This is a genomic window from Ruegeria sp. BH8 (assembly GCF_056538065.1).
Window position 1 is genome coordinate 114,000 of sequence record NZ_JBQFSP010000003.1, and the last position, 55,473, is coordinate 169,472.

Sequence of the window (55,473 nt, forward strand, 5' to 3'; positions counted from 1 at the left end):
ACCGTGTTGGTCTCTGCGGTCGCCCTGATCGACATCGAGGGCCGGGTGCTGTTGGCCCAACGCCCCGAGGGCAAGTCCATGGCCGGTCTTTGGGAGTTTCCCGGCGGCAAAATCGAGCCCGGCGAAACCCCCGAGGCCGCCCTGATCCGCGAATTGCACGAGGAACTGGGCATCGACACATGGGCCTCGTGCCTCGCCCCTCTGACCTTTGCCAGCCACAGCTATGATGATTTCCACCTGCTGATGCCGCTGTTCGCCTGCCGCAAATGGCAGGGCATCCCGCAGTCGAAAGAGGGGCAGGCGCTGAAATGGGTCCGCGCAAATGACCTGCGCAACTACCCCATGCCCGCCGCGGATGTGCCCCTGATCCCGATCCTGCGGGATTGGTTGTAAGGGCTCAAGGGGCGTCAAGCGCCAGCGCCAGAATTTCAGCTTGGCGGATTTGTTTGCCGATTTGTGGTAGTGTTCGAGTGCTTTCTCAATGATGAAGGAGTACCTCGTTATGATTGCAAGTCGAGTTGCGAAGCTTTGGGTGCCCAGGATTGTTTTGATTTTGACCTTTGTTGTATTGGCGGTTCATGGTGCCAAAGCAGATGATGCGAAGGCTTCGATAACGGTCATGATCGAAGAACAGGCCCGTATTGACCGCTACGTTGAACTCGATTTTGCGCGGCAGGATCTTTTGTTTCACCAGACGAGCACGATCCTGGCCCTATACGGTGATTACAACTCCTACACCAAATCGGACGGCACTCAGGCCAATGGCTCTGACATGACGCGATTCAGAAATCGGGTCACTGAATACGTGCCCGCCGCCATTGTGGATTTCCGCCGAAAGTCCCAAAGAGACAAAACAATTTCAGAGGATGAGGCAAGCAAGGCGGAAGCCGCCGAAGCCCTGATGGACGAGATGGTTTTGGCCGCAGGCGAAATCATTGAACTTTGCGACGCCAACAAGCCCTATGAGGCAAGCCTCGTTTACCGCGATAAGACAATGCCCTTGAACACGAAACTTTTGGGGTTGCTGTACACGTTGCGCTCAACATCTGTTGGTCGTTTTAAAAAAGCAGCATTAAAAGCTAAGTATCAATAGCCGCGCCAACCTGCCGAAGGTCGAAGTCTGTTTGCCGGTCCGGCATCCCTGCTGCACACGGGACCTGTTTGGTACGGTAAAGCCCAAGGCTACCGGATACCACTTATAGGTCAAAGCTAATCTGGATATCTGTATAATGTAAAAGATGATGCGGCTGCTAAATACAGACGGTCATCGGACGGCGCGGCATTCCCGCACCGTCACAAGAAACCAATAGCGCCAAACGCCAGACGCAAACCGCATTTCTGTCAATGAAGCGGTAGCTTGTCGTGGTTCGGGTTTTTGAACTGCAGCACGCCATCAATTTCGATCTGTGGCCGACCTTCGATCAACCTGTGAATTACGGGGCGGTCCATTTCGAGCGTCCATCCCTTTGTCAGGAAAAACTCCTGCAAAGCGCCTTCAAGATAGCGAGAGTGCGTTCCGATAAACACGCGCTTTACAAGATTTTCTATGCCGTCGAAGTTGCTCTGCACAAAGTCCAGCTCCGAGCCCTGAATATCGATGTGTAGCAGATCGACAGCTTCGCCATTAGACAGGGTTTCAAGCGTATAACAATTCAGCTCTGTATAGTCACCTTTGGCGCGGGATTCGGCCAGAACCTTTTCGTCCGGATAGAAAATCGGCTCTGCGCCCCAGTTTTCGTGCGCCTCTTCGTATTTTGGGAAAAGCGCGATGCCTTCTTTGCTGGCGGCCACCCCATTAACAAGGCGGTACTCACTTGGGTTGAAGCCGTTCAGTTGAAACGTGCGCTCGGCGTTTTCCAGATGAGAGCTGTCACCTTCGATACCGATCAGGTCGACACTCAATCCTCTCTTTTTGGCGACGAAGCCCATATTGTTTAGCCAGCATCCCCAACCGCAACCAAGTTCAATAATCCGGTAAGTACCTGAGGCCTCTTTCACAGACAGAAGCGTTGCCGCCCATTCTGCGATGTCGGCATGCCAATTGCCCGGATCGGGAATAGGTTCTACCTTGCCTGCCAGGGGTTCCAGGATGCTGGACATCACGCGTGGTTCAATTCTGACGCCAAGAAAGTTGGTCACCACCCCGTCTGTTGCTTTCGGATTGGGTTCGGCGAACTCACGAATTAGATCCAAAGCTGGAAAATCGCAAACATAGTTGTAAAGAGGGTGCCCGGCACCTGCTTGGTATTCCTGATTTTGCGCTGGAGTATGAGTTTGCGCGCGAAAATGCCGCCTGAAAAATCGCCTGAGTCCCAACCTTCTGTCCTCAAATGAATTGTAAGTCGCCTCACTTTGAATAGATAGCAGGTAATGTCCAGCTATCCGTGGCGAAAAACGGAAGCTGTGGTTGTTGCAGGTTTGTGATTTCAGAGACAATTTTCGCGTCGTTCTGAGATTAATAGATGGCGCAGTTGCTCTCTCTTCTGGTTGTGCCTCTTCGCAATTTTCGTCCTGTTCGTCGAACCCGCATAACAACCTGTGCAGCGCATAACCGTTCAATAGCCCGACATGTTCATATTGTACAAAACGTAACATCACCTCTCTGCACCTGTTACAATTCGTAAGAATTGAGAAAACATCAGGAAAAAGTTGACGCTGATCGTGCGGGTGTCCCAAATCGGGGCACTGGCATCCGGGGGCTTTCCCGGATCCGCCATTTCCGGCTTTGAGGAGGCCGGATGGGGAGGAGAAAAAGATTGGCTCAGACGCAGTCGGGCGCCGAAGGGTTGCATTCCCTTCCGGCGCTTCTACACCGCAACGCGACCCAGTTCGGGGATGCCCCGGCCTATCGGGAAAAAGAATTTGGGATCTGGCAATGCTGGACCTGGGCTGAAGCGGCCAAGGAAATTCGCGCGCTCGCCCTTGGATTTCTTGAAATTGGCGTTGAGCGCGGTGACCACATTGCCGTGATCGGACGCAACCGGCCAGCACATTACTGGACCATGGTCGCAGCACAGATGGTCGGTGCAGTTCCGGTGCCTCTGTATCAGGACGCAGTCGCCGAAGAGATGACCTATGTGATGGAGCATTGCGGCGCGAAATATGTCGTCTGCGGTGATCAGGAACAGGTCGACAAGGTCATCGAGATTCAGGAAAAAGTGCACCAGATCAAGCACATCCTCTATACCGACAAGCGGGGGATGCGGAAATACGACCACAGCCAGATGAACGCGCTGGAAGATCTCATGGCCGAAGGTCAGGCAGGACATCAGCGGTTTGATGCAGAGCTGGACAAGCGCATCTCTGAGATCACCTATAACGACACCTGCGTCATGCTTTATACCTCGGGCACAACGGGCAAGCCCAAGGGGGTGGTTCTGTCGAACCGCAACGTGATCGAAAGCGCCAAGAATTCAGCGATTTTCGACCATTTGACCCGCGATGAAGATATCCTTTCCTATCTTCCGATGGCATGGGTCGGTGATTTCATCTTTTCCATCGGTCAGGCCTATTGGTGCGGGTTCTGCGTGAACTGCCCGGAAAGCGCCGACACGATGATGACCGACCTGCGCGAAATCGGGCCGACCTATTTCTTCGCCCCGCCGCGCGTGTTTGAAAGCCAGCTGACCAATGTAATGATCCGGATGGAGGATGCGAGCAAGCTGAAGCAGCGCATGTTCCATCACTTCATGGCGCATGCCAAAAAGGTGGGTGGCAAGTTGCTGGATGGCAAACCCGTCGGGTTTGGCGACCGGATGAAATACGCGCTAGGTAACCTGCTGGTCTACGGGCCGCTCAAGGATACGCTGGGCTATGGCCGGTTCCGGGTTGGTTATACAGCGGGTGAAGCGATCGGACCGGAAATCTTTGATTTCTATAGATCTTTGGGCATCAACCTGAAACAGCTTTATGGCCAGACCGAAGCAACCGTTTTCATCACGGTGCAGCCGGATGGCGAGGTTCGGGCCGACACGGTTGGCGTGCCCGCGCCGGATGTCGAGATCAGGATCGACGACAAGGGCGAGATCCATTACCGCTCACCCGGCGTGTTTGTCGAATATTACAACAACCCGGATTCCACGGCATCGACCAAAGATGCCGAAGGCTGGGTGGCAACGGGTGATGCCGGGTTCATCGAGGAAAGCAGCGGCCATCTGCGGATCATCGACCGCGCCAAGGACGTGGGCAAAATGGCCGACGGGTCCATGTTTGCGCCGAAATATGTCGAGAACAAGCTGAAATTCTATCCCGATATTCTCGAGGTCGTTCTGTTCGGAAACGGCAAGGACCGCTGCGTGGCCTTTATCAATATCGACCTGACAGCGGTCGGCAACTGGGCGGAACGCAACAACGTGGCCTATGCCTCCTATCAGGAACTGGCAGGCCATCCGCGTGTGTTAGAGACGATCAGGGCGCATGTGGAAGAGGTCAACAAATCGGTAGCAGCTGATGAAATGCTGTCCGGTTGCCAGGTGCATCGCTTTGTCGTTCTGCACAAGGAACTGGACGCTGATGATGGTGAGATGACGCGCACCCGGAAAGTGCGGCGCGGGTTTGTCGAAGAGAAGTTCCACGACATCATTGCGGCGCTTTATGACGGGTCCGAAAGCGTGTCGACTACGACCGAAGTGACCTATGAAGATGGGCGCAAGGGAGCGATCAGCGCGACACTGAAAATCGTGGACGCGCCGGTTGTACCGGGTGCGCAGCACAAGGTGGCAGCGGAATGAGGGCCGCCATTGCACCGCTAGACCTGCGGCCATCGCCACGCCCGCCATCCCGTTTATGCGCAAGTCAGGGAGTGACTGATGCTGGATAACGCCGAAGGATATGTCACCGAAGACGGTCGCAAGATCGGCGGCGTGGTGATGGAAATGAAGAACATCACCCTGCGCTTTGGCGGCGTCGTGGCGATCAAGGACATCTCGTTCGATATTCGCGAAGGCGAAATTCGCGCCATCATCGGGCCGAACGGGGCCGGAAAATCATCCATGCTGAACGTTATCTCGGGGTTCTATGTCCCGCAGGAAGGCGAGGTCTGGTTCCACGGATCAAAACGCCCAGCGATGCGGCCCTTTGAGGTGGCGCAGCAGGGGATCGCGCGGACGTTCCAGAACATCGCCCTGTTCGAAGGGATGAGCGTTTTGGACAACGTCATGACCGGGCGTTTGAACTTCATGCAGACCAACATCTTCCAGCAGGCCTGGTGGAAGGGAAAGGCCGAGGCGGAAGAGGTTGAAAACCGTGAGGCGGTCGAGAAGATCATCGATTTCCTTGAAATCCAGCACATCCGCAAGACGCCCGTTGCGCGCCTGCCTTATGGCCTGAAAAAACGCGTCGAACTGGCCCGCGCACTGGCGGCAGAACCAAAGCTCTTGCTGCTGGATGAACCGATGGCGGGCATGAATGTCGAAGAGAAAGAGGACATGAGCCGCTTTATCCTCGATGTGAATGACGAATTCGGCACCACCATCGCCCTGATCGAACACGATATGGGCGTGGTGATGGACCTGAGCGACCGCGTGGTCGTGATGGATTACGGAAAAAAGATTGGTGACGGTACACCCGACGAGGTGCGCAACAATCAGGAAGTCATCGACGCCTATCTGGGGGTCAGCCATGACTGAGACCAAAGCAGATATCCGGGGAGGCACATATGCCTGAGCAGTTAATCTTTGCCACGGAGGTCATCCTTAACGGTCTGATGGCCGGGGTGCTTTATGCGCTGGTCGCGCTGGGCTTTGTGCTGATCTACAAGGCATCCGGGATTTTCAATTACGCGCAAGGGGTTATGGCCCTGTTTGCGGCGATGACACTGGTCGGGATCATGAACGGGCAGGTGCCTTTCGCGCATTTGATCAACGCGACCTTCGGCACTCATGTCTATAACTTCGGCTGGAACATCCCCGCCCTGCTGGCGATCATCCTGACAATGGGTGTGATGGTTCTGCTGGCCTGGTGTGTGCAGCGCTTTGTCATGCGACATCTGGTTGGGCAGGAGCCGATCATCCTGTTCATGGCCACGATCGGTCTGGCCTATTTCCTTGAAGGTGTGGCCGACCTGATGTGGGGATCCGAGATCAAGACGCTGGATGTGGGTCTGCCGCAGGGCATCAACCTGTGGATCGACGAGGTCACCTTTAACATCTTCGGCTATGGCTTCTTCATCGACAACCTCGACATCGTGGCAACCGTAATTGCGGCGCTTCTGGTGGCGGCGCTGGTGGCCTTCAGCCAGTACACAAAACAGGGCCGGGCCATGCGTGCTGTGGCAGATGACCATCAGGCGGCACTTTCGGTCGGGATCTCGCTCAACTTCATCTGGGTCATGGTCTGGTCGGTGGCCGGGTTCGTGGCGTTGGTCGCGGGGATCATGTGGGGCACCAAATCGGGCGTGCAGTTCTCGCTGTCGCTGATCGCACTCAAGGCGCTGCCGGTGTTGATGCTGGGCGGGTTCACTTCGATCCCCGGTGCCATCGTCGGCGGACTGATCATCGGTGTGGGCGAGAAGCTGTTCGAATTCTCGGTTGGCCCGCTGGTCGGCGGTGCGACCGAGAACTGGTTCGCCTATGTGCTGGCGCTGATCTTCCTGGTGTTTAGACCGCAGGGTCTGTTCGGCGAGAAGATCATCGAGAGGGTGTAACGCATGACCAAGCTGATCGCCATCATCAACGTAATCGCATGGGCGGGGTTCTGGGCCTTTGGCTATATCGCGCTGACCTCGAATGACCTGACTGACAGCCAGTTGACGATTGCCGCGATCCTGGCCTTTGCCGGTCTGATCATGGGTGTTCTGGCCTACCTGAAACTGGTGCGCGCCTCTGAGGCGAGCGGATATGCCAAAGGGTCCAGCCAGCTGGACGCCGCGACCCGAAACCGGGCGCAGGAAGAATGGGGAAAGTAACAGATGTTCTATCGTGAGGCCGGAGATTTCAAAACCTCCTACGTGGATGACAGCCAGACTTTCCCGATCAAGTTCGACCGGTACCGGTACTATGTCGTTCTGGCGGTGGCGTTCGGGATCATTCCGTTCATCATCAACGACTATTGGGCAAACGCCCTGCTGCTGCCCTTTCTGATCTATGCCATCGCGGCGATCGGATTGAACATACTCGTGGGCTATTGCGGGCAGGTCAGCCTTGGTACAGGCGGTTTCATGGCGGTGGGTGCTTATGCCTGCTACAAGTTGATGACCGCATTTCCAGATGTCAGCATGTTCATTCATGTCCTGTTGGCTGGTGGTATCACAGCGATTGTAGGCGTCTTGTTCGGCCTGCCTTCCCTGCGGATCAAGGGGTTCTATCTGGCGGTGGCCACGCTTGCGGCACAGTTCTTTCTGGTCTGGCTCTTCAACCGGGTGCCGTGGTTTTACAACTACTCGGCCTCGGGTCAGATCAACGCGCCCGAGCGTGACGTGTTCGGCATCATCATCTCGGGCCCGAACGCCCCGGCCTGGGCGACCTACCTGTTCTGCCTGATCTTCCTGACCTTCAGCGCGATTATTGCGCGCAACCTGACCCGCGGCACGACCGGGCGGACATGGATGGCGATCCGCGACATGGATATCGCCGCCGAAATCATCGGGGTGAACCCGTTGAAAGCCAAGATAAGCGCTTTCGCTGTCAGCTCGTTCTTTGTGGGCATCGCAGGGGCCTTGTTCTTTGCCGTCTATCTCGGCGCGGTCGAGGTGGGCGAAGCATTCGGCATTCAGAAGTCATTCCTGGTGCTGTTTATGGTGATTATCGGCGGATTAGGCTCGATTTTCGGGTCTTTTGCCGGGGCGGCCTTCCTCGTGCTGCTGCCGGTTCTGCTCAAACTGGTTGGCGTCGATCTTCTGGGTTGGCCGACCGATATCGTTGCCCATCTTCAGCTGGTGATCGTGGGCGCGCTGATCATCATGTTCCTGATCCTGGAACCCCACGGTCTGGCACAGTTGTGGCGCGTTGCGAAAGAGAAACTCAGACTCTGGCCGTTCCCGCACTGAGGGCTGGCCCAATCATAAAGACGGGTGATCAAGCCCGAACTCAATATCGGATCAATCAAGGGAGGAGACACCCGATGAACAAGAAACTGGCAACCGTGGCGCTGAGCGCCCTGATGGCGGCAGGACCTGCGATGGCGGATCTTGTGTTCCCGTCGCTCAGCTATCGAACCGGGCCCTATGCGGCCGGTGGTATTCCATTCGCGGACGGTTACGCCGACTATTTCACTCTTCTGAACGAGCGGGACGGTGGCATTGGCGGTGTACCAGCAAACGTGATCGAATGCGAAACCGGGTATAACACCGAAAAAGGCGTGGAATGCTATGAATCCACCAAAGGTGAAGGCGCGCTGGTGTATCAGCCGCTGTCGACCGGTATCACCTATCAGCTGATCCCCAAAGTGACCGCAGACGGCATTCCTCTGCACACGATGGGGTATGGCCGGACCTCGGCTGCGAACGGCAAAGTGTTCAGCCACGTGTTCAACTATCCGGCCAACTACTGGAACGGTGCGTCCGGTGCGATCAACTATCTGCTGGATGAAAATGGCGGTGACCTGAGCGGCAAGAAGATTGCGCTGGTCTATCACAATTCTGCTTACGGCAAGGAACCGATCCGGACGCTGGAAACTCTGGCTGAAAAGCATGGGTATGAGCTGTCCTTGCTGCCGGTTGATCACCCAGGACAGGAGCAGAAGTCGCAATGGCTGCAAATTCGCCGTGAAAAGCCTGACTATGTCATCATGTGGGGTTGGGGCGTCATGAACCAGGTTGCGGTTCAGGAAGCGGCCAACATCCGTTTCCCGATGGAAAACTTCATTGGTGTCTGGTGGTCTGGCGCGGAATTCGACGTTCAGCCTGCTGGCGAAAAAGCGACCGGTTACAAGGCGCTGACCTTTACCGGCCTTGGCATGGACTATCCGGTCTATGACGACCTGAAAAAGTACGTCGTTGACTCGGGCAAGGCTGCAGGTGCCGGCGATCAGCTGGGTACAGTTCAGTACAACCGTGGTCTTTATGCCGCCATGCTGGCAGCCGAGGCTGTGAAAACGGCGCAGGCGATGCACGGAACCGCTGATATCGACGCGTCGATGATGCGCGACGGCATGGAAGCACTGGAAATGACCAACGCCAAGATGGAAGCGCTTGGCATGTCCGGGTTCGGCCCTGAATTCTCGGTTTCCTGCGAAAACCACGGCGGCCCCGGCCTTGTCGGTGTTGTTCAGTGGGATGCGGCGACTGGTGCCTGGAACCCGGTACAGGACTTCAAACCGACAGATGCCGAAGTTATCGGCGCGTTGATCGAAGAAGATTCCGGTGCCTACGCAACCGAAAACAGCATCTCGCCACGTTGCGAGTAAGGCATGTTGCGCCACGGATGTGATCCGGGGCGTTCAGACAACCGGAGCGGCGGGTCACCTGCCGCTCCTCACGAACAGCCCCGGAACGGGCAGGCATGAGGAAACGCGCTGATGCTGGATGCGGCACAAACCACTGACGTGCAGGCGGAAACCCTGCTTGAGGTCAATAATATCGAGGTGATCTACAACCACGTGATCCTCGTGTTGAAAGGCGTCAGCCTGAGCGTTCCAAAGGGCGGCATCACAGCGTTGCTGGGCGGCAATGGTGCGGGCAAGACAACCACGCTCAAGGCCGTATCGAACCTGCTGCATTCCGAACGCGGAGAAGTCACCAAAGGTTCGATCAAGTATCGCGGCCAGAACGTGCATGAAAGCGATCCGGCCGATCTGGTTGAAAAGGGTGTCATTCAGGTGATGGAAGGCCGCCACTGTTTCGAGCACCTGACCGTCGAAGAAAACTTGCTGACCGGCGCCTACACCCGCAAAGACGGGGCGGCTGCGGTCCAGCGGGATCTTGAGATGGTTTACGCATATTTTCCCCGGCTCAAGGAACGCCGCCGGTCGCAGGCAGGCTATACTTCGGGTGGGGAACAACAGATGGTTGCCATGGGGCGGGCCTTGATGTCGCGGCCCGAGACGATTTTGCTGGACGAACCCTCAATGGGTCTTGCTCCGCAGCTGGTCGAAGAGATTTTCAGTATCGTGAAGGACCTCAACGAAAAAGAGGGCGTGTCCTTTCTGCTGGCAGAGCAGAACACCAACGTCGCCCTGCGCTTTGCACATTACGGTTACATTCTTGAATCCGGGCGTGTCGTGATGGATGGCCCGGCAGCCGACCTGCGCGAAAACCCGGATGTGAAAGAGTTTTACCTGGGCATGTCCGACGAAGGCCGCAAAAGCTTTCGCGATGTGCGGTCCTATCGTCGTCGCAAAAGGTGGCTGTGAGCGGATGGAGGATATGGCTATGACCTATTTCGACGCACTCGAAACACGCTCGGCAGACGAACGCGCCTCGGACCAGGCCAGGGCACTAGTGGAGCAGATCAAACGCGCGATGTCGGCCCCTGGATTTGCGTCGCATCTGTCAGAATCAGACACTAATAAGGTAAAATCAGTTGAAGATTTGCCAACATTGCCGGTTCTGCGGAAATCGGACCTGACCAGAGCACAGGCCAAACGCCCCCCGTTTGGTGGATTTACAGTGAAACCGGCGCGGCATTTCCATCATGTGTTCCAGTCGCCGGGACCGATCTATGAGCCGGGCAGCACTGATCACGACTGGTGGCGCATGGGCCGTTTCCTGAATGCCGCGGGTGTTGGCGCAGGGGACATTGTCCAGAACTGTTTTGGGTATCACCTAACCCCAGCCGGTATGATCTTTGAAAATGGCGCACGGGCTGTCGGCGCGGCTGTTCTGCCCGCAGGAACCGGACAAACCGAGTTGCAGGTGACTGCCGCCCGCGACGTTGGCTGTACGGCCTATGCAGGAACGCCGGATTACCTGAAGGTCATTCTGGACAAAGCCGATGAGATGGGCGTTTCACTGCATTTCTCGAAAGCCGCCGTTGGAGGTGGGGCCTTGTTCCCGTCTCTGCGACAGGAATACGCCGACCGGGGTATCTCGTGCCTGCAATGTTACGCGACAGCGGATCTGGGCAATATTGCTTATGAAAGCGCCGCGATCGACGGGATGATCATCGACGAGCACGTGATTGTCGAGATTGTGACACCTGGAACCGGAACTCCGGTGGCACCGGGTGAGGTGGGTGAGGTCGTGGTGACCTCTCTCAACCCCGATTACCCGCTGATCCGCTTTGCGACAGGCGACCTTTCCGCCGTGATGCCGGGGATTTCCCCCTGCGGTCGCACGAACACCCGGATCAAAGGTTGGATGGGGCGTGCAGATCAGACGACCAAGATCAAAGGTATGTTCGTGCGTCCGGAACAGGTTGCCGCTTTGGTCGACAAGCATGAGGAAATCGTCAAGGCTCGTGTCATCGCCACCCGTCAGGGCGAGATGGATTCGATGACTGTCCAGATCGAAAGCACAGGCGGGGATGATACGGCATATGCCAGATCGGTGGCCGAAGTGCTGAAACTGAAAGGCGCAATCGAAGTCGTCGCCCCCGGCTCGCTGCCCAAAGACGGGTTGGTGATCGAGGATCAGCGCGTCTACGAATAGTGGTGAATAACAGGTCTGCGGCAGTTTGTGCCGCAGATTTGTTGACCGACGCACTGGTGTTTCCGAGCATTTTGGTCGATTAAAGGCGTACCCTAAGCCTTTGCCAATCAAAAGCCGGGATAATGGCCCAGATCGACTATTCAGAAAACGGATCACGCAATCGCGGTGTACGCGGCACACGGCTGTTGGCCGCAGTTGCTTATCTTGTGGCTGCCGCATGCCTGTTGCCCATGGTGGCCGTGGTTCTGGCGGCAGTGACGGGCGGGACAGATACGATCTCGCACCTGGTGGAAACGGTGCTGCCCAGCTATACTGTGACGACCCTGATCCTTGTGGTGCTGGTCGCGGCGGGTACGTTCAGTATCGGCACGGGCGCTGCCTGGCTGGTGACGATGACCCGCTTTCCCGGTGTCAGGATCCTTGAGATCGCGCTGGTCTTGCCCTTGGCTTTTCCGGCATATGTGCTTGCTTATGCGTACACCTTTATTCTGGATCATCCGGGTATCGTTCAAAGCACTTTGCGGGATGTAACGGGTTGGGGGCCGCGCGACTATTGGTTCCCTGAAATCCGTTCGACCGGGGGCGCTGCGGTGATGCTGATTCTGGTGCTGTACCCTTATGTCTACCTGCTGGCGCGGGCTGCGTTCCTGCAACAAAGTGCTTCGGCGTTTCTGGCTGCTCGGGCGCTGGGCAACAATCCATGGCTGGCGTTTCGGCGCGTCTCGCTGCCGATGGCGCGCCCGGCAATTGCCGGTGGTGTGCTTCTGGCCATCATGGAAACCATCGCCGATTTCGGAACCGTGTCTTATTTCGGTGTGCAGACCTTTGCGACCGGGATTTACACCAGCTGGTTTTCAATGGCCGACCGTGCGGCGGCGGCGCAGCTGGCCTGGTGCCTGCTTGTCTTTGCACTGATCATGGCTGTGGCCGAACGCACCCAGCGCGGTAAGGCAAAATACTATCAGGCCGGAAAGAAACATGCTGCCCAACCGGCGGAACACCTGACCGGTCTTCGCGCCGTCGCGGCATTCCTGTTATGTACGATACCCGTTATTTTCGGGTTTCTGTTGCCCGTTATCATACTGGTCGAGATGGGTTTGGAATCGGAACAGAACCTGCTGTCGCGGCGCTATATCGGTTTCATCCAGAACTCGCTGACCCTTGCTGGCACGGCCGCGGTCGTCACTGTCTTTGCGGCGATCTGTGTCGGGTTCTTTCAACGTCTGAGACCCGGGCGCGCGTCGTCTGCGACGGCCTACATGGCGCGACTGGGATATGCCGTGCCCGGTGGCGTCATCGCAGTCGGCTTGATTGTACCTTTCGCCAGCTTTGACAACGCGCTGGATGCCTGGATGCGGCAGACATTCGATGTGTCAACTGGGTTGTTGGTTACAGGTTCAATCTGGCTGCTGGTCGCCGCTTACATGGTGCGATTCCTTGCTGCCGCGCTCAGCGCATATGAGGGGGGGCAAAGCACGGTTCATGCCAATATGGATGCCGCGGCCCGGTCGTTGGGGCAAACACCGCTGGGAACATTGCGGCGCGTTCACCTGCCCATTCTGACACCGTCGCTGCTGACTGCGCTGTTGATCGTCTTTGTTGATGTAATGAAGGAATTGCCTGCCACCCTGATCATGCGCCCGTTCAACTTCGACACACTGGCCGTACAGGCATACAGGCTTGCCTCGGATGAGAGGCTTGAGGGCGCCGCCGTGCCGTCACTGGTCATTCTGGCGGTCGGCCTGCTGCCGGTAATCCTGATCTGCCGTCAGGTTGGTCGGCGGTAACACTTGTGTTGTAAAAGCCGGGCAACAGCGCATCAGGCTTGATTCAAACATGATTTCCGGCAAGGCTGGAGGTATGAATATGCAGCCTCCCAACCGGTTTTCGGCAAACGCAGCGCAGATGCCCGTGGCCTTTGACCGGCATGAGATGTCGCAAATCCTGTCCGTTTATGGACGGATGGTCGCCGCTGGAGAGTGGCGAGACTATGGTATCTCAAACCTGCGCGATATGGCAGTGTTCTCGATCTTCCGTCGCACCGCTGAGCACCCGATCTACCGCGTCGAAAAGCACCCGCGCCTGAAGTCCCGGCAGGGGATGTACTCAGTCATAGGTATGGATGGCCGCATCCTGAAACGCGGCCATGATCTGCGCGCGGTACTGCGGGTGCTGGAACGCAAGCTCATCCGGGCCGTAAACCCGGATTAGAGCCTAAGACGCAGGATGTCGCCCATATCCTGTTACAGCCCCGAACTCTTTTCGGCCGATTCGAGAAATAGCGTCTTCCAAAGGTTCTTTGGCAACAGCCATGTGATGTGCGTTTGCATGCAGAAGCGTGTCCTGATCCAGCATCATGCCTACGTGACCTTTCCAAAACACCAGATCACCACGGCGAAGCTCGGGGCTTGAGATTGGCTTGAAGAACTCTGCTTGCATGTCGCTATCGCGAGGGCAGGGTAATCCGCAAGAATGAAAAGCGATTTGAATCAGGCCCGAACAGTCAAGTCCAAGCCCGGTATCGCCACCGTAGATGTAAGGGGTGGTAAGAAACTGTTCTGCTATGGCTGCAGGATCAGAACCCACCCAGTCTTTTTCGACCAGCTGTGTTTCGCGAATGTATCGCGGCGTTGGAATGTGGCCCTCTTCTTTCACGCAAACCCACCCGGTCGAACGAATGGCTTTTTCGCGTTCAGAATCGCGGCGCGGCCAGTATTCAACACCAGCGCCAAAAGGCAGTATCCGCTCATTCACGTTCTTGGTCACATCGGGGTGTTTCAACGAAACGGCCCTTGGCACGGAAACTCGATGCGTTGGCTGAAGCGGCCGAACCGCTATTTCCTGTCGCACCCATCCAACATAGCCATCTTTTTCGCGAAACCCGAACAGGTGGTTCTGCGTCCGTTCCAAGATGATGAATACTTCTCCACACACCATTTGGCACCGCCGGCTACCATTGGGTTTGTCCAGAACGTCCCGCACAACCGATTGGATACGATATGTTTCACCATCCGTGAAATCGTCAGCGTCGATATGACCTTTCAACGATGAATGCGCTACTCGTCCGTTGAAGGGGAGCAATCTGTGATCCGTCATAACCCCAATACCTCCGGTAAGGCCGATAGCACTGCGCGTGTTCCCTGACCCAGACCGCCTTTTGTGCGGCCGGGTTCATTGCTGGGTTGCCACGCGTAGATGTCAAAATGGATATAGCGGCTGGACCCTACGAACCGGCGCAGAAACAGCGCGGCGGTGATAGACCCGGCAAACCCGCCCGAAGGGGCATTGTCCAGATCGGCAATGCCGGGTTCGATCATCGCCTCGTAGGGTGTGTGAAACGGCATTCTCCAGACCGGATCGGCAGACGTTTTGGCCGCTTGTGCCAAGGCCATCGCGCAGCTTTCGTCGTCGGTGTAAAACGGTGCCAGATCAGGGCCCACGGCCACGCGCGCCGCACCGGTCAGCGTCGCCATCGAGATCACCAGATCGGGATTCCCCTCATCCGCCAAAGTCAGCACATCAGCCAGAACCAGACGCCCTTCCGCGTCGGTGTTGTTGATTTCAACGGTCAGGCCCTTGCGTGAGGTCAGGATATCACCGGGGCGGAAGGCATTGCCTGATACTGCGTTTTCAACGGCCGGGATCAGAACCCGCAATTGCAGGGGAAGGTCCAGCGCCATGATCATCCGGGCCAGTCCCAGCACATTGGCCGCGCCGCCCATGTCTTTTTTCATCAGGCCCATGGAAGCGCCCGGTTTCAAATTCAGCCCGCCGGTATCGAAACATACACCTTTGCCCACCAGTGTCAGTCTGGGGCCACTGGTGCCCCAGTTCAGTTCGATCAGCCGGGGGGCCTGTTCCGCGGCCCGCCCTACCGTGTGAATCATGGGAAAGTTCTGGTCCAGCAGCGCTTTGCCAGTGATCACCTTGCAAGACGCGCCGAATTCATTCGCCAGAACCTCGACCGCTTGCTGCAACTGATCCGGTCCCATATCCGAAGTGGGCGTGTTGACCAGATCGCGCGTCAGAGCCTCGGCATTTGCCATGGCTTCAATACGGGTGGCGTTGATGCCATCAGGTGCAATCAACGCCGCTGACCCTCCGGTCTGGGATGCGTATCGATCAAAGGCATAGCCAGTCATCAGCCAGCCAAGACACTCCATCTCCAACAAATCCGCAGGAATGCCCGAAGCAAGGCTGTAGGTTCCTTCCGGCAACGCCAAAGCCGCTGCGGCAAGAGGGAACCGTTTGCGCGCGCGTTTGTCTTCGGTTCCGTAACCAGCCAGCGCGAATTCAATTGCGCCGTTCGTGGCTGGCACAAGCAGGACCTGCCCCAGTGCACCGGAAAACCCGTTTGCTGCGACCCAGGACTGCACGCGCTCGGGCTGATCCAGAAGCCAGCCGTCCAAATCCGGCTGCGCGATCACATGAAGCGGTACGGAAGGGTCAGAGGATGGGGCGAAGGACAGTGTCATGGGCGCCTCGGCAGATTGATTCTGTGCACAGACTAGCCGCGCATATTCTGCCCGCAACCCCTGTCAGACGGAAAGGTCCTGTTGATCCCAGACGGCTGTCAATGATCGCTCACCAACGCGGATCAGACGTCCCAGCGTTGCACCTGCGGCTACCGCGTCACCGGCATCGACGGCCTGCGCCACGTCCCCTGCAACCCTGGCCAGAACCGTCATCCCGACCTGTTCGGAAATCGCAACCAGGGACCTTGCGCATTTGCGCAGTTCGGCCCATTCGCGCTGACGCCAAAAGCGTTCGCAGTTCGACAGGCGCACTGCCAGTTCTTCGATGGTGCGGCACAGCACATCCAGCGCGTTCTTGTCGCCCAGTTGACGGTAAAGGCCACTTAGTTGATCCGAATCCAGACGGACGGATTCCTTGTGTTCAAGCGTGATTATTTTTTCCACCACATTCACCCTAATTCTGACGCCCCCACGGCGCAGGTTTGATACTGGTGACAAATTCCTTTGCAAAACCTTGCAGAGAAATCGGATAATTGCTCGAATTTTCCTAGAATTCGGTTTAGAGGATCGGTCAGCGACAAGAACGGGGACACCGTAATGGAATTTGCCAAACCTTTGCCGAGCTATCTGGTCACGCGGTATCACGGCTGGAAAGCGACCACATATTCGGAAAACCAGGTCTGGTTCAAGCGGCTGGCAGATGAAGGGCAGCGGCCCCGGGCGATGGTGATTTCCTGCTGCGACAGCCGGGTCCATGTGACCTCGATGTTCGGTGCGGATCAGGGCGATTTCTTTATCCACCGCAATATCGCCAATCTGGTGCCACCCTATGCGCCGGACGGCGATCATCACGGTACCAGCGCAGCAATCGAGTACGCCGTCACTTCTCTCAAGGTTGCGCATCTGATGGTTCTTGGCCATTCGCAATGCGGTGGCGTTCAGGGCTGTATCGACATGTGCAAGGGTCAGGCGCCGCAACTGGATGCAAAGGAAAGCTTTGTCGGCCGCTGGATGGACATTCTGAAACCAAAATTCGAACTTGTCGCTGATATCGAAGACAGCCTCGAACAAGCCCGACAGCTGGAACGCCAATCGGTTGTCGCGTCGCTTGAAAACCTGATGACGTTCCCGTTTATCTCGTCAGCGGTCGAACAGGGCACCCTGAGCCTGCACGGGTTGTGGACCGATATCGGAGCTGGCGGGTTAGAGAGTTACGATCCCGTACAGAAGAAATTCGTTCCGGTCTGACGACAGTTCATAGCAAATAAATGATGCGGAATACGGCTCTGATTCCGGGCCGTTTTTTCGTATGCTCCACACATGACGTTTGATTTTGGAGCTTGCTATGAAGATACTTAAACGAATTCTCGCAGGGCTGTGCCTTCTTGTTTTTCCGTTCGTCGCCGTCTCATACGTGTTGCCCGGCAAGGCGGAAGTGTCCCGCAGCATCACCATCGACGCCCCGGCTGCAGTGATCTTTCCGTTTGTGAATTCCATGCAAGCGACCGAGAAATGGTCACCCTGGCTGTCACGCGATCCGGAGACGAAACTAAGCTACAGTGGCCCCGAGGAAGGTGTCGGTAACAAGTTGAACTGGAGCTCGGATCACGCACAGGTCGGTACGGGGTCGCAGGAAATCGTCGAAAGCGTGGAAAATCAACTGGTCAAAACAGATCTGGACTTTGGGCAGATGGGCACGGCGTCGGCTTCGTTCACTCTGAAACCCGATGGTGACTCAACCAATGTGACTTGGGGGTTCGAATCCGATCTGGGGCTCAACCCCATGTCCCGCTGGATGGGGGTGATGATGGATAAATGGGTTGGCGGCGATTACGAGCGGGGGTTGAATAATCTGAAAGTGCTGATCGAAAATAACACCTAGACCCTTCTTGGGATCGCGACATACGTTCTGGTATGTCCACCAAGGCAGCGGGGGCCTCGCGGATCAATCCAAACGAAACCGCGCGAATTTGCCGAAATGGTCGGATCCCATGAACGGGCGCAGTTCGACTGTTCCGGTTGTTCCCTTCGGGAGCAAAAGGTTGTCGATTGGCAACGGTAGGTGCCAGCTGCCAAGATCATGAGTGTTCAGGACGGCCCCAAAATTCTGGTTGTCTGCTGCCGCCGCTATCCGCCGGACGCTTGCACCCCAAGGAACCATGTTGAAATCCCCGGCTATCAGAACCGGGCCATCCAGATCCGCAATGCGTTCCGCAATGATCCGGCTTTGGGTTGATTGGTCATAAGGAAAAGGCCAGTTCAGGTGGATCGATACGATCCAGACCAAAGACCCGTCCGGGGCTTCGACTTGTATTCCGACAAGACCATGACCTTTCAGGCAAAACCCGGACCCTTCGACAATCGGCAAAGTTGTCAGGATGGCAACGTTTTGTTCGGGACGAAACTCACAGATCACCTTTTCGGGGTAATGCTCGAACAGGTTGCTCATGTATTCGCGGTTGTGACTCGAGACTTCCTGCAACGTCACGATCTGAGCATCGGATGCAATGATGTCGTCGGCCAGCGAATACCGGGGCCACGCCCGGCTCATGAGGTTCTTTTGATACAGGGTCAGACACGGACCGTCGCAGTCCTTGGGCGGGGCGGCGAAACTGGTTGCGATTGATCCCACAGCAACAGCGGCAAAGGCCAGGGTGACCAAAGCAAGGTATCTGGCGCGCATATACAGCAGGATCGCGGCACACGGCAAAAGCAGAACGCCAGCTTGCGGGCGGAAAAGCGCAAAGGAATCTCCGACCGCCAGGAATTGTCCGGTAAACCCGATGAGGATAAGCCCAACCAGAATGCCTGTACATCCTGTGATCAGGTATCTTCCAATTCTGCGTTTGGCCGAATTTCCCATGCTCTGCCTCTGATGCCCTGTGCAGGGCACCACCTGTTGTCTGCTCTGTCTCATCCGTTGCGTTCAGATCCGTGCTTAGCTGGCAAGCACGCCTGAATTTGTCAACTGGTCGGGGGAATGTTCCGAATTCAGGACCGGTATTTGAACATTTCGTTCGGACTGATGAGCCTAAAGGTTCCACTAGAGAGGAACGGGTGATGAAAGTGGGTCTGTGTAAGTTACCGGAGGTCCGCTTCGAGCCCAGATGCAAGGTTTTGTCGTCCTTGCTTTCTGATTAACGGTTGCCACCCGAGGTGCCGAAAATTCTCGGGTCTATTCAACACAATTTCATTGCGCGTTTCTTAAACTAACGCAGCACTGGCTTTGTAGACTTAGTGATTATCAAGCCTATAGAAGTTGTAACGTACCCCTTCATCAGCAATCGCATGTGCTTGGTGCCAGAGTACTGTCTTGGATCCCCTTTGCGCCTGTCCACGGTTAAATCAAGTGGATCGTCGCCTAAGCGAATATCCAACGGCTCCACTTTGTGTCCTTTGGATTGAAGGCGTTTCACAGCATCTTCAATGTCACGTAGGCGATAGATTGCGGTCTTTCCGCCTTTTGACGTCCGGGTGTTTGATGATAGGTTGAATTCCGTTGTATGCACAGCGACCCCACCGGGACGCAGGCAGTCCATCTGTTTCTCCAAAAAACGAACTCCGAGTTCGAGAGAACCGCAGTGCTCGAAAGAACACGTGGACCAGGTAAAGTCGTACCCTGAGATATCGCTGGGAATATCGTTCATATCAATGGGGCGAAATTTGACGCTCTTCTTAAATAATTCCTTTGAGCAGATCTCAGAGAAAAGTAAATCTTCGACTGATGCGCTCCATTGGCCAGTTGTCTCCCAACCTTCATTACCCTTGTTGTTGTCAGCCAGATCACTCGCTAGAACTTCGCAGCCCTTCGCTGCGAGGTAGGCAGGGATTCTTTCCTTACCAACTGCGAAACCCAAGCCCTTGATTCCGGGCTGGAGTAGGTCGCGTTCGCGCAAAGCTTGTAAAATGAAAGCCAGCTCCCAATACTTGCGATGGTGAGTATGAGGAAGATTGAGTTCTTCAATGCAGGCGGCAAACTCATTCGAGTTTAGGCGTCCTGTTCGAGCGATTTCTGAACCTAACGGGCCTTGGCTCAATGGGCTATTAGATGAGACGTAGCTTACTTTTGGGTCGCGCTCGAAATTTTCGATACGGATTTTGGGAGTTGGACGTAAGATTGCTTCTAGCTTATCGAAAAAGGCTCGAGCCACGGCGGTTCACCATTTAATTAACCGAGATAGTGTTTTAGTAAGTCCAACGCTTTATCGGATCAGAAAAGTTGAATATTGTAGTTTGAATATATTATCAACATTCCAAATGCTTGATGCACAAAGCCAGTCTTGTTCCGCAAGTTTGGCTTTCTAAAAAGAAACCCGCTGATCAAACAGCGGGTTTCTTTTTTAGTTTTTGCAAAGGCTGGATTGTCAGCCCTTTTTCAGGACCTCACGGCCCAGCAGTTCGGCGATCTGAACCGCGTTCAGGGCGGCACCCTTGCGCAGGTTGTCGCTGACGCACCACAGGTTCAGACCGTTTTCGATGGTCGAATCCTGGCGGATGCGGCTGATGAATGTGGCAAAGTCGCCTGCGCACTCGATGGGCGAGACGTAGCCACCGGCTTCGCGCTTGTCGATCACCATGATGCCCGGCGCTTCGCGCAGGATATCGCGGGCTTCGTCTTCGTCCAGAAATTCCTCGAACTCGATATTCACGGCCTCGGAATGGCCGACGAAGACCGGAACGCGGACGCAGGTTGCGGTGACCTTGATCGACGGATCGACGATCTTCTTGGTCTCGACAACCATCTTCCACTCTTCCTTGGTCGAGCCGTCTTCCATGAAGACGTCGATCTGCGGAATGACGTTGAAGGCGATCTGTTTCTGGAACTTCTTCGGAGCGACTTCGGTGGTTGGGTTGTAGACGGCCTTGGTTTGATCCCAAAGCTCATCCATGCCCTCTTTGCCGGCACCCGAAACTGACTGATAGGTCGACACAACAACGCGCTTGATCTTGGCGCGGTCATGCAGCGGCTTCAGTGCGACAACCATCTGCGCTGTCGAGCAGTTGGGGTTGGCGATGATGTTCTTGTTCTTGTAGTCGTGGATCGCCTGCGGGTTACATTCCGGCACGATCAGCGGAATGTCCGGGTCATAGCGATAGAGCGACGAGTTGTCGATCACCACACAACCCGCCGCAGCTGCCTTGGGGGCGTAGACTTTGGTCGCCTCGGAACCCACGGCAAACAGCGCCATGTCCCAGCCGGTGAAATCAAACGTGTCCAGATCTTTGGTCGTAAGGGTCTTGTCGCCAAAGCTTACTTCGGTACCCAGCGAGCGACGGCTTGCCAGGGCGGCAAGTTCATCAACCGGGAACTGGCGTTCAGCCAGAATGTTCAGCATTTCGCGGCCCACGTTGCCCGTGGCGCCGACGACTACGACGCGATAGCCCATTTCATGTCTCCAAAGTTAAGGACGCGCGTTCATAGCCGCGTTGCGGCGAAGAAAAAAGGGCTATCAGCGGGGTTTTCAACGACTGATGCTGAATTCAAGCGGTTCAATCGTTCAAAAGTCGTTCATATAGCGCAACCAGCGTCTTTGCTTCGCCCTGAATGTCAAAATTCTGCTCGACATGGGTGCGGGATGCCTGACCCGCTTGTGACAGGGAATCATTGCATTTCAACATCTGGGCAATCGCCTCGACCAAGGCGGGAACATCATCGGGGGTCACCACCTTGCCAAAGGATGGATCAGTAATGATCTCGGAGAACGCACCGACATCTGTGGCTACAACCGGAACACCGCAGGCCATTGCTTCGAGAGGGGTCAAACCAAACCCCTCCCACCTTTGTGGCGCAACAAACAGGTCCAGAACCTGATACCATTCAGCAACCTGATCTACGGTCACCTCGGGCTTGAAAAGGATGCGATCCGACAAGCCAGCCTTTGCGACCTTATCCTTCAGTTCGGCCAGAAATGCGGTGTGTTTCTCGGTTGCCCGGCCCATGACGATGCCTGACACTGTGTCGAACCGCCCGCACACGTCAATCATGGCGTCGACAAAGGCATCAGTGCCTTTTTGGTGTCGAATGCGGCCGTAACACCCTAACAGTACCCCATCCGGCAGCCCCAGCCGAGCACGGACGGCGGCCTTGTCTGAAGGCGGAACGAAGTCTTCTAGGTTGATGCCATGCATCACCACCTGCGAGTCTCGCTCAAGATACCCTGCGGTTTTGCGCGAGGTTGCAACGACCGCATCCATCTTTCCGATCAGCCATTTGGTATAGCCTGTGTGCGGCCTTTGGGACGCGCTTGTGAACAGCATTTTGAGTTTCAACCGGAACACATCGCGCAGGATGAGGCCCAGCAACATCTCGGTGTTGCGGCGCGCGTGCCAGACCCGCCATTTACGACGCGACAGGAAAGGCAGTCGACCAAGCGGGATGTGCGGGGTGTCGGCGGGCAGACCCGGGCCAGTGGCGGCGATATCGATCCATTGCGCTTGCAGCGGAACCAGCCTTGCTATGGTAGCCGTTACGCCCGAAAGTCTGCGTTTTAGATTTGGGGCTATGACAATGGGGTCTTTCAACAGGCTCTCCTGATGGCTGCGTCAATCCACACTATCGCGGCTGAATAGATAGATCACGCAACCAATGGCAAGGGTGACCGCAAAAAACCCGAATATTGCGGTGTAGGGTGCCGCTGATCCGTCTTGCACGGTGGCTGCGTGAATACGTCCGGTGACGAATTGAGCAATGCCAACGCCGCCGATGCCGAAAAGATTCAGCAATGTCACACCACGCCCCACCAGATGGGGTGGCACGAAGGCACGGCCATGAGCCATGATGACCGGAAAGCTGGCTCCGGTAAAGCCGATCACGGCCATCAGCAGGACAGACAGCCATGTTGCATCCTCGATCCACAGGCAGAGCAAGCCCAACGCAGCTGCGCCCAGTGCGTTGCCAGCGAAAACCACCCATTTCCGGGTACCAAAAACGCGGTCCAGCGGTCCGTAAACAAAAGTGCCCGCAATCATAGCCGCACCCATGATCAGCGTTGCAGTGCCGATCTGAGTGGCACTTAAGCCAAAGACGTCATTCAGGTAAGGCCCGGCCCAAAGCCCTCGCAGCGCGGCAGCGGGGGCGTAGGCAACCAGCATCAGGGGCAGGATCAGCCACAGGGCAGGCTCCTTCAGCAGATCCATTAGGGATCCCTTGTGTTCTGTTTCGACCTTCGCCGGGTCGTGAACTGTCAGCCACAGGCCCAATGCGATTGCGGCGGACACTGTGGCCAGCCCGACCATCGTTGCGCGCCACCCCATCCATTCCACGGCAAGCGCGGTTGGATAAGAAGCCACCAGATTTCCAACGGACCCTGCGCCCAACATCACGGCGGCCAATGTGGCAAACCGCGCCGGGGGGTATTCACGCGCAAAGATATAGTAGGAGGCCATTAGGACCGGAGAGCACCCGACACCGATCAGGCCCATGGCTATGCTGATGTGCAGGGGCGTTGTTGCGGCTGCAAAAACCGCCGCTCCACCTGCCCCGCCCACCAGAAGCAGCGCGGCGGACGTGAGGCGGGGACCAATCCTGTCCAGCGCCCATCCGACCGGGATCTGCATGACGGCGAATACGATAAACCAAAGACCGGAAGCAAAGGCCAAATCTTCGGGCATGGCACTGATGTCACGTTCCAGATCCAGGCTGAGAACCGCAAGGAAAGCGCGGAAAAATTGGCTGAGCACATAGCCCAGGCATAAAACCACCAAACCTGCCTGCATCTTCAGCCCTTTCCTGCTCGTCCGAGGAAAATGCTTGGCACGCCGTGATGCAACGCACAAGCCTGTGTATTATGTTTCAAAGTCAGGACATGGCTCGCCTTCCGGCTATCTTTGTCCAAACATTGATTCCGAGGGGAGCATGAAAGACCTCCAGTCTGCATTTTACGAAAACCTTCCCTTGCAGCGCGATTTTACCCGTCTGTCAGACCCTGCGCAGTTTTCAAAACTGCCCGATGATTGGGTTCTGGGTGTTGCCGACATTGTCGATTCAACGGGCGAAATTGCACGGGGCCGGTACAAGACCGTTAACACTGTGGGCGCTGCGGTCATTTCGGCCATGATCAATGCAATGGACGGCGCGTTGTTTCCGTATGTTTTTGGCGGCGATGGGGCGGGGTTTGCTGTCCCGCCTGGAAAAGCTGAAACCGCCCGGACTACGCTGGCTGATTTGCGGCGCTGGGCAGATGAAGAGTTCTCCATGCCATTACGGGCGGCGCTGGTGTCGGTGGCTGATATTCGCAAAGCGGGTAAGGATCTGCGCGTTGCTCGCTATGCACCCTCTACCGGAGTGGACTACGCCATGTTTTCCGGCGGCGGTCTGGCCTGGGCCGAGGCCGGGATGAAAGCCGGGCAAAATATGGTCACACCCGCAGGGCCAGGTGCGCAGCCGGATCTGACCGGCCTTTCTTGCAGGTGGTCCAACAGCCCGGCCCGTCACGGTCAAATCGTTTCACTGGTCGTACAGCCCACACCGTCAGCAACCGAACGGGACTTTGCCGATCTTGCGCAATCCGTCTTGTCCGCGTCGGAAGCGCTTGAGCGTGCTGGCCATCCGGTGTCGGAAAAGGGTCCGCCCATGACATGGCCTCCGCCCGGGCTTGACATCGACGCACATGTGTCGCGCAACGGACGTCATGTGATTTTGCACAAGCTCGTCCTGCTGGTTCAGAACCTGTTGATCGCGGTATTATTCAAAACTGGCCTGCGGATGGGACGCTTTGAGCCGGACCATTACAGACATATGGTCAGCAGCAATGCCGATTACCGAAAGTTTGATGACGGGCTGAAAATGACGCTCGACTGCGATCCGGACACATTGCGCCAAATCGAACACCTGCTTGAAGAGGCGCGTCGCCGTGGGAAAATCAGATACGGTTTGCACGCACAGGACGAGGCGATGATGACATGTATCGTCCCCTCGGCCACCCGGGATAACCATGTGCATTTTGTTGATGGAGCCTCGGGCGGCTATGCGCAGGCCGCTGCGGCCATGCGCACTTGAGTGTCTAGGAAGGTTTCCATTGCGCGGCCAGCGCGCGTGCCGCCTGTGCCAGCAGCATCACATCAATACCGACCGCCAGAAATTGGGCGCCCATGTCCAGATAGGCCTGACGCGCTTCGTCATTGGTGGCAAGGATGCCCGGCGCTTTGCCTGCGGCCTTGATCCGGGCCAGGGCGTCCGCGATGACCGCACGCACCTCGGGTGCGGCGCTGTTGCCCTTGTACCCCATGTCGGTTGACAGATCAGCGGGGCCAATGAAAACGCCATCCACACCTTCGACTTGAAGAATGTCATCCAACGCGGCCACTCCTGCGCGGGTTTCCACCTGCAACAACAAGCAGATTTCCTGATCTGCGGTCTGGATATAGTCGCTTGTCGACCCATACATCGTGGCACGCGATGCGGCTGCACCAACACCCCGCACCCCGTCCGGCGGATAACGGCAGGCACGGACCAGATCCTGCGCCTGCGCGGCGCTTTCGACAATCGGAACCAGTACTGTTTGGGCACCAGCATCCAGAACCATCTTGATCATCCAGGTCTCTCCAACAGGGACCCGAACAACGGGATGAGATGCGCTGCTGGCCAAAGCCGTCAGCTGATCCCGGATCGAGCGGATATCATTTGGGGCGTGTTCTCCATCTACCACCAGCCAATCGAAACCCGCGGTTCCCATGATTTCGGCGGTTACGGATTCAGCAAAGCTCATCCAGCAACCAATCTGCTGTTCGCCCTTTATTAGAGCCTGTTTGAACATATTCTTTGGGGCTGACATGCTGAAACCTCATATTTGAGCCGGAGCAGGTGAGAAGGACATGAAATGGACCTCGGTCGCATCATCAACGGTCGTTCCTAATTGTCCAGCCTGAAATCGGCCCGCATAACGTGCGAATACGGGTGTGGGCGCTGCTGCTGCGTGTCGGGTTGCTTGCTTATATCCCGGATTTCGGTGATAATTTTCTTATGACCGACGATCTCCCTCTGACGTCGCGATCTTTGCCCATTGCGCTTTTGCGGGCGCGGGAAAAGGTTATGGGACCCATTCGAGCAATGCTGGCTGACGCTGGTGTCACGGAACAGCAGTGGCGGGTGTTGCGGGTGTTGAATGAAGAAGGCCCGCAAGAGCCGACCCACATCGCCGATCGCGCCTGCCTGTTGCTGCCAAGCCTGACGCGCATTCTGCAAAAGCTGGAGACCCGCGGACTGATCACGCGGCGCAGCCATCCGGCAGACCGACGGCGTCAGGTTGTTGAGATCAGCACAAAAGGGGTTCAGATCATTCGTGCCAATCTGGCTGCAAGCACGGCACAGGCGGAACGTATTCGATCTCAGCTTGGACCGGACAAGCATGAGTTACTGCTGGATCTGCTGAACGAGTTGAAGGACCTCGAATCCTGATTATTGGCACTGCATCCGGTGTCGTCGGCAGTGACCCCGCCGGAAACTGTAGGGGGAGTCTCCGACGGGGCGGCCAGACCCGGACTGGTCGTTGGTGCCTGGCCCAAGACCGGTTACGTCAAACCTGACGGTCCGGCCTGTGCTTCGGAGTATATGAAAAGCCTATAATGTGGCTCTGAACAGGGTCTTTCGGCCCTTGGGGGAGGGGCCTTGCACCTATACTCTCCGAAACTGATTTAGGCAGTTGCCGACCGGTAAATGGGTCAGCCTATGGTTTGCCGACGTCACTTTGGTGAAATGCTTTACCAAAGCTGCTGTTCTGAATTTTGGCACCGCACCGAAATCGGAGCGGTCCTGACTACCTGAGGATTTTGCCCGGCTTTTGACTGAGCCAAGAGTTGTTTCGACCTGTTTGTGTACTGGTGAGACCATAAAAACTGATGAAACCAATTTTTGACACGGCGTCAGTCAATCAGGTCAGAATTGAGCCGTTTCACGCTGAAACACCACTTCGAGATTGGCGAAATACAGCGTGTTTTCCGGGCTTGCTGGAGGGTCTGGCAGACGTAATATGGCAGCTACGCAACCTTCAGGGATTATCATGCCAAACAGCCTTTTTTCGCTTCCGGACCCGATCACCATCCCCGTTGTCGGCGCGGCGGCCGGATATCCCATTGGACGGATCTTCTGCGTCGGTCGAAATTATGCCGCCCATGCCGCAGAAATGGGGAATGAGGTGGATCGCGAGGCACCTTTCTACTTCACCAAATCCGCCTCGAACGCCGTACTCTCGGGTGCGACGGTTCCTTATCCTGCCGGGACCCAGAATTACCATCATGAGATGGAATTGGCATTGGCCATTGGAAAGCCCGTGTTTCGCGCAACCAGTGCGCAGGCGTGGGAAGCCGTTTATGCCTATGGCTGCGCCCTGGATATGACGCGTCGTGATCTGCAAATCCGCGAGCGCAACAAGCAGCGGCCCTGGGATCTGGGAAAGGACGTCGAAAACGGAGCGGTCTTTGCCCCGTTGACACCAGCTGCCGATTGGACCCCGGAGGATGACAAACGCATTCAGCTAAGCGTAAACGGAGAGTTGCGCCAGAACGCGACCCTCGATGAGCTGATCTGGAAGATCGACGAGATTGTCATGCACCTGTCCGGCTTTTACCACCTGCGCCCCGGTGACCTGATCCTGACCGGTACACCGGCTGGTGTTGGTCCGGTTGTTGCGGGGGATGTTCTGACAGGTAAGATTGATAGGCTGGAGCCGGTCAAGTTGACCCTGTCAGACGCAGAATAGACCCTAAACAGGCTCTTTCAGCCAGTCCTTGGCGAAAGTCACATGTTCCACACCGGCCAGTCGCCGCACCCGGTCCAGCTCGGCGTTCAGGCGTCGGGTACGGGCATCTGACCAGCGGACCCGGCGCTCGGGCCAGAGCGCTTTGACGTGAAGCAGGTCACGATCGCGGTGGGCTTTCATATCGATACGGCCAATCATACGGTCGCACTCAAGCAGCGGAAAAACGTAGTATCCATAGGTTCGTTTGGCCTCGGGGACGAAAACCTCGATGCGGTAGTGAAAGCCGAACAGCCGCTCGGCCCGGTTGCGGTCGCGCAGCATGGGATCAAACGGGCTGAGCACGCGAATGCGGCCTGGTGGCTGCGGTACTTCGGTCGTCAGATCTGGTCGGGCGTATGTCTTGCGCAAGCGCCCATCGGCACAGGTAACCTCGATTTCTTCAATATCGCCACTTTCCAGCGCCGCGGCGCACCAGTCTTTTGCCTCAGCCGCGCTGACGGTGTCCCAGAAAGCCGCCAACTCTCCGGATGTTGCAAATCCCAGCCGGTCCAGTGCGGCGTTGCACAGCCAATCCACGGTCCCCTCGGCATCACAGGGCGTGCTGCCGGGGCAGAGATGTGTTTCAATCACGCGCTCTGTCAGATCATAGCGTTTCTGGAAGCCATCCCGACCAACGACGGTCAGGGCACCCGAGCGCCACAGATACTCCAACGCGGTTTTAGATGGGTGCCAGTCCCACCACCCGCCCGAGCCCTTCTTTTCATCCTTGCCAACATCCGATGACGACACCGCCCCATGGTCGCGGATGTGTTGCAGCACTGTGTCAAACTGCTGTTCGAACCCATCCCGCCGCCAGTTCTTCCACCGCGCCTTCAACATATCCGCATCCCGCTGAAAGCGCAGATGCCAATGCTGATAGAACTCCATCGGAATGACCGCCGCATCGTGCGTCCAATGCTCGAATAGCGCATTGTCCCTTTCATAGAGCCTTTTCAGGTTGGCGCTGCGATAGGCGGGCCTGCGCGAGAACAGGATCATGTCATGTGCTCGGGCAACGGTGTTGATGCTGTCAAGCTGAACAAACCCAAGCCGTTGGATCAGATCCAGAAGCGCGACACCTTTGCCTGAACCCGAGGGTTGTTCGCCCAAAGCGTGGCGGTCCATGAAGATCGCCCGTGCCGTCCGGTTGTCGAGCCTTTTCAGGGGTGTGTTCATCGCCGTTTCAGCGTGTCACCATAGCTGATCGTGGGGGTCAGAGTAACGCGTGTCTCGATCTCGGTATCAGGATTTTCCAGACGTTCGGCGATGATCTGGGCAGCTTGACGGCCGATTTCCAGACGACAGGCATCCATCGTCGCGAGTTTTCGGGGCAGGCCCTGCAAAAGCTCGACATTGTTAAAGCCTGCCAGGCCGATCTGTCCCGGAATATCGATACCCTGTTCCAACAGGTACAGCAGACCACCGGCCCCGATCATATCGTTCGAGTAATACAGAAAATCCAGCTCGGGCGAGCGTTCCAGCATAGCCTGGGTCATTTCGCGCCCCTTGGCCAGGGCCGATCCACCGGAGTAGAACTCGCGATCCTCGATCTCGATCCCGTGTTTGCCAAGAACTTCGGTAAAGCCTTCGAACCGCTTCCGTGCGCGGTGATCCAGTGGCATCTTGGTGCCCATGAAACCGATATGCTGATATCCGGCCTTCAGGATTGCCTGCGCCATTTCGCGCCCCGCGCGGCGGTGTGAGATCCCCACCATCGCATCCACCGGCTTGCCATCCGTGTCCATGATCTCGACCACTGGAATACCCGCCGAATCCAGCATGGCGCGCGCAGCTTCGGTATGTTCAAGCCCCGCAATGATCACGCCAGAGGGCCGCCACGAGAGCATCTCGTACAGCACTTTTTCCTCTTTCTCGGGCAGATAATCGGTTACCCCGACCACGGGTTGCAATTCGGTGTCTTCCAACACCTGGTTGATGCCCGTCATCACCTCGGGGAAGACCATGTTCGAAAGCGAAGGGATGATCACCGCGATCAGATTAACCCGACTGGACGCCAATGCGCCCGCGATCTTGTTGGGGACATAGCCAAGCTCTTTGGCGGCGGCCAGAACGCGGGTGCGGGTGGCGTCAGACACATCCCCCCGGTTACGCAGAACCCGGCTTACCGTCATCTCGGATACTCCGGAAGCCTCGGACACATCACGAAGGGTAAGCGGGCGTTTGGTTTCACTGTTCACGGGAGGCACCTGCGTTGTTGTTTTGTCCGATGGTAGCGTGAACAGGTCAGTGTGTACAACAATTGTGCAAAGGCGATGACAACCCGGAAAATCCCGGTTACAGAGAGCCTGGCACGGCCCCGTGGCTCAACTGGATAGAGCAGCCCCCTCCTAAGGGGCAGGTTGCAGGTTCGAATCCTGCCGGGGTCACCAAATTCTTATTTAAAATCAAATGACTGTCGGATTAACCTTGGAGCTTCATGCAGCAGTTTGCATGATTTTCCGGTCCATTTCGGACGGAATCCGGGCTTCGTCTGTACAAAACCTGTACAGATATCCGCTCTTCACGCTGCTGCGGCCAGGTGCAGCCCAAATGAAAACCCCGGCTCGGCGGCAACCGAAACCGGGGTCAAAGTGCATGTGAAAGTATCCGACTTTCCCGACGCTTATAGCATCACCAGAGAGATGCCGTCCAGAAAAGAGGTGCTGTCATGACGCAGCATCTTACGCATGGTGGCCTCCCGGAGGGCATGACGCGCTGGCAGTTCTTTGGATTGATCGAGAGAGCCCGGCGGCAGCTCGGACTCAGCAAGGGCGCAATCGCCTATCTGAAGGTCGCGATCTCCAACATAATGGATGAAGATTACGTTGCTGGCCGGATTTGCGGTTTCTGGATTTCGATAACGAAAACCGCATCGCAGGCCGGGCTTGACCGGCGGCAGGTCGCACGGATCGAGGCTAGTTTAATTGAGCGGGGCTTTCTGGCGAAATCAGCTTCCGATCACAGTCGCCGCGTAGGCTCCCGAAGAGATGGCAGGATCGGCCACGAATTCGGGATCAACCTCGCGCCCCTGATTGCGCGTGCCGCCGAGATTCAGGCGGCGGCTCGAATGGCGACCTTTGAAGAGGAGGAGGCCGAACGGCTGCGCGCCCGGATCAAAAAGCTGTTCGGAGACATTCGCAGGCTGTGCTTCGAGGGTGCAATAGCCGCGCTCAACCGCCAAGGGCCCTGTCAGTCTTCACATGTCTGACTATTCGCTTTATGAATTCACAGTGGGCGTTGGAAATTAAATAGTGGGTGGTGGGCCGTTCACTTGCCTTGAGATGCAACCTCGGAGGCCTTGGTGCCTAGTTTTGATCCTGGCCCGTCCTCCAGAGTGCCGTGCCCTTGGATGCCTACCGGCTCTCATGCGTTTGCAGCGATTGACGTCTTCCCGCCCTTCATGCCTAAACAACCGGCCATCGCACTACGCCCAAACCGCCAAGTTCGGCTGCACCACTTCATCGCAGAACCGCCGGAAGGTCAGCACATTCGCGTGCCCGGCATATTCGGTTTCTTTGGCGTCCATCAGGCTCTCGGGGATTACGAGCTGGACGCCGATGCCCGCCATGTCCTGAATGGCGTTGCCCGCGATATTCTCATCGACCGTGGTGAGATACAGCCTGCGTTCACCCTTCTCACGCTCGACCTGTTTCCAGCGTTCGCGCAGGGTGGTTTTGGCGCTCAGTATCAGGCCTGTCGCGGCGAGGACTTCACCGCTGCTGATGAAGGCCAGCGAGGGAAGAATGAAGTCGGGGCGCTTCTTCGCTTCGATGACCACCTGCTTTTCGAAGGGGATCTTCCCGCCGCTCAGCATCGCCTCGATATGGTGTTCATAGGAATAGCCCGCCCGTGATTTCCGCTGCTGGCTGGCAGACAGCATCAGCGCGTCAATCCGGGGCAGTTCATTGATCAGCTGCCGGATGATCTCTGCGACGGTCATGTCGCGTGGCTTGTCACCCAAGACGATGCGCACCAGCTCGACAGCCCGCTCGCGGCGCTGGAAGTCGCGGAACATATCCCACTCGATGCTGCGGCTGATTTCACGGAGCGCATCACCGGGGCGCTCGATGGCAAAAGGACTTAGGCAGTCCAGACCGTGGATTTCCAGGTAACGGGCGCGCGCCAGCCCGGCCAGTTCCAGGGGTTTAGGCATGGCCGCACGAGAGCGGCCGAATTCGACGATCGTACCGGCCTTCCAGGCCGCGATCAGCTCTTCCGCGAAGTCCAGAACGCGGTCTTGTTCCCGTGCCCGGATCACGGCGGGCTCAAACTCACCGATCAGAAAATCCGGCGTGATATCGAGATGCATCAGTAGCAGGTCGGCTTCATCGCTGGCGGAATCGATGGTCAGGCATTCATAGACGGTGTTTTCACCCTGCCGATACCGCCCCATCACGAGGAAAGAGGCTGGCGAAAGCTGCTCAAAGCACTCTTTCGGCAGGCGCGTCATATGCGTCTCAGGGCCCTTGCTCGTGTAATGCACAATCCGGGTGCGTTTGGCCTGCGCATCGCCCGAAGCCTGCGGCCAGAGCGTTTCGAACCAGGCCTCCCGGATCGGGGCCGCATCCGGGTCTTTGCGCGCCTTGACCTCCAGCGGCGGAAAGAACCCGCCCTCGCGCTGTTCCGCCGGGATATAGACCCCAGCCTGGTGCTTGTTGGCATAGCGCGCCCAGTCCCGGTCATTGTTCGAAAGCTTCTTGACCAGAACCCGTTCGGCCCGGCTCAGAAGGTCCGTCAGAAGCCCAGCCTGCCCGCCGCCTTCACCCTCAAAATCGAAAATACCTTGCTCGCTCAACTCAAATCGCCTGTTTTCGTGTTCAGGCCTTCAAGAGTCAGCCTTTGGTCACCAGAACATATCCATCGGGCCAGGGAGTCAATCACCACCTCCGGCGACAACCTGCCACGTCCCTTCAGCGCACATTCCCAGACAATCGCGATACGCCAGCCTGACGCGATCAGCATGTCGATATTCCGGGCGTCCCGCTCGATGTTGCCGGTGATCTTCGTGCGCCAGAACTCCTTCCGCGTTGCGGGCCATCGAAAGAGCGGGCAGTCGTGGCCATGCCAGAAGCAGCCATTCACAAAGATCAGGGCACGGTGCTTTGGCAGCACGATGTCCGGCTTACCCGGCAGTTTTCGATCATGGAGCCGATAACGAAAACCACGGGCATAAAGCCCGCGCCTAATCAGCATTTCAGGCTTGGTATCAGCGCCACGGATCGCCGCCATATTCCGGCTGCGGGTCTTGTTGTCGTGAACGTCAGCCAACTTTTTTGAGCGGTTCAGCTCTCGTCAGCGCGAGGATGTGCGGAGCCATCACCTTTGCCACCTCGGCAAAGACAGGCACCGCGACCGAGTTGCCGAACTGTTTGTAGGCCTGCGTATCCGAGACCGGGATCCGGAAGTCATCCGGGTAGCCCATCAGGCGCGCACATTCGCGTGGCGTCAGGCGGCGCGGGTTGTTGCCTTCACCCCGGCTGACCAAAATTTCAGAGCCGTCCTTGTAATAGCGGGCCGAAAGCGTACGCGAGATGCTGTCCCCGTCCACCATGCCAAAGCCGAAACCGTTTCCCTTGGCCTTATGCTTTGCGGCATAGCCTTGCAGATAGGCCCAGAGCTTGTCGGTCAGGGTGTATTTGTCGCTGACCACCGCATCCGACCCAACGGTGAAATGGCCCTCTGGCTGTTCCGTGCCATTCTCGGGATGCAGAATATGGCGCATCCGTTTGGTGCCGTAAGTCGGAAGTTGCACGTCATCAAAGCTGAACCCGGTCGCTTCACGGAAGCCGACCATCACAATCCGCTCGCGGTGCTGCGGCACGAAATGCCCGGCATCAATGATCCGGGTCTCCAGCGTGTAACCCAGCTCCTCAGTCAGCTTGCGGCGGATCACCTCGAAGGTCCGGCCCTTGTCGTGGCTTTTCAGGTTCTTGACGTTTTCCAGCATGAAACCCGCAGGGCGGTGATGCATCAGGATGCGCAGCACATCGAAGAAGAGCGTTCCCTGGGTTTCATCCTCAAAGCCATGCGCGCGGCCGAGGGCATTCTTTTTGGACACACCGGCGATCGAGAAGGGCTGGCAGGGAAAGCCCGCAACCAGAACGTCATGCCGGGGGATGTCTTCGGCGTCGACTTCCCGGATATCGCCCACCGGAAGCCGGTTGTCGGGAAAGTTCGCCATATAGGTCTGCTGGGCGTACTTGTCCCATTCAGAGGTGAAGATGCAGCGCCCGCCCGCACTCTCCATAGCCCGCCGCAGCCCGCCGATCCCGGCGAAGAGATCAATGAAGGTAAAGGTCTTTTCCGCATCGCCCGTATCGCGCCGCCGCTCGATCTCCATGTTCAGCAGGCGGATCACGCTTTCACGGGGGATTTCCTCACCGCGCTTCCAGCGATAGATGTGGCCTTCAGAATAGCCAAGCACGCGCGCGGCCTCTGGCACAGTGTATCCGGCCTGCGCCAGTAGAGTCGAAAAGTCAGCCTGCATGTGTCATCGCCCCTCTGGGAATTTTTCTGACACAATGTCTACATGAGTCACCTTAATCAAGAACAAACGACGAAATCAGGTGGCTTTGTTTGCGGACAGGCGAACTTGAGTGCTCCGCTTAAGCCCATACCCCTACGGGGCGGCAGTCGCTATCCCTGCCATGTGGGGGGCGATGTCAGGCAGGGCCGGTGTGTGCAACGGGAGCCGGAAAATCTACATGAGCGAGACGCCAAGGATCGAGCGATTGTGGGGTTTCTGGCGGGCGTCAGCGCTTGTCCCCAAAAGCATCATAGTGGCAGTTCAGTTGGCGGAAGCGCAGCTTCAAAGATCAGCCCAGCTAGAAGTGTTAGACGGCAGAAATGCAGACAAAGCCTCGTTTCTCTGCGATCGCACCAATGGCGGCTCAGGGTTGGCAGGGCAGAAACGTATGTTTTTTGACCAAGCTTCTCGGTGATTTAAGGCAGCTCGGCCCAAACCTTGTAGTCGAACAGGGCGCCGTCTTCTTTGGCAAACTGAACAGTTTCGCGAACATATGCGGCGGAACGTTGGGGATCGAAATGATTGAGCCAGTGTTCGGGGTCGTCGCCGATTGGGGCAGGCAAGATGCCGTAGCCGAAATTTCGCTTGACGGTCCCACCGGCTGCCTGTGCGACCTCCATTCTTGAAATGCCAAAGCCGCGCGTGGCAAGATATTCGTTGAAGTCCAGAAGCTCGGCTTCGGAAATCCATTCAGTGCCTGCCCCTGTTTGTGCCTGCTCTATCAGGTCTTCAAACCGTGTATTCATTGCTCCTCCAGAGGACGGATGATGTCGTCCGGTTGGTTCTCTTTGTGCCCAAGCGGCAGATTACGATTGCTTACAGCGAAGACGTTACCATCGGGGTCAAGAAGAACCCAATGGCCATCCTGGCCTGTCAACAGGGTCATATCCTGCCCTTTGTATCTGCCGCGCCCTTCAACGATACCACTCAGATCTGGACGAGGATTGGCGATGATCTCGTCAATTTGCTCAACATCGTGGCCTTTGAGGCCAATATATTCTCGCCCGCCCCCTTTGCCACCGTGGGGCAGAATTCTGTTGCCGCCAGGTGTCGTTGTGGCCCCAGGTCGGGCTTCGACAATATTCGGCCCCGCCCCTTCCGGGATCGGCGTTGAGACAATGTTGTCGGTCGGATCATCAGGAATTGGCGATCCGGTGTGGTTCGGCAGGCCAAGCTCTTCAATCGGATAGGTTTCAAGCCATTGCTCGACCCGTTCCGGAGTGAAGCCCGGCAGTTGCCCCAAGCGGCGTTCATCCTCCGCAAGCTCAGGAAAGACTTCGACCCAGCCTTGCGCCAGTTCCCCATCCTGAAGCCGCAGTTCACCGCGCGCGAACGCTGCCCCGGCGGCTGCGATGAAATCCTGCAAAGCGCGCTGTTTCGCGGGATCACCGCCAACGCCCGTATCAAGAATGGTGCCGGGATTTAGCAACTCATAAAGCGCTGCCGCTTCGGCCCCTATTCGTGCGAATTCGGGGGTCTTGGGCAGGACCGGATACTCGCCGGTGCTAATCCCTTCCTGCACGAGGGCATAGGCTGTCGCCGCCAGGCGACCTTCTACAGTTGTTACATCGACCCCCAGTCGCGCGCCAGCATCGTCCACGCGCCTATCACGCATGGCTTGCGTCCAGTTTTGCAGCGCATCAGACGCAAGAAGCGCCGCGCCGACGCCCGTCAGAGCGCGCAAGCCACGCATCGCCTCCGTCAGATCGAGAGCGGGGACACCATTTGCCATGGGTGCAAAGTCAGCGAGTACCACATTGCTCTGAACGCCCGGCAACACTGGCTCGGCATAGCACCTGCAATTGTGTGCCTCGCCGGGATGCCCGCCCTCCGGTGGATTGTTCCAGCGGAAAACGCGGTCGTCATAGGCCGCATGGCTGTCGCGCACCTTGGCATCATCTCGCGAGCGCCAGATGTATTGCTGAATCCCCAAGCTTTCCTGCCGAAGCCGATTTATTACTCCCGCAAAAGCCCGAACGAGACGTTCTTCCATGTCTGTGCGCAGTGGCCGCAACCGTTGCGGATGGTTTTGGTATTCGCCGAATATTCTCTCAAGGCGCGCGTCCCAGGCGTCGAGCGCTTCTGACTTTGCATCTGACACATCCCGCAATTCAGCTTCGGAGACAATTGGCACTGTGTCAGGCGGGGTCAGCGCGTTCAGAAGCATCCGAGTGTTTTCGGAGATCACCTGGTCGAGGCGTTCGCTGAAATCGGCCCGTAGAGCTGTGTAGTTAGGAAATGTCGACTTGAGCGATAATCCTACGCGGCGGCCAATCAGATGACCGTGTCGCTGCGCGATCTCGTACTTGCCGTCACCGCCGTGCCTTAAGAAGTGGCTGAAACTGTGTTGCATGGAATCTCCGAAAGCGTGCCGGAAATGTTCTATTCACAATTGGTAAAGAAAGCCCAAGACTACCGTTTGCAACTTTTTTGCGGAGAGCAACGCATCCTGCTTGAATTGGAGCCAGACATTCATGCACGACGCAGCATCCGACAAAATAGGCTCGAAGCGATCATGCGGCAGCGGGATAGCGCTATCGCCCTATCCTGACACTCTCAGACCTCCAGCACAAAGGCCGGATCGAACGACACCTCCTCACCTGGATATCCCCGCTGGTTCGTGACAAAGCGGATCGGTCCGTGGTCGCTTTCGAATGTCCGGCTCTCTCCCTCGTGGCTGTGCCCCCAAATCCATGTGTCGATGTCGAAGCCCCGGATCTCGTCCCAGAGGTCGCAGGCAAACCCGTTGTTCATCGCGCGCTTCACGTGGCCGCCGATGATGCGCACAGGGCGATCAGTTCGCGCAGCGGCAGGTGGTGGGTCATAACTACGGTCGGGCCATCATATGGGGCACGCAGGGCGGCGGGGATCGCAGCTTTGTCCTGCGCATGACGTTCCAGCATGTCGTCGATGGTAAAGCGGGTATCGGGCGCGGTGTGAATGGCATGGTAGTCCTGCATGTAGGCCGAGACCATGATCCGCGCGAGGTCGTCGAACTCTGGATAGAGTTGCAGATTCGTCCAGAGCGTCGCGCCGATGATACGGACGCCCGCGATTTCGGTCTCGGCCCCATGCAGAACGCGGACGTCGAGGCCTTCGGCGCGCAGTTCGGTAAGCTGGCGCTCCTCCTCGGTCAACAGTTCCGCCCAGACCGAGCCATAGGGTTCATGATTGCCCCAGATCACCACGACCGGGCAGCTATATTTGTGCGCGGCATACGCCGGAATCTCCAGATGCCGCCCTCGCGTGTGCGTATCGCCCGCTATCAGAATCCCGTCCAGCGGAGCGGACAGATCGGGCAGGTCGAAGCCGCCCCAGAATTCGTCAAGCAGGTCGCTCCAGACCAGAAACCGCGCCATACCGCGCCCTCATTTGATCGTGTGATAGTGCTATCGCCCTATATCTCCATCGCACGCCTATTGCAGATACACCCTGATTGCATCCAGCGCCTTAGCCGATCCGGCAAGGCTGAACCTGTGCGCCAGCCCGCCAAAGCCGACTTCGGCCCATTCCGCCGCGCGGATGTTTTCGACGAACAGCGCGGTCGCGCCCATGCCTGCGGCGGAATAGTTGTCGAACAGAATCTCGCCGCCGCGCGCCTCGAAGTCCAGCATCTCGCCGTTCGAGAAGGTGAGCTGCACCCGTTCCCGCGCTTCTGGAACTTGCCCGCCTGGCAGCACCTTCACGGCGCAGTTGTCAAAGGTGCAGGCCCCGTCCGGCCCCAGCTCGCTCACCTCGTCCGAGCGTATGAGCCAGATTTCATCCCCCGTCTGGCGGCGCGGGCTGACATCGCCCGTCGCATTGGTGAAGGTCCAGAATTCGGCCCCGCCTTCCAGTGATGCCTCGAAATATCAGCCCCCGGCCATGACAGGGCTGGCGAGCGCGATCAGCGCGGCGGTGAACAGCGTTTTCATTTCTTCAAATCCTCTGCCGGAATATCGACCCCCGCATCGGCCAGCGCGCGGGCGATGAGTTGGCTCATCGACAGGCCGCGTTTGATCACCTCCAGCCGCAGAGCCTTGTGGCCCTCGGCGCTGATGTAGAAAGAGGTGTGCTTCTGCTCGCTCATGCGGTGGCCTCGCGGTGCAGGGCAGCGAAGCTGCGCAGTGCCATGGTCAGGGCCTCAAAGCTTATTGCGTTATCGGTGAACACAGCGTTGCCCGCCGTGACGCGCAGACCATAGCCGCCGCGCGCACCCACGCGGATATCGAATTGCGCCCCCGTTTCCGGCGCGTGCAAACAGCGCGGGCTGTGCCAGAATTGCTCTTGATCGGCAGGAACCAGATCGGCCTCCAGCCCGAGCTGCGCATCGAGCAGGATATCCAGAACGAGGTCCAGCCCCCCTGCGGCGCGTTCCTGATCCTCAATCGTGGCGTTGGTCTGGGTCTGCGTAACCCAATGCGGCACGGTGAACTGGACAAGAAAGGCCTGCAAGCGGCGCTGCACGCCGTCCGGATCGTGAAGGTTCAGCGATACCATTTTTCGCGCCCCTCCGATGCGACAAAGATTCCGGCAGCGATGGCGAAAGGTATGGCGGCAAGCCCACCCAGCAGCATGAAGCCAATGACGTCGCCTGTGACAAGAAAGCCAAGCCCGACGAGGAGCGGCAGCAGGCCAATCGCCGCCACGATACCAGCCCGAACCTTCAGGTAGCGCCCAGTGAACCCCGCGCCCAGAACGCCCTTCTTTGCGCCGCAGGACGGGCAAACCCGTGCCTCTTCGTGGATCTCGGTCATACAGTGGGGCATTGGGGCATGGGTACTCTCCAACTCGTCGAATGTATGTTAAAACAGGTAGATTTAAAAGCGTCAAAGCACAATAGCATTGTGCATGAAAACGACGCCCAAGAGCCCCCTGCGAGACATCGTCGCGCGCAATATGCGCAAGCTGCGCGCCGAGCGTGGCTGGTCGCAGGAGTATCTGGCGAACGAGGCCGGGCTGAACCGAACCTATCTCAGCGCGGTCGAGCGCTCGGAACAGAACATCTCGATCGACAACCTGTATCGGGTGGCCGAGGGGTTCGGCGTTGAGGCTTGGACGCTGCTGAAGCCTTAGGTGTCGTCTCCAAGATCTTGATCAACAATGGCCTGCCAGGCAGCCATGTCCCGTTCATAACCGTGCGGTCGATCATCATCGCCGTAGTCGTCAGGATTAGGTGGTTGGGGGAGATTTTCCGGATGAAATTTGTACCTGGTAAGGACTTTAACTGATCCACGGATCATCTCGGGATCCACGCGGGGCCAGTCACCTGTATCAGCCATGACGGCATGTCGAGCAACTTTCATCCGGGTCTTCCAATCCATGGTTGGATACTCGCGATCCAGAAACTCAAGGATTTTCATGAGGTCGTCGATTGCACTCTCAATGATCTGTGGTGTCGGCTTGAGAGAACGTCCCATTAGGAGCATATCCAGATCGACGTCGATCATGGTTGCGAGCCTAGCAAGTGAGTCTGAAGGAACAGGCCGCGCGCCACTTTCATAGGTATAATATGTGCGCGGCGTGATCCCCATCAGATCAGCCATATCCTGTTTCTTTAGCTGTCGGTTGATTCGAAGGGTTCGCAAGTTTTCGTGCAGAGGCGACACAGGGGAATGATATGCCCGCCTGTAATCGAGCAAATCTTGCTTCATTCGCTCGCGTTTGGCCTGCTCTTCTTCTTCAGGTGTAGGCGGTTTCTGCGGAACAAACGGCATGGCACTCCTGATTTCGGAACATATGTTCCGAAAATGTAGAATATTTGTACTGTCGCGTGACTTCTTACCTATGGCCTGCAACTTCTTGCAAGAGTTTACGAAGATTGCAGGTGGAGAAATGTCGGAGCTTCTAACGCAGAGTCAGACACCAGAGGCGTGGAGCGTGAGCTTGCGCGAACACGGCGTGCATGTTTCGCCCCGGCTTATCCGGGAAAAGGCGCACAGGACCGGGAACTTCTACAATATCGGTCGTTTGATGTAGCTGACACCCGAGCACCTCGAAGCGCTGATCAAGTCGTCACAGAAAGCGATGGGCCAATAAAGATGAATGGTGCGCCCGGCTCCTCTTTCGGTTCGGAAATTCTGGCAACGGGCAAGACACCGGACCAGTGGGTCGAGGTGTTGGTCAGCCGTGGGATCCGGATTACCGAACGAACGGTTCGAGAGAAGGCAAATCGGCTGGGTGCACGATTCAAGATTGGAAATGCGTTGATTATCACCCCATCGCAACTCGACAGAATTTTGATGTAGAGCCAAGGATGCCGCTCGAACCCTACCAACGCGGATCGGTCTACTGGGTCAAGGGCTGGATCGAATACAACGGTCGACCGATCGCCGGTCCATATCGCAAAAGCACGCGAGCGACTACTGAGGCTGCGCAAGGGACTGGATAAGGGATGAAACGGAACTTCAGATCCGTAAGCATGTCATCGGCGAAGAACACACCTTGCGATTTGCTGACGCCGTTGAGATTTATCTCCCGTCGCCCCAAACGGCGAAGCAGCTCCTGCCGATACTGGAAGAAATCGGGGACTTGCCTCTCGGTGCGATCACGGGGGCGCTACTCAAGAGCCTTGGACCCAAACTGAAACCGAAGGCTTGCACAGATACTTGGTGGCGCGAGATCGTGACTCCGGCGCGCGCGGTCATCAACAACGCGCACGAATTCAAGGGGACGCCACTCCTGCGGGTTAAACGGTATGACAAGTTCGAGCGGATTGCCCAAGATCAGCGCAGGCAGAAAACCAGCCGAGTTGAGCGCATCCCGGCAACGCGCGAATGGATCGAGGCGTTTTGCGCGGCGGCCGATCCCTACAATGCCGCGATGGCGCGCTTCATGTTTGAGACGGCAGCGCGCATTGACCAGGCGATTTCAATTGAGCCGGACGATCTGAGACCCGAAACCTGCGAGGTTCGTATCAAGGCTCAGAAAGGCCATGCCGAAAGCTGGATTGCAGTTTCTCCCGAAATGATGGCTGAGCTTGAGGCCTTGCAGCCGAAGCGGCCCAAGAACCTGAAAACCGGACAGCTCCTGTCTCCCCGTGTTTTTGGTTACGGCAGCTCGACCGGCTCTAACAACCGCTGGAAGACGATCTGCAAGCGTGCGGGCATTCCATACCTTTCGGCGCACCCCGCCGGGAGGCATGGGTTTTTCACAGAACTGGTGGTCCGGCAGGGCGTTGACCCAGTGACAGCAGCCAGGGCAGGGCGGTGGTAAGATCCCAATCTGCCGATGCGTATCTATGCCCATGCAGAGACCGACGAAGCCGCCATCAGGGCGCGTTTTCGTACGAAGCCTGTACAAGCGGCAAAGCCAAAATCACTTAAGAAACGGAAAACAAAGAAGGAAATCAAAGATGAATAACTCCCTCCTAAGGGGCAGGTTGCAGGTACGAATCCTGCCGGGGTCACCAAAAATACAGGATAATATGTCGGATACCGGGATTCAGCGGCCAGCGGAGTCGTCATGGTTTACTGAACATTGCGAAGGCATATGCCGAAACATGTAAAATTCGCGCCATTCGATTTTCTATAACCTTGCGCAGCCCCGCCGATCAGATCGCTACCAATCATGGCGAGGGCGATTCAGTCAATGAGGTTTCGTTCAAAAACGGTCACGTCAGTGCGTCGGAGGTTTGGTCTGTCAGTTTGCATGAAGTCAGCGCAGCAAGGGCCAACATCACGGACGCGGTGCCGAGGACCATTGGCAATCCTCCGATCTGATAGGTCAGGCCGGACAGAACCGTGCCGATCAGCCGGCCTGTTGCATTTGCCATGTAATAAAATCCGACGTCCATTGTCACGCGTTCGGACCGGGTGAAGGCCAGGATCAGATAGGAATGCAGCGATGAATTCACCGCAAATATCGCTCCGAAGATCAGCAACCCAACCACAAGCGTTGTGGTCAGCCAGGTTTCAGGCCCATTTGACAGCGATACGGCGAATGTTAGAGCCGCAGGAACGCAGAAAAGGACAATCGCCCAATTACGTGCCGCGCGGATCAAATCGCCTTCGGTTCGATCCGCCGCACGAAGGATCTTTGGCGCGTAGGCCTGCACTGCGCCATAGAGGATGACCCACAGCGCCATGAATGTTCCGATCATGAAGAACGCGGAACGGTTGCCGTCGTCGGTGCCGTCCGACAGGGCGGCATAGAAATAGATCGGGATGCCGACCACGAACCAGACATCGCGGGCACCGAACAGAAAGACCCGCGCTGCGGATAGCCAGTTCACATTGGCGGATTTTGACAATATTTCCGAGAATTTCGCCCCTTTTCGCCCCTTCGGCAGGCCCGCTGGCATGAACAGAATAACTGCGAACAGGATCAGTGCCAGAACCGCCGCCATGGCCAGAATTGCCGTCATGAATCCCAACGTGGCCAGCATGGCCGCGCCCAACAGGAAACCCAGCCCTTTGACGGCGTTTTTTGATCCGGTCAGCACCGCGACCCACCGAAACAGCCCTCCGCCCTCGGCCGGGGCCAGTAATTTGACTGATGATTTCGACGACATCTTGGCCAGATCCTTGGCCACTCCGCTTGCCCCCTGCACCATCATCGCAAAGCTGACCGAGGCGGTAACGGTCCAGTGCGGATCAAGCTGCGTCATGGCAAGCAACGCCACCACCTGCAGCCCCAATCCTGCATAAAGGGTGGACGTCAACCCGAACCGGGCGGCAATCCAGCCTGCGGCCAGGTTGGTGACGATCCCAGCAATCTCGTAAAGCACAAACAGATAGGCCAGCTGAACCGGTGAGAATCCCATGGTGTGAAAGTGCAGCAGCACCAACATCCTGAGCGCCCCGTCAGTCAGCATGAAGGCCCAATAAGCCGCCGTGACCGCGACATAAGCCGACAGTCCTTCGGGCCGCTGGGTCACAGCGAGGACCCGACCATCAGCGCCACATCCACCAAGCGGTGCGCATAGCCCATCTCATTGTCGTACCACGCATAGATTTTCACCTGTGTCCCGTTTATCACCATGGTCGAGGGCGCATCGACGATCGAGGAGCGTTTGTCATTGGTGTAATCGGTGGATACCAGTGGGCGGGTCTCATAACCCAGAATACCCTTCAGATCACCCTCAGCCGCCGCTTTGAAGAGGGCGTTGACCTCGTCAACCGTGGTGGCCCGCTCAACTTCGAATACGCAATCGGTCAGCGAGGCGTTCAAAAGCGGCACCCTGACGGCGTGACCATTCAGACGCCCCTTGAGTTCGGGATAGATCAGCGTGATGGCGGTGGCCGAACCGGTGGTCGTCGGGATCAGTGAGTTGAGGGCCGACCGTGCGCGCCGCAAGTCTTTTGCGGGCCGATCAACAATCGTTTGCGTGTTGGTCACGTCATGGATCGTGGTCATCGACCCGTGGCGGATTCCCAGATTCTCGTGGATCACCTTGACCACCGGCGCCAGGCAATTCGTTGTGCACGAGGCCGCTGTCACAATTTTATGAGTCGCGGGGTCGTATGTGCCGTCATTCACACCGACAACGATATTGGCCGTCGGGCCGTCTTTGACCGGGGCCGAGACGACGACCTTCTTCACCCCGGCATCAAAATACGGGGCCAGCTTGGCCTCGGTCTTGAACACGCCCGTACAGTCGATCACGACGTCGACGCCATCCAGCGGTAGGGTGTTCTGGTCTTTCGTGCCGATGAACGGCAGGCGGGTTCCATTCACAGTGATGCTGTCGGCATCAAAGCTGAATTCTGCATCCCATCGCCCATGCACGGTGTCGAACTCTAACAGATGCGCGTGCATCTGGGGGTCGCCGACGGCATCGTTGATCCAGGCAATCTTTGCCCCCTGTTCCAAGAGTGGCTTCAGGGCCAGTTTCCCCATTCGGCCAAGGCCGTTCAAAGCATAAGTCGTCATGTCGCATCCTCAAGTGGCGACCGCGCGATTTCATCAACGGCGGATTGCAGTGCGATCCGGTCCAGGCTTTCAACCGGCAGCGATGTAAAGGCTTGAATCCGACGCTTCAGCGCGCCGTACGCGTTTTGAAAGGCCAGGCTTTTCTCGGCATCGGTGCCTTCTGCCTTGACTGGATCCGCCATGCCCCAGTGACCGCTGATCGGCTGGCCTTCCCAGGCGGGGCATTCTTCGTTCGCAGCTTGATTGCAGACCGTAAAGACGAAATCCATTTCAGGCGCGCCCGACCCCGAGAACTCGGATACATTCTTTGAGCGGAGCGCCGAAGTATCGTGCCCCTTGTCTTGCAGAACCCGAATTGCAAACGGGTTGAGTTCGGAAAACGGTCGTATGCCGGCCGAATACACATTGAACCGATCCCCGCCGATATCCCGCAAAAGGGATTCGGCAAAGATCGACCGGGCAGAATTACCCACGCAAATGAATAACACGTTGAATTTTCGGTCAGCCATGGTTTCACGTCCTTTGGCTAAGGGCATGCAAAGATCGGGTCGGCCACGGCAGCAAGCCACGAGCAGGAAATCGAACATGTGCTGCACGTTCTTCATTTCAACCGAATAGAGCAGTGACGTCCCGGAGCGTTCCTGCTTGACCAGCCCGGATCGCTGCAACGCGTTGAGATAGTTCGACAAGGTGCTGGGTTTGATCCCCAGTTCCGACGCCAGTTCCCCCGCCGAAACAGTGTCGGGATACCGTCGCATCAACATGCGAAACACGGTGATACGTTGTGGGTGGCCAAGGATGGCCAGTTGATCGATTACTTCTGTTATCATATTTCATGAATTATGGAATTATAGGTATGAAGTCAAAACGACTTTTGCGTCGTTACAAAAATTTCACAAACTGGAAGCTCGCCCCAATGGATTGATCATTGGCCCAATACCTCGACGACAACATCTGGTGAAAAGAGCGGAAAGGCCCGAACGGACACAACTGGTCTTGCAGGCTTCAGGCTGACAGTTTAAATGAGCCATCTCATCCGGAAGAGACCAGTTTCGGATGACTCAAGGCGCCGCTGTAGCTCAGCTGGTAGAGCACGTCATTCGTAATGATGGGGTCGGGGGTTCGAGTCCCTTCAGCGGCACCACAAGTTTCAGTATCCACGCTTTGACGCAAACCCTTCGACTTCCGGTCGGGCCCGATTCAGTGCGGAGAATCGTGTTATGATATTGGCAAGCACTGCGTTTTCTATCACCGTACCATATCGTCTGGTCGACCAAGTATCGCTATTAGGTGCTGACCGGTGCGGTGCGCCTGCGGGTGCGCGCCATCGTCCGTCAGGTCTGCCACGAGAACGAGGTCGACATCTTGCGCGGGGTGTTGTTGAGCGATCCCGTGCATTTGTTCGTGTCGGTGCCGCCGAAGATTGCCATCTCGGGTCTGGTGCGCAAGATGAAGGGCCGTTCGTCTCACAAGGTGCAACGGGAAATTCCCGCGCTGCGCAGCCGCTACTGTGGACGCCGGTTCTGGGGCTGGGGGTATTTCTCAACCACCGACGGCGCCATCACCGAGAACATCGTGCTGCAATACCTCGAAAACCATATCGCCGATCCTGCCGACGCCAATCTGTAGTCGTTTAGTCCCGGCATCATATGAATTGAGGATAAGTGTTTGATATTGTGCCTTGGCTTAGACAATCACCTCGATCGCCTCCTGAGCGCCAACGCCAAACACCCGCTTATAGCGTTCGATCTGGTCCTTCGGGCCCATCGCCTTTTCCGGGTTGTCCGACAGCTTTACCGTCGGGCGTCCATTGGCGGATACGGCTTTGCAGACCAATGAGAACGGTGCCAGCGAGTCATTTGGAACCAGACCGCGGAAATCGTTGGTCAGCAAGGTACCCCAGCCAAAGGATACTTTGGTGCGGTCAGCAAACTGCGCATGCAATTCCTGGATTTTGTCCACATCCAACCCGTCCGAGAAAATGATCCGTTTCTGGGTCGGGTCTTCACCGCGCGCTTTCCACCAGTCGATGGCCACCTCGGCGGCGGTGGCCGGATCACCGCTGTCGATGCGAATACCGGTCCAGCCCGCCAGCCAGTCGGGTGCGTTGTCCAGAAAGCCCTTGGTGCCGTAGGTATCGGGCAGAATGATGCGCAGATTGCCGTCATGTTCGTCATGCCAATCGCTGAGAACGTCATAAGGGGCCTGTGCCAGTTCGGCATCGGTGTCGGCCAGCGCGGAATAGACCATCGGCAGCTCATGCGCGTTGGTGCCGATGGCCTCAACCTCACGCCGCATCGCGATCAGGCAGTTTGAGGTTCCGGTAAACGCGGGGCCAAGCCCTTCGATCATCGCCTGCACGCACCAATCCTGCCACAGGAAGGAATGCCGTCGCCGCGTGCCGAAATCGGCAATCCCCAGACCGTTGATCGTGCTCAGCTTTTCGATCTTTTCCCATACGCGGGTCATCGCGCGGGCATATAGCACCTGTAGCGCAAACCGGCGCATGTCGTTCAACACCGCGCGCGAGCGCAGTTCCATCAGCACCGCCAGCGCCGGAATTTCCCACAACATGACCTCGTGCCATTTGCCTTCGAAGGTCAGTTCATACTGATCGCCTTTGCGTTCAAGGTGGTAGGGCGGCAGGCGCATATTCTCGAACCATTCCATGAAATCGGAACGGAACATCTGGCGTTTTCCATAGAACATGTTGCCCCGCAGCCAGGTGCTTTCCCCCCGGCTGAGACTAAGCGAGCGGATATGATCCAGCTGTTCCCGCAGCTCACCTTCGTCGATCAAACGGGCCAAAGGCACGTGATTCGACCGGTTGATCAGGGAAAACACCACATTTGTTTGGGGCTTGTTTCGAAACACTGACTGGCACATCAGCAGTTTGTAGAAGTCTGTGTCGATTAAAGACCGGACAATCGGGTCAATCTTCCATTTATGATTGTAGACGCGGGTCGCGATGTCGACCATGGGGAACTCCTGCGATTTCCGTAGTTAGATCAATCGACAACGGGAATGGCAAGAGTCGCTGATTTGGTGACAATGCCAGCATGACGTCACAATACGGGCATATTGTGCATTGTTTTCGCCGGTTAGTGAGAGAAGGGGATGGAAAGACGAAACTGAGTTTGTGAATGGGTCTCGAGTACGATTTTGATATTGTTAATGTAGCACTGAACGAAATTGACCCGGAGAAGCTGGGGTCAGACTCTGACGTGGAACGCCAGGTGTGTGCGGTGTTTCGCGACATCAGAACAGCAGATGCGCTACGGGGAACATCGCCGAAAATCCGCAAGATTTTCCTGGATGCCGGGTTCAGCCTCGAGTCGCGGAACAGCGGCATCGTGCCCGGTGTGTTTCCGGCCGAAGATCAGGTGGACCGGGTCAGGATTCTGCGTTCTCTGTTTGAGAACATAAAATCGCGCGGCGTTCAGGGGGAATATTGCGGCGAGTTCAACCTGTGGGATTTTCTGAATTACATTCGGATGGCGCAGCCCATGGCCGGGATCGTGCGCACGCGTCAGGTGCGCAAACCACCGCCACAGCCACAGCAGCCTGTTTCGGACCGTCGGCGTTCTATTTCGGGGCGTATCGGGCTGGCGTTTGGGCTGGCCGTTGTTTTGTTTGTGACGATCAAACTGCTGGCGGCTGCCGGGGCGACCCCTTAGGTCAGCGTAACACCGGCGTCGCGCATGGCCTGCTCGGCGGCAGCCAGTGATCCGTCCATGTCAATCGCGCGGCAGGCATCCATCCGGACTGTGACATCGAATCCCAACCGGGCAGCGTCTACAGCCGAATAGTGAACGCAGAAATCGGTCGCCAATCCAACCAGTGTCAAACGGGTGATGCCTCGGGTCTCAAGATAGCCTTTCAGGCCTGTTGGCGTCTGATGGTCATTTTCGAAGAACGCGGAGTAGCTGTCGATGCCACTGCGGAACCCCTTGCGCAGGATCAAATCACCATCAGTGCGCAACTCGGGGTGAAACGCAGCACCGTTTGAGCCCTGAACGCAATGGTCCGGCCACAGCACCTGCGGGCCATAAGGCATGTCGATCAGCTCGAACGGGTTTTTGCCTTTGTGCGAGCTGGCAAAGGAAGAATGCCCCGCCGGATGCCAGTCCTGCGTCAGGATCACGGCGTCGAACTCCTCCATCATGGTATTGATAGACGCGACGATTTCGTCTCCTCCGGCCACTGCCAAGGCACCGCCCGGGCAGAAATCGTTCTGGACATCGATGACAAGCAGGGCATGGGTCATGGCGGCCTCCGTATAACTGCCTTATCGGTAGGGGGCAGGGGCCGGGGCGTCAATGCAATCCCTTGCGACTCCGGGTTTGCGGGGGTAGATCGCGCATATGTACACGATCGCTGCCCTCTATCACTTTACCCGATTCCCAGACCCCGTCACACTGCGCGAACCGTTGCTTGATCTGTGCCGCGCGCAGTCCGTCACGGGAACGCTGTTGCTGGCGCAGGAAGGTATCAACGGCACCATCGCAGGTCCACGCGCCGGGATCGATGCGGTATTGGCACATATCCGGGCCTTGCCCGGTTGCTCGGATCTGGAGTGGAAAGAGGCGACCTCGGACCATCCGCCTTTCGGCAAGATGAAGGTGCGCCTGAAGAAAGAGATCGTGACCATGGGTCAGCCGGATGTCGATCCGCGCGCCCGTGTCGGCAACTATGTCGATCCGCAGGACTGGAATGATCTGATCCGTTCGGACGATGTCGTGGTGATCGACACCCGCAATGACTACGAAGTGGCGATCGGCACGTTTGAAGGCGCAATCGACCCTGAAACAGCCAGTTTCCGCGAATTTCCTGCCTGGTGGGAGGCGAACAAGGACCGCTTTCACAACAAGCGCGTTGCCATGTTCTGCACCGGCGGCATCCGGTGCGAGAAGTCCACCAATTACCTGCTGGGGCAGGGGGTCGATGATGTCTATCACCTCAAAGGTGGCATCCTGCGCTATCTTGAAGAGATGCCATCCGAAGACAGCTCGTGGCAGGGTGAATGTTTTGTGTTCGACAATCGTGTCTCGGTAGGGCACGGCCTTGTTGAAGGACCGCACAAGCTGTGCCATGGCTGCCGTCGCCCGATCCTGCCCGAGGATATGAAACGCCCCGAATATGAACATGGTGTGTCCTGTCACCAATGCATCGACGAGACCTCCGAGGCCGACAAGATGCGCTTTCGTGAACGGCAAAAACAGATAGTGCTTGCGCGCAAGCGGGGCGAGCCGCATTTGCGGCAGGACTGAAAGCGGGTTGCAGGCCCTTGCTTTAGGTCGGATGATCACCGTCAGACTAGGCTGAGAGGGCGTTCATGCACCGCAAACCCACAACTCTGGAAGAATGGAAATCGACCCTGATTGCTGCATTGGGGCTGGTTCTGACAAGTTTTCTTGCCTGGTTCGGGCTATCGCGTCTTAACGAAACCGCTGCGGGTGACATGATCGGAACAATCGCGTCGGTTGGCCTGCTGATCTGGCTGGTGTCGCAATCCTGGTACTACATGACACAGGTGAAATCGCCGCGACGGCTTTTGTTCCTGATGGGCGTGTCATTCATCCAGGTCGTCCCGTTCCTGTTCGCCGCCGTCTACGGGGCTTTTGGGTACAACGACAACTGTGTGGTCGGGGCGCAGGGTCCGGGGGATGTCCTGTATTTCTCATATGTCACCTTCACCACGGTCGGGTATGGCGACATGTCCCCGACCGGCCTGTGTCGCGGGCTTGCAGTGTCCGAGGCTGTGACCGGTTACATTCTGCTGGGTATGTTTGTTGCGGCTGCGGTTGCGCTTTATACCCGCAATCATGCGCCAGAAGACCCTAAGTAAGGGTTATCTGTTGTGATCAATCCAGCGGGACATCATTTTCTTGTCCCGAAAACACTCGGACGGGATCGGGCGGTGCTTGCTGCGTGAGATCCGTTCGGCGAATGCCACCTGCTTGCCCGTCGGGTAATCGTCGAATTGCGAGGTGCCGCGCGGTTTGTGGGCCGAAATCCAGTCGGACAACAACCGCCTGTCGCGCTGCGCCTCGACCGGGATCTCAAGCGCTGATTTCTCGGCAATGGCGCGCGCATATCGCATCTGCCGGTCTGTTACCGGAAGCAGATGGTAGTCGTTGTTTGGCCCGTTCAGTGCCACGTGGCGCATGTGCTGGGTCATCGGTTTGTCCTCTGACTATGTGGAACATATATAGAACATTAACCAAAAATTTCAAGGTTTGTGAGCGATGGCAGGCGTTATCTTGCCGCTTGGATGATTTTATTGACTGGCTAGTCAATAACCGTTAGGGCCGATTCCAAACGACCAAATGCCCCGTCCGGACGGGTGTTTAAGAAAAGGACACGGTATGAAGTTTCAGCCCAAGGCCAGCCATTTCATTGACGGCGCCTATGTCGAGGATACCGATGGCGCGGCCATTGACGTGATCTACCCCGCTACCGGCGAGGTGATTGCCCGCCTGCATTCGGCGACACCGGCGATTGTGGAAAAGGCTCTGAACAGCGCGAAAACGGCTCAGGCAGCCTGGGCCGCACTGACTGGAACGGAACGCGGCCGCATTCTGCGCCGCGCGGCCGACATCATGCGCGACCACAATTATGACCTGTCGGTTCTGGAAACCCATGACACCGGCAAACCGATTCAGGAAACTACGGTGGCAGACGCCACATCGGGTGCGGACGCGCTGGAGTATTTCGGCGGGTTGGCCGCCTCTCTGACCGGCGAGCATATTCCGCTGGGCGGTGGCGATTTCGTCTACACCATCCGTCAGGCGCTGGGCGTTTGCGTCGGCATCGGGGCGTGGAACTATCCCACGCAGATTGCCTGCTGGAAAGGTGCCCCGGCGCTGGCCTGCGGCAACACGATGGTCTTCAAGCCCTCGGAAACGACGCCTCTTTCGGCGTTGAAAGTGGCCGAGATTCTGGTCGAGGCCGGCGCACCCAAAGGTGTCTACAACGTGATTCAGGGCTATGGCGACGTGGGGGCCGCGCTGGTCACCGATCCGCGTGTGGCCAAGGTCTCGCTGACCGGATCGGTGCCGACAGGCCGCAAGGTTTATGCCGCGGCGGCTGACGGTATGAAGCACGTGACCATGGAACTGGGCGGCAAATCTCCGATGATCGTCTTTGACGATGCCGACATCGAAAACGCGGTGTCCGGCGCGATCCTTGGCAACTTCTATTCATCGGGCCAGGTCTGTTCCAACGGCACCCGCGTCTTTGTGCAAAAAGGGATCAAGGATGCCTTCCTGAAACGCCTGTCCGAACGTCTGGCCAACGCCAAAATCGGCGATCCGATGGACGAGAACGTCAGCTTTGGTCCGATGGTCAGCGAAAACCAGTTGAACATCGCGCTGAGCTACGTCGACAAAGCCAGGGCCGAGGGCGCAAGGCTGGTCTTTGGCGGCAACCGGATCGAAGGCGGCGGTTTCTACATGCAGCCGACCGTTTTTGCTGATGTGACCGATGACATGACCATCGCGCGCGAGGAAATCTTTGGCCCCGTCATGTCGGTGCTGGATTTCGACACGGAATCCGAGGTCATGGCCCGTGCCAATGACACCGAATTTGGTCTGGCCGCAGGCGTCTTCACCAATGACCTGACCCGCGCGCACCGTGTTGTGGCCGGGTTCGAGGCGGGAACCTGTTATATCAACACCTATAACCTTGCCCCGGTCGAAGCCCCGTTTGGGGGATCGAAGATGTCGGGTGTCGGACGTGAGAACTCGAAGCTGGCGATCAACCATTTTTCGGAAATGAAAACAGTCTACGTTTCCATGAATGACGTCGAAGCCCCTTACTAGGGTCTTTTCTTCGTTCGTTTTCCTCTGTTCCCGACATTTGGCGTCGGGAACAGAGTACAAGCCCGCCCTTACCTGTGGCTGACTTTCCTGTACCGGCCCCGCCCGACAGGAGAGCTCTCATGACGCATAACCCGCAGACAAATACATTTTCCAGGGTTGCCGATTTCACGCTGACCCGCGCGGCCTCGGACATGCCTGAAAGCGCACTAGAGGCTGCGGCGCTGATGATGCTCGACACGATGGGGATCCTGATCGCATCCGGCCCGATGCAGGCAGGCGTGATCGCGCGGGACACGGCGGCATTGCTTTATGCCAGTACCGATCCTGCATATGGCGCACGGATGTTGTTCGATGGCCGCACCGTCAGCATGGCGGGTGCTGCCTATGCTGCCGCCACGCAAACCGACAATCTGGACGGTCACGACGGATATAACCCCACCAAGGGCCATATCGGGGTGGTCGTGTTGCCAGCGCTGGCCGCACTGGCCGAACATTGCCCGAATCTGACCGGACCCGAGGCTTTGGCGGCGGTCGTTGCCGGGTACGAGGTGGCCGGGCGCGCGGGCCTGTCGCTGCACGCAAGTGTCAGCGATTACCACACATCCGGTGCCTGGAACGCGCTTGGCGTGGTTGCGATGGCGGCGCGCCTGCGCGGATTTTCTGTCGACCAGATGCGGCAGGCGATGGGAATTGCCGAATATCACGGTCCACGCAGCCAGATGATGCGCGAGATTGCCAACCCCACAATGCTGCATGACGGGTCGGGTTGGGGCGCGATGGTGGGGCTGTCCGCCGCTGTTCTGGCCGAACGCGGCTTTACCGGCGCGCCCGCCATCACAATCGAGGCGGAAGAGGTCACACCCTACTGGGAGGATCTGGGAACCTTTTGGCAGGTCGAACATCAATACGTGAAACCCTATCCGATCTGTCGCTGGGCCCATGCCGCGATTGATGGCGTGCGCGCTGTCATGATCGCGCATGACCTGACCAGCACGCAGATCGAAACTTTGCATATCAGCAGCTTTCATCAGGCGGCCTGCCTTTTTGCGGGACTGCCCGAAACAACTTCGCAAGCGCAGTATTCCCTGCCATTTGCCGTGGCAGTTCAGGCCGTTTACGGGCGCATCGGCGTTGAACAAATCTCAGGGTCTGGCCTGTCTGATCCTGCGGTCGCCAATCTGATGTCCCGCATCACGGTCGCGGAAAGCGAACACCACAGCGTCCGGTTTCCCGAAGGGCGCTGGGCAGACGTCACGATCACGGCAACGGATGGCCGTGTTCTGAAATCCGGGGATATTCATGCCCGCGGCGGCCCCGAGGCCCCCATGTCACGGGACGATGTCATCGCCAAGTATACGCAGTTTGCGGCCCCCGTGCTTGGACAAGATCGTGCCGACCGCATCCGTCAAGTGATACTTAGTTGGCCGGACAAAAGCGCGCGGTATGCAGACCTGACACCGCTGATTTTTGATCCACCAGAACCGTGAACCGCGCCCCGTCCCGCCTGCAACGATCCGGGCAACTGGACCGGTTGGCTGGGAAACCTCACTCCACCCTGACCGTGTTCAGCATTTCGACGATCCTCTGCCGCGTTGCCAGACTGTCCTCCAGCAGGCTTCCCGCATCCGCCAACGGCTTGCCTGACACGCGAACCGGCGGGGCCAAAAGGGCCTCGGAGGTTTGGTTGAGGCTTGCGTACTTTCCGTCAGAGGGCCCAATCCTTTCCTCCGGTAACCCGGCCAGCCATAGGTATCGGTTTGCTTCTTCCTGTTGCCCGCGGTTCTGCATGAGTTCGGCCACCGCCGCATAGTCCTGCACCTTGTCCAACGCCTGCGCCTGCAGGACGAGCGCCTCGTCCGAGGTATCATTGGCCAGCTCAAGCATGGCCTGTTGCGGGCGGTCCGACAACAACGCCGCACGGGCGCGCAGACGGGCACGCTCTGACCGCCGGGCCTGATCTTCAGGCCTGTTTGCCAGCGCAACGGCCTGATCGGCAAAGCCAAGCACGGCCAGGCGTTCGGCCAGTGCAATCGCGGTATCCGTGGATAGCACCGCCGCCCGGCCCGACTGCTGCACCAATGTGACCTGGCGCAAAAAGGTAAGGTCGTCTGATCGCTCTGCCAGCAATTGCAGGTGACGGTTGAAAGCGCTGTTGCTGTCCGAACCGTCTGGCAAAGACTGGATCACATCGAATGCGCTGTCGAAATCCTGGCTCAGACCCAGGGCAATCGCATGGGTGCGGTTCATCATCGGGCCCAGTTCAGATCGCCGGAACTCGATCGCGTAAGACGCGGCCAGTTCAAGTTCCCTTGAAGACACAGTCTTGCGGTCGGACCACCGCTTTTCCACCAGCCGCGCCAAAGCCAAAGGCGCTTCGCTCTTGGCCACGGCCGAGGTCGTGACCTCGGTCAACAGCGCCTCTTCAAGGGCGCTGTCGCCTTCGGCTTCGGCGACGCCAGCACGGGCCAGCGTGGCGTTCGGGGACGGGTTCTGTTCAATCCGGTCGACCGAACGCATGATCCTTCGCGCGGCCTCCAGTTCCTGCGCGTCTGTCAGGATATCCGAAAGCCGCGTGCCAAGGTGGCGGCGAAGATGCTCTGGCAGCTTTGCAAAGCTGTGTTCGATGGCTTCAAGATGTGCATCAGGTGCCAACTTTCCCTCAGATAGCACGGCCCAAAGTGCGATGTCGCTGTTGCACCGTTGCTGGCCCCTGAATGGATTTGAAACCTGTGCTGGCCGCTCATCCACCAGCCGTGCAATCCCTTTAACACGGTCAATCTCATCCGATGGGGGGGTCAATAACTGCAAAACCTTCAGCGCCTCGGCCCCAAAGCCGTTATAGGCATAGAGCTTTGCCAATTTCAGCGCGCTTTCCGCGTCAAGACGGTCGAACTCTTTGTACAGGGCGGTGCGCAGGACGGACACCTGCTCTGGAAACGGGCGCGTCCCGGACCATGTCGTGAAGCCCAGTTCAGCCGTTGAGATACAAACCGGGTTGTTATCGATCTGCTGCAAACCAGAGTTCAGAATGTCCTGCAGATCATCCAGAACCGAGGTCACGCGTATGTTCGACGTCAATCCGGGTAACGGTGTCACGGCCTCGGACGAGGCAGAACGGCGCGGTCCGACAGGTGCCAGATTCAGGTCCAGCAGCTCACGGTCCGCCCCTTGCACCAGACGGGTCGACAACTGATCCCTGATCCCGTGCGTCTTCCCGGTCAGAAGCGGCAGGTCCAGCTGGGAAAGAAGCTTGTGTTCCGCGGGAGAAGCTTTCGGCGCTGCCGGTTTTTTTCGAGTCGGCGGAGGGATTTCCGCAAGCAAGGGGGGCAGGGCTATTGCTGGCGCAATGTCCAGAACGATCATCGAGTTTCGAAACAGGAACGCCGACGCGGTGCAGTCGCAACCGAATTCCAGCTCAAGCGCGCCACCGGGTTGCGCTTGCGACAGCGCGGCCAGCCGATCTGATGTCAACCGCCCGAACACCGAACCCGTCCGAAATGTGACACCCTTCAGGTCAATTGCCAGCTTGGCGCCGTTC

Annotated in this window: 56 protein-coding genes, 2 tRNA genes and 1 pseudogene (2 of these 59 running past the window's edge); 28 read left to right on the forward strand and 31 right to left on the reverse strand. The window is 57.4% G+C overall.

What is annotated here, in order from left to right; all coding sequences use genetic code 11:
* Together mutT and ACR0AD_RS09200 are read left to right on the forward strand one after the other, a co-directional pair.
* Positions 1-393, forward strand: the 3' portion of a protein-coding gene (gene mutT / locus ACR0AD_RS09195) for an 8-oxo-dGTP diphosphatase MutT (RefSeq protein ID WP_267363933.1). The gene continues 6 nt to the left of window position 1, outside the view; only the last 393 of its 399 coding nucleotides appear in the window; its start codon lies off the left edge, out of view; the stop codon is at positions 391-393.
* A gap of 88 nt (positions 394-481) precedes the next feature.
* Entirely contained in the window at positions 482-1,093 is a 612-nt protein-coding gene (locus ACR0AD_RS09200; RefSeq protein WP_480486989.1) for a hypothetical protein, read from the forward strand.
* A 248-nt stretch (positions 1,094-1,341) separates the two neighbouring features.
* On the opposite strand, the gene ACR0AD_RS09205 is transcribed toward ACR0AD_RS09200, so the two are convergent.
* Positions 1,342-2,595 (reverse strand): class I SAM-dependent methyltransferase, encoded by a 1,254-nt coding sequence (locus tag ACR0AD_RS09205; protein ID WP_480486991.1) that lies wholly within the window; start codon positions 2,593-2,595, stop codon positions 1,342-1,344.
* A 143-nt stretch (positions 2,596-2,738) separates the two neighbouring features.
* Here ACR0AD_RS09205 and ACR0AD_RS09210 point away from each other — a divergent pair, with 143 nt between their 5' ends.
* The 10 genes from ACR0AD_RS09210 to ACR0AD_RS09255 all read left to right on the forward strand — a co-directional run bounded on the left by ACR0AD_RS09210 (position 2,739) and on the right by ACR0AD_RS09255 (position 13,735).
* Positions 2,739-4,730, forward strand: coding sequence for an AMP-binding protein (locus ACR0AD_RS09210; protein WP_480486993.1), 1,992 nt, complete (start codon positions 2,739-2,741; stop codon positions 4,728-4,730).
* 78 nt (positions 4,731-4,808) lie between these two features.
* Positions 4,809-5,627 carry an ABC transporter ATP-binding protein gene (locus ACR0AD_RS09215; RefSeq protein ID WP_267363930.1) on the forward strand — a complete coding sequence of 273 codons (819 nt, stop codon included), beginning with the start codon at positions 4,809-4,811 and terminating at the stop codon, positions 5,625-5,627.
* A 29-nt stretch (positions 5,628-5,656) separates the two neighbouring features.
* Positions 5,657-6,643 carry a branched-chain amino acid ABC transporter permease gene (locus ACR0AD_RS09220; protein WP_267363929.1) on the forward strand — a complete coding sequence of 329 codons (987 nt, stop codon included), beginning with the start codon at positions 5,657-5,659 and terminating at the stop codon, positions 6,641-6,643.
* 3 nt (positions 6,644-6,646) lie between these two features.
* Positions 6,647-6,904 carry a hypothetical protein gene (locus ACR0AD_RS09225; protein ID WP_209506939.1) on the forward strand — a complete coding sequence of 86 codons (258 nt, stop codon included), beginning with the start codon at positions 6,647-6,649 and terminating at the stop codon, positions 6,902-6,904.
* Between the two features lie 3 nt (positions 6,905-6,907).
* A complete protein-coding gene (locus tag ACR0AD_RS09230; protein WP_480482437.1) occupies positions 6,908-7,984 on the forward strand; it encodes a branched-chain amino acid ABC transporter permease in 1,077 nt (358 codons plus the stop codon).
* A gap of 74 nt (positions 7,985-8,058) precedes the next feature.
* Entirely contained in the window at positions 8,059-9,342 is a 1,284-nt protein-coding gene (locus ACR0AD_RS09235; RefSeq protein WP_267363927.1) for an ABC transporter substrate-binding protein, read from the forward strand.
* A gap of 111 nt (positions 9,343-9,453) precedes the next feature.
* The gene (locus ACR0AD_RS09240; protein WP_480482435.1) at positions 9,454-10,287 is read left to right on the forward strand and encodes an ABC transporter ATP-binding protein; all 834 of its coding nucleotides are present in this window, start codon (positions 9,454-9,456) and stop codon (positions 10,285-10,287) included.
* 19 nt (positions 10,288-10,306) lie between these two features.
* Positions 10,307-11,524: a phenylacetate--CoA ligase family protein gene (locus tag ACR0AD_RS09245; protein WP_480482433.1), complete on the forward strand. Its 1,218-nt coding sequence runs from the start codon at positions 10,307-10,309 to the stop codon at positions 11,522-11,524.
* A gap of 122 nt (positions 11,525-11,646) precedes the next feature.
* On the forward strand, positions 11,647-13,311 hold the full coding sequence (locus ACR0AD_RS09250) for an ABC transporter permease (protein ID WP_480482431.1): 1,665 nt from the start codon (positions 11,647-11,649) through the stop codon (positions 13,309-13,311).
* A gap of 73 nt (positions 13,312-13,384) precedes the next feature.
* Positions 13,385-13,735 carry a DUF2794 domain-containing protein gene (locus ACR0AD_RS09255; protein ID WP_209598949.1) on the forward strand — a complete coding sequence of 117 codons (351 nt, stop codon included), beginning with the start codon at positions 13,385-13,387 and terminating at the stop codon, positions 13,733-13,735.
* A gap of 3 nt (positions 13,736-13,738) precedes the next feature.
* On the opposite strand, the gene ACR0AD_RS09260 is transcribed toward ACR0AD_RS09255, so the two are convergent.
* From ACR0AD_RS09260 to ACR0AD_RS09270, 3 genes are all read right to left on the reverse strand, one after another.
* On the reverse strand, positions 13,739-14,620 hold the full coding sequence (locus ACR0AD_RS09260; protein ID WP_480486995.1) for a C40 family peptidase: 882 nt from the start codon (positions 14,618-14,620) through the stop codon (positions 13,739-13,741).
* Complete coding sequence (locus tag ACR0AD_RS09265) at positions 14,617-15,999, reverse strand: leucyl aminopeptidase family protein (protein ID WP_480486997.1); 1,383 nt, start codon at positions 15,997-15,999, stop codon at positions 14,617-14,619. Before ACR0AD_RS09265 ends, ACR0AD_RS09260 begins: the two co-directional genes overlap by 4 nt.
* A gap of 63 nt (positions 16,000-16,062) precedes the next feature.
* Complete coding sequence (locus ACR0AD_RS09270; protein WP_267363938.1) at positions 16,063-16,452, reverse strand: hypothetical protein; 390 nt, start codon at positions 16,450-16,452, stop codon at positions 16,063-16,065.
* A gap of 144 nt (positions 16,453-16,596) precedes the next feature.
* On the opposite strand from ACR0AD_RS09270, the gene ACR0AD_RS09275 reads away from it, so the two are divergent.
* Complete coding sequence (locus tag ACR0AD_RS09275; protein ID WP_480486999.1) at positions 16,597-17,247, forward strand: carbonic anhydrase; 651 nt, start codon at positions 16,597-16,599, stop codon at positions 17,245-17,247.
* A 97-nt stretch (positions 17,248-17,344) separates the two neighbouring features.
* Positions 17,345-17,881, forward strand: coding sequence for an SRPBCC family protein (locus ACR0AD_RS09280; protein WP_480487001.1), 537 nt, complete (start codon positions 17,345-17,347; stop codon positions 17,879-17,881).
* 63 nt (positions 17,882-17,944) lie between these two features.
* Here the strand turns inward: ACR0AD_RS09280 and ACR0AD_RS09285 are convergent, their stop codons facing one another.
* The 5 genes from ACR0AD_RS09285 to ACR0AD_RS09305 all read right to left on the reverse strand — a co-directional run bounded on the left by ACR0AD_RS09285 (position 17,945) and on the right by ACR0AD_RS09305 (position 23,715).
* Positions 17,945-18,862 (reverse strand): endonuclease/exonuclease/phosphatase family protein, encoded by a 918-nt coding sequence (locus ACR0AD_RS09285; RefSeq protein ID WP_480487003.1) that lies wholly within the window; start codon positions 18,860-18,862, stop codon positions 17,945-17,947.
* Between the two features lie 346 nt (positions 18,863-19,208).
* Positions 19,209-20,150, reverse strand: coding sequence for a class I SAM-dependent methyltransferase (locus ACR0AD_RS09290; protein WP_480482420.1), 942 nt, complete (start codon positions 20,148-20,150; stop codon positions 19,209-19,211).
* Positions 20,151-20,363: 213 nt separating this feature from the next.
* Entirely contained in the window at positions 20,364-21,386 is a 1,023-nt protein-coding gene (locus ACR0AD_RS09295) for an aspartate-semialdehyde dehydrogenase (RefSeq protein WP_267367255.1), read from the reverse strand.
* A gap of 103 nt (positions 21,387-21,489) precedes the next feature.
* On the reverse strand, positions 21,490-22,521 hold the full coding sequence (locus ACR0AD_RS09300; protein WP_480487005.1) for a glycosyltransferase family 4 protein: 1,032 nt from the start codon (positions 22,519-22,521) through the stop codon (positions 21,490-21,492).
* Positions 22,522-22,542: 21 nt separating this feature from the next.
* The gene (locus ACR0AD_RS09305) at positions 22,543-23,715 is read right to left on the reverse strand and encodes an MFS transporter (RefSeq protein WP_480487007.1); all 1,173 of its coding nucleotides are present in this window, start codon (positions 23,713-23,715) and stop codon (positions 22,543-22,545) included.
* A gap of 139 nt (positions 23,716-23,854) precedes the next feature.
* On the opposite strand from ACR0AD_RS09305, the gene ACR0AD_RS09310 reads away from it, so the two are divergent.
* The gene (locus ACR0AD_RS09310) at positions 23,855-24,997 is read left to right on the forward strand and encodes a DUF3095 domain-containing protein (protein WP_480487009.1); all 1,143 of its coding nucleotides are present in this window, start codon (positions 23,855-23,857) and stop codon (positions 24,995-24,997) included.
* A 4-nt stretch (positions 24,998-25,001) separates the two neighbouring features.
* Here the strand turns inward: ACR0AD_RS09310 and ACR0AD_RS09315 are convergent, their stop codons facing one another.
* On the reverse strand, positions 25,002-25,772 hold the full coding sequence (locus tag ACR0AD_RS09315; protein WP_480487011.1) for an HpcH/HpaI aldolase family protein: 771 nt from the start codon (positions 25,770-25,772) through the stop codon (positions 25,002-25,004).
* A 188-nt stretch (positions 25,773-25,960) separates the two neighbouring features.
* Between ACR0AD_RS09315 and hpaR the strand changes: the two genes are divergently transcribed.
* Complete coding sequence (gene hpaR / locus ACR0AD_RS09320) at positions 25,961-26,395, forward strand: homoprotocatechuate degradation operon regulator HpaR (RefSeq protein WP_209506956.1); 435 nt, start codon at positions 25,961-25,963, stop codon at positions 26,393-26,395.
* A 601-nt stretch (positions 26,396-26,996) separates the two neighbouring features.
* Entirely contained in the window at positions 26,997-27,695 is a 699-nt protein-coding gene (locus ACR0AD_RS09325) for a fumarylacetoacetate hydrolase family protein (protein WP_480487013.1), read from the forward strand.
* 3 nt (positions 27,696-27,698) lie between these two features.
* On the opposite strand, the gene ACR0AD_RS09330 is transcribed toward ACR0AD_RS09325, so the two are convergent.
* The gene (locus ACR0AD_RS09330) at positions 27,699-28,910 is read right to left on the reverse strand and encodes a winged helix-turn-helix domain-containing protein (protein WP_480482406.1); all 1,212 of its coding nucleotides are present in this window, start codon (positions 28,908-28,910) and stop codon (positions 27,699-27,701) included.
* On the reverse strand, positions 28,907-29,932 hold the full coding sequence (locus tag ACR0AD_RS09335) for a LacI family DNA-binding transcriptional regulator (protein ID WP_267366879.1): 1,026 nt from the start codon (positions 29,930-29,932) through the stop codon (positions 28,907-28,909). Before ACR0AD_RS09335 ends, ACR0AD_RS09330 begins: the two co-directional genes overlap by 4 nt.
* Positions 29,933-30,047: 115 nt before the next feature.
* Here ACR0AD_RS09335 and ACR0AD_RS09340 point away from each other — a divergent pair.
* Positions 30,048-30,124 (forward strand) — tRNA-Arg (locus tag ACR0AD_RS09340).
* A 278-nt stretch (positions 30,125-30,402) separates the two neighbouring features.
* Positions 30,403-30,942: a helix-turn-helix domain-containing protein gene (locus ACR0AD_RS09345; protein ID WP_480487014.1), complete on the forward strand. Its 540-nt coding sequence runs from the start codon at positions 30,403-30,405 to the stop codon at positions 30,940-30,942.
* A 216-nt stretch (positions 30,943-31,158) separates the two neighbouring features.
* On the opposite strand, the gene ACR0AD_RS09350 is transcribed toward ACR0AD_RS09345, so the two are convergent.
* From ACR0AD_RS09350 to ACR0AD_RS09400, 11 genes are all read right to left on the reverse strand, one after another.
* On the reverse strand, positions 31,159-32,529 hold the full coding sequence (locus tag ACR0AD_RS09350; RefSeq protein ID WP_480487016.1) for a type II restriction endonuclease: 1,371 nt from the start codon (positions 32,527-32,529) through the stop codon (positions 31,159-31,161).
* Complete coding sequence (locus ACR0AD_RS09355) at positions 32,526-32,963, reverse strand: very short patch repair endonuclease (RefSeq protein WP_480482394.1); 438 nt, start codon at positions 32,961-32,963, stop codon at positions 32,526-32,528. The genes ACR0AD_RS09350 and ACR0AD_RS09355 overlap by 4 nt, the downstream gene beginning before the upstream one ends.
* Positions 32,964-32,994: 31 nt before the next feature.
* Positions 32,995-34,221: a DNA (cytosine-5-)-methyltransferase gene (dcm, locus tag ACR0AD_RS09360; RefSeq protein WP_480482392.1), complete on the reverse strand. Its 1,227-nt coding sequence runs from the start codon at positions 34,219-34,221 to the stop codon at positions 32,995-32,997.
* A 455-nt stretch (positions 34,222-34,676) separates the two neighbouring features.
* A complete protein-coding gene (locus ACR0AD_RS09365) occupies positions 34,677-35,006 on the reverse strand; it encodes a hypothetical protein (protein ID WP_480482390.1) in 330 nt (109 codons plus the stop codon).
* On the reverse strand, positions 35,003-36,613 hold the full coding sequence (locus tag ACR0AD_RS09370; protein WP_480487018.1) for a phage minor head protein: 1,611 nt from the start codon (positions 36,611-36,613) through the stop codon (positions 35,003-35,005). Before ACR0AD_RS09370 ends, ACR0AD_RS09365 begins: the two co-directional genes overlap by 4 nt.
* A gap of 203 nt (positions 36,614-36,816) precedes the next feature.
* A complete protein-coding gene (locus ACR0AD_RS09375; RefSeq protein ID WP_480482386.1) occupies positions 36,817-37,014 on the reverse strand; it encodes a hypothetical protein in 198 nt (65 codons plus the stop codon).
* 8 nt (positions 37,015-37,022) lie between these two features.
* A complete protein-coding gene (locus ACR0AD_RS09380; RefSeq protein WP_480482384.1) occupies positions 37,023-37,619 on the reverse strand; it encodes a metallophosphoesterase family protein in 597 nt (198 codons plus the stop codon).
* Positions 37,620-37,676: 57 nt separating this feature from the next.
* Positions 37,677-37,994, reverse strand: a complete 318-nt coding sequence (locus tag ACR0AD_RS09385; protein WP_480482382.1) for a hypothetical protein — start codon at positions 37,992-37,994, stop codon at positions 37,677-37,679.
* Positions 37,995-38,170: 176 nt separating this feature from the next.
* Positions 38,171-38,329, reverse strand: coding sequence for a hypothetical protein (locus ACR0AD_RS09390; protein ID WP_480482380.1), 159 nt, complete (start codon positions 38,327-38,329; stop codon positions 38,171-38,173).
* The gene (locus ACR0AD_RS09395) at positions 38,326-38,739 is read right to left on the reverse strand and encodes a hypothetical protein (protein ID WP_480482378.1); all 414 of its coding nucleotides are present in this window, start codon (positions 38,737-38,739) and stop codon (positions 38,326-38,328) included. Before ACR0AD_RS09395 ends, ACR0AD_RS09390 begins: the two co-directional genes overlap by 4 nt.
* Positions 38,727-39,008, reverse strand: coding sequence for a hypothetical protein (locus ACR0AD_RS09400; RefSeq protein WP_480487020.1), 282 nt, complete (start codon positions 39,006-39,008; stop codon positions 38,727-38,729). The genes ACR0AD_RS09395 and ACR0AD_RS09400 overlap by 13 nt, the downstream gene beginning before the upstream one ends.
* Before the next feature lie 82 nt (positions 39,009-39,090).
* Between ACR0AD_RS09400 and ACR0AD_RS09405 the strand changes: the two genes are divergently transcribed.
* Complete coding sequence (locus ACR0AD_RS09405) at positions 39,091-39,315, forward strand: helix-turn-helix domain-containing protein (RefSeq protein ID WP_456036516.1); 225 nt, start codon at positions 39,091-39,093, stop codon at positions 39,313-39,315.
* On the opposite strand, the gene ACR0AD_RS09410 is transcribed toward ACR0AD_RS09405, so the two are convergent.
* Complete coding sequence (locus tag ACR0AD_RS09410) at positions 39,312-39,956, reverse strand: helix-turn-helix domain-containing protein (RefSeq protein WP_480482374.1); 645 nt, start codon at positions 39,954-39,956, stop codon at positions 39,312-39,314. The genes ACR0AD_RS09405 and ACR0AD_RS09410 overlap by 4 nt on opposite strands.
* Before the next feature lie 907 nt (positions 39,957-40,863).
* Here ACR0AD_RS09410 and ACR0AD_RS09415 point away from each other — a divergent pair.
* Positions 40,864-41,454 (forward strand): tyrosine-type recombinase/integrase, encoded by a 591-nt coding sequence (locus tag ACR0AD_RS09415; RefSeq protein ID WP_480482372.1) that lies wholly within the window; start codon positions 40,864-40,866, stop codon positions 41,452-41,454.
* Positions 41,455-41,851: 397 nt separating this feature from the next.
* On the opposite strand, the gene arsJ is transcribed toward ACR0AD_RS09415, so the two are convergent.
* The 3 genes from arsJ to ACR0AD_RS09430 are packed head-to-tail and all read right to left on the reverse strand — an operon-like array spanning position 41,852 to position 44,942.
* Positions 41,852-43,117, reverse strand: a complete 1,266-nt coding sequence (gene arsJ / locus ACR0AD_RS09420; protein WP_480482370.1) for an organoarsenical effux MFS transporter ArsJ — start codon at positions 43,115-43,117, stop codon at positions 41,852-41,854.
* On the reverse strand, positions 43,114-44,112 hold the full coding sequence (locus ACR0AD_RS09425; RefSeq protein ID WP_480487022.1) for an ArsJ-associated glyceraldehyde-3-phosphate dehydrogenase: 999 nt from the start codon (positions 44,110-44,112) through the stop codon (positions 43,114-43,116). Before ACR0AD_RS09425 ends, arsJ begins: the two co-directional genes overlap by 4 nt.
* On the reverse strand, positions 44,109-44,942 hold the full coding sequence (locus ACR0AD_RS09430; RefSeq protein WP_480487024.1) for an arsenate reductase/protein-tyrosine-phosphatase family protein: 834 nt from the start codon (positions 44,940-44,942) through the stop codon (positions 44,109-44,111). The genes ACR0AD_RS09425 and ACR0AD_RS09430 overlap by 4 nt, the downstream gene beginning before the upstream one ends.
* A 238-nt stretch (positions 44,943-45,180) precedes the next feature.
* Between ACR0AD_RS09430 and ACR0AD_RS09435 the strand changes: the two genes are divergently transcribed.
* Together ACR0AD_RS09435 and tnpA are read left to right on the forward strand one after the other, a co-directional pair.
* Positions 45,181-45,256, forward strand: a tRNA-Thr gene (locus ACR0AD_RS09435).
* Positions 45,257-45,310: 54 nt separating this feature from the next.
* Positions 45,311-45,741, forward strand: a pseudogene (gene tnpA, locus ACR0AD_RS09440) (IS200/IS605 family transposase).
* Positions 45,742-45,798: 57 nt separating this feature from the next.
* Here tnpA and pncB read toward each other — a convergent pair.
* On the reverse strand, positions 45,799-47,091 hold the full coding sequence (pncB, locus tag ACR0AD_RS09445; RefSeq protein WP_480484546.1) for a nicotinate phosphoribosyltransferase: 1,293 nt from the start codon (positions 47,089-47,091) through the stop codon (positions 45,799-45,801).
* A gap of 164 nt (positions 47,092-47,255) precedes the next feature.
* Here pncB and ACR0AD_RS09450 point away from each other — a divergent pair, with 164 nt between their 5' ends.
* A complete protein-coding gene (locus ACR0AD_RS09450; protein ID WP_480484547.1) occupies positions 47,256-47,789 on the forward strand; it encodes a hypothetical protein in 534 nt (177 codons plus the stop codon).
* Here the strand turns inward: ACR0AD_RS09450 and pncA are convergent.
* Positions 47,786-48,379: a bifunctional nicotinamidase/pyrazinamidase gene (gene pncA, locus ACR0AD_RS09455; RefSeq protein WP_480487026.1), complete on the reverse strand. Its 594-nt coding sequence runs from the start codon at positions 48,377-48,379 to the stop codon at positions 47,786-47,788. The two genes, ACR0AD_RS09450 and pncA, sit on opposite strands and share 4 nt — an antisense overlap.
* A gap of 97 nt (positions 48,380-48,476) precedes the next feature.
* Here pncA and trhO point away from each other — a divergent pair, with 97 nt between their 5' ends.
* Entirely contained in the window at positions 48,477-49,382 is a 906-nt protein-coding gene (trhO, locus tag ACR0AD_RS09460) for an oxygen-dependent tRNA uridine(34) hydroxylase TrhO (RefSeq protein WP_480487027.1), read from the forward strand.
* A 65-nt stretch (positions 49,383-49,447) separates the two neighbouring features.
* Positions 49,448-49,960, forward strand: coding sequence for a potassium channel family protein (locus ACR0AD_RS09465; protein ID WP_480487029.1), 513 nt, complete (start codon positions 49,448-49,450; stop codon positions 49,958-49,960).
* A 3-nt stretch (positions 49,961-49,963) separates the two neighbouring features.
* Here the strand turns inward: ACR0AD_RS09465 and ACR0AD_RS09470 are convergent, their stop codons facing one another.
* Positions 49,964-50,293, reverse strand: a complete 330-nt coding sequence (locus ACR0AD_RS09470) for a hypothetical protein (RefSeq protein ID WP_480487031.1) — start codon at positions 50,291-50,293, stop codon at positions 49,964-49,966.
* A gap of 187 nt (positions 50,294-50,480) precedes the next feature.
* Between ACR0AD_RS09470 and betB the strand changes: the two genes are divergently transcribed.
* Both betB and ACR0AD_RS09480 read left to right on the forward strand, forming a co-directional pair.
* A complete protein-coding gene (gene betB, locus ACR0AD_RS09475) occupies positions 50,481-51,935 on the forward strand; it encodes a betaine-aldehyde dehydrogenase (RefSeq protein WP_480484552.1) in 1,455 nt (484 codons plus the stop codon).
* Between the two features lie 119 nt (positions 51,936-52,054).
* Positions 52,055-53,422, forward strand: coding sequence for an MmgE/PrpD family protein (locus ACR0AD_RS09480; protein WP_480484553.1), 1,368 nt, complete (start codon positions 52,055-52,057; stop codon positions 53,420-53,422).
* Between the two features lie 58 nt (positions 53,423-53,480).
* Here the strand turns inward: ACR0AD_RS09480 and ACR0AD_RS09485 are convergent, their stop codons facing one another.
* On the reverse strand, positions 53,481-55,473 hold the 3' portion of the coding sequence (locus tag ACR0AD_RS09485; protein ID WP_480487032.1) for a hypothetical protein. Its footprint extends 155 nt past the window's final position; 1,993 of the gene's 2,148 nt are visible here — the last part of the coding sequence; its start codon lies off the right edge, out of view; its stop codon occupies positions 53,481-53,483.

Bases quoted from the DNA above. Each gene is read 5' to 3' on its own strand.
- ACR0AD_RS09200 (WP_480486989.1), top strand. From the start codon at position 482: ATGATGAAGGAGTACCTCGTTATGATTGCAAGTCGAGTTGCGAAGCTT.
- ACR0AD_RS09205 (WP_480486991.1), bottom strand. From the start codon at position 2,595: ATGTTACGTTTTGTACAATATGAACATGTCGGGCTATTGAACGGTTAT.
- ACR0AD_RS09210 (WP_480486993.1), top strand. From the start codon at position 2,739: ATGGGGAGGAGAAAAAGATTGGCTCAGACGCAGTCGGGCGCCGAAGGG.
- ACR0AD_RS09215 (WP_267363930.1), top strand. From the start codon at position 4,809: ATGCTGGATAACGCCGAAGGATATGTCACCGAAGACGGTCGCAAGATC.
- ACR0AD_RS09220 (WP_267363929.1), top strand. From the start codon at position 5,657: ATGCCTGAGCAGTTAATCTTTGCCACGGAGGTCATCCTTAACGGTCTG.
- ACR0AD_RS09225 (WP_209506939.1), top strand. From the start codon at position 6,647: ATGACCAAGCTGATCGCCATCATCAACGTAATCGCATGGGCGGGGTTC.
- ACR0AD_RS09230 (WP_480482437.1), top strand. From the start codon at position 6,908: ATGTTCTATCGTGAGGCCGGAGATTTCAAAACCTCCTACGTGGATGAC.
- ACR0AD_RS09235 (WP_267363927.1), top strand. From the start codon at position 8,059: ATGAACAAGAAACTGGCAACCGTGGCGCTGAGCGCCCTGATGGCGGCA.
- ACR0AD_RS09240 (WP_480482435.1), top strand. From the start codon at position 9,454: ATGCTGGATGCGGCACAAACCACTGACGTGCAGGCGGAAACCCTGCTT.
- ACR0AD_RS09245 (WP_480482433.1), top strand. From the start codon at position 10,307: ATGACCTATTTCGACGCACTCGAAACACGCTCGGCAGACGAACGCGCC.
- ACR0AD_RS09250 (WP_480482431.1), top strand. From the start codon at position 11,647: ATGGCCCAGATCGACTATTCAGAAAACGGATCACGCAATCGCGGTGTA.
- ACR0AD_RS09255 (WP_209598949.1), top strand. From the start codon at position 13,385: ATGAATATGCAGCCTCCCAACCGGTTTTCGGCAAACGCAGCGCAGATG.
- ACR0AD_RS09260 (WP_480486995.1), bottom strand. From the start codon at position 14,620: ATGACGGATCACAGATTGCTCCCCTTCAACGGACGAGTAGCGCATTCA.
- ACR0AD_RS09265 (WP_480486997.1), bottom strand. From the start codon at position 15,999: ATGACACTGTCCTTCGCCCCATCCTCTGACCCTTCCGTACCGCTTCAT.
- ACR0AD_RS09275 (WP_480486999.1), top strand. From the start codon at position 16,597: ATGGAATTTGCCAAACCTTTGCCGAGCTATCTGGTCACGCGGTATCAC.
- ACR0AD_RS09280 (WP_480487001.1), top strand. From the start codon at position 17,345: ATGAAGATACTTAAACGAATTCTCGCAGGGCTGTGCCTTCTTGTTTTT.
- ACR0AD_RS09285 (WP_480487003.1), bottom strand. From the start codon at position 18,862: ATGGGAAATTCGGCCAAACGCAGAATTGGAAGATACCTGATCACAGGA.
- ACR0AD_RS09295 (WP_267367255.1), bottom strand. From the start codon at position 21,386: ATGGGCTATCGCGTCGTAGTCGTCGGCGCCACGGGCAACGTGGGCCGC.
- ACR0AD_RS09305 (WP_480487007.1), bottom strand. From the start codon at position 23,715: ATGCAGGCAGGTTTGGTGGTTTTATGCCTGGGCTATGTGCTCAGCCAA.
- ACR0AD_RS09310 (WP_480487009.1), top strand. From the start codon at position 23,855: ATGAAAGACCTCCAGTCTGCATTTTACGAAAACCTTCCCTTGCAGCGC.
- ACR0AD_RS09315 (WP_480487011.1), bottom strand. From the start codon at position 25,772: ATGTCAGCCCCAAAGAATATGTTCAAACAGGCTCTAATAAAGGGCGAA.
- hpaR (WP_209506956.1), top strand. From the start codon at position 25,961: ATGACCGACGATCTCCCTCTGACGTCGCGATCTTTGCCCATTGCGCTT.
- ACR0AD_RS09325 (WP_480487013.1), top strand. From the start codon at position 26,997: ATGCCAAACAGCCTTTTTTCGCTTCCGGACCCGATCACCATCCCCGTT.
- ACR0AD_RS09330 (WP_480482406.1), bottom strand. From the start codon at position 28,910: ATGAACACACCCCTGAAAAGGCTCGACAACCGGACGGCACGGGCGATC.
- ACR0AD_RS09345 (WP_480487014.1), top strand. From the start codon at position 30,403: ATGACGCAGCATCTTACGCATGGTGGCCTCCCGGAGGGCATGACGCGC.
- ACR0AD_RS09355 (WP_480482394.1), bottom strand. From the start codon at position 32,963: ATGGCGGCGATCCGTGGCGCTGATACCAAGCCTGAAATGCTGATTAGG.
- dcm (WP_480482392.1), bottom strand. From the start codon at position 34,221: ATGCAGGCTGACTTTTCGACTCTACTGGCGCAGGCCGGATACACTGTG.
- ACR0AD_RS09365 (WP_480482390.1), bottom strand. From the start codon at position 35,006: ATGAATACACGGTTTGAAGACCTGATAGAGCAGGCACAAACAGGGGCA.
- ACR0AD_RS09370 (WP_480487018.1), bottom strand. From the start codon at position 36,613: ATGCAACACAGTTTCAGCCACTTCTTAAGGCACGGCGGTGACGGCAAG.
- ACR0AD_RS09375 (WP_480482386.1), bottom strand. From the start codon at position 37,014: ATGAACAACGGGTTTGCCTGCGACCTCTGGGACGAGATCCGGGGCTTC.
- ACR0AD_RS09380 (WP_480482384.1), bottom strand. From the start codon at position 37,619: ATGGCGCGGTTTCTGGTCTGGAGCGACCTGCTTGACGAATTCTGGGGC.
- ACR0AD_RS09390 (WP_480482380.1), bottom strand. From the start codon at position 38,329: ATGAGCGAGCAGAAGCACACCTCTTTCTACATCAGCGCCGAGGGCCAC.
- ACR0AD_RS09395 (WP_480482378.1), bottom strand. From the start codon at position 38,739: ATGGTATCGCTGAACCTTCACGATCCGGACGGCGTGCAGCGCCGCTTG.
- ACR0AD_RS09400 (WP_480487020.1), bottom strand. From the start codon at position 39,008: ATGCCCCACTGTATGACCGAGATCCACGAAGAGGCACGGGTTTGCCCG.
- ACR0AD_RS09405 (WP_456036516.1), top strand. From the start codon at position 39,091: ATGAAAACGACGCCCAAGAGCCCCCTGCGAGACATCGTCGCGCGCAAT.
- ACR0AD_RS09410 (WP_480482374.1), bottom strand. From the start codon at position 39,956: ATGCCGTTTGTTCCGCAGAAACCGCCTACACCTGAAGAAGAAGAGCAG.
- ACR0AD_RS09425 (WP_480487022.1), bottom strand. From the start codon at position 44,112: ATGACGACTTATGCTTTGAACGGCCTTGGCCGAATGGGGAAACTGGCC.
- ACR0AD_RS09430 (WP_480487024.1), bottom strand. From the start codon at position 44,942: ATGATAACAGAAGTAATCGATCAACTGGCCATCCTTGGCCACCCACAA.
- pncB (WP_480484546.1), bottom strand. From the start codon at position 47,091: ATGGTCGACATCGCGACCCGCGTCTACAATCATAAATGGAAGATTGAC.
- ACR0AD_RS09450 (WP_480484547.1), top strand. From the start codon at position 47,256: ATGGGTCTCGAGTACGATTTTGATATTGTTAATGTAGCACTGAACGAA.
- pncA (WP_480487026.1), bottom strand. From the start codon at position 48,379: ATGACCCATGCCCTGCTTGTCATCGATGTCCAGAACGATTTCTGCCCG.
- trhO (WP_480487027.1), top strand. From the start codon at position 48,477: ATGTACACGATCGCTGCCCTCTATCACTTTACCCGATTCCCAGACCCC.
- ACR0AD_RS09465 (WP_480487029.1), top strand. From the start codon at position 49,448: ATGCACCGCAAACCCACAACTCTGGAAGAATGGAAATCGACCCTGATT.
- ACR0AD_RS09470 (WP_480487031.1), bottom strand. From the start codon at position 50,293: ATGACCCAGCACATGCGCCACGTGGCACTGAACGGGCCAAACAACGAC.
- betB (WP_480484552.1), top strand. From the start codon at position 50,481: ATGAAGTTTCAGCCCAAGGCCAGCCATTTCATTGACGGCGCCTATGTC.
- ACR0AD_RS09480 (WP_480484553.1), top strand. From the start codon at position 52,055: ATGACGCATAACCCGCAGACAAATACATTTTCCAGGGTTGCCGATTTC.